The 57061-nt window shown below is 62.9% G+C and carries 54 protein-coding genes (2 of these 54 running past the window's edge); 26 read left to right on the forward strand and 28 right to left on the reverse strand.

The annotated features are described in order from the left end of the window. The 5 genes from ASF04_RS02925 to ASF04_RS02940 all read left to right on the forward strand — a co-directional run. Window positions 1–184, forward strand: partial view of a hypothetical protein gene (locus ASF04_RS02925; protein WP_082488510.1) — the final stretch only. Its footprint begins 347 nt before the window's first position; the window shows 184 of its 531 coding nt (coding positions 348–531); the start codon falls outside the window, past its left edge; its stop codon occupies window positions 182–184. Between the two features lie 137 nt (window positions 185–321). Next, window positions 322–585, forward strand: a complete 264-nt coding sequence (locus ASF04_RS28000) for a hypothetical protein (protein ID WP_082488541.1) — start codon at window positions 322–324, stop codon at window positions 583–585. Further along, a complete protein-coding gene (locus ASF04_RS02930; protein ID WP_056137964.1) occupies window positions 585–1106 on the forward strand; it encodes an AlpA family transcriptional regulator in 522 nt (173 codons plus the stop codon). The genes ASF04_RS28000 and ASF04_RS02930 overlap by 1 nt, the downstream gene beginning before the upstream one ends. Before the next feature lie 84 nt (window positions 1107–1190). After that, the gene (locus ASF04_RS02935; protein WP_056137966.1) at window positions 1191–1517 is read left to right on the forward strand and encodes a helix-turn-helix transcriptional regulator; all 327 of its coding nucleotides are present in this window, start codon (window positions 1191–1193) and stop codon (window positions 1515–1517) included. Then, a complete protein-coding gene (locus ASF04_RS02940; RefSeq protein WP_056137968.1) occupies window positions 1514–2632 on the forward strand; it encodes a cation diffusion facilitator family transporter in 1119 nt (372 codons plus the stop codon). Before ASF04_RS02935 ends, ASF04_RS02940 begins: the two co-directional genes overlap by 4 nt. Window positions 2633–2746: 114 nt before the next feature. Here the strand turns inward: ASF04_RS02940 and ASF04_RS02945 are convergent, their stop codons facing one another. Together ASF04_RS02945 and tcdA are read right to left on the reverse strand one after the other, a co-directional pair. Beyond that, on the reverse strand, window positions 2747–3274 hold the full coding sequence (locus ASF04_RS02945; protein WP_056137970.1) for an FKBP-type peptidyl-prolyl cis-trans isomerase: 528 nt from the start codon (window positions 3272–3274) through the stop codon (window positions 2747–2749). An 86-nt stretch (window positions 3275–3360) separates the two neighbouring features. Continuing rightward, the gene (gene tcdA, locus ASF04_RS02950) at window positions 3361–4233 is read right to left on the reverse strand and encodes a tRNA cyclic N6-threonylcarbamoyladenosine(37) synthase TcdA (protein WP_056137972.1); all 873 of its coding nucleotides are present in this window, start codon (window positions 4231–4233) and stop codon (window positions 3361–3363) included. Between the two features lie 74 nt (window positions 4234–4307). Here tcdA and pdxH point away from each other — a divergent pair, with 74 nt between their 5' ends. Next, window positions 4308–5543: a pyridoxamine 5'-phosphate oxidase gene (pdxH, locus tag ASF04_RS02955; protein WP_056137973.1), complete on the forward strand. Its 1236-nt coding sequence runs from the start codon at window positions 4308–4310 to the stop codon at window positions 5541–5543. A gap of 45 nt (window positions 5544–5588) precedes the next feature. Here the strand turns inward: pdxH and msrA are convergent, their stop codons facing one another. Further along, the gene (gene msrA, locus ASF04_RS02960) at window positions 5589–6110 is read right to left on the reverse strand and encodes a peptide-methionine (S)-S-oxide reductase MsrA (protein WP_056137975.1); all 522 of its coding nucleotides are present in this window, start codon (window positions 6108–6110) and stop codon (window positions 5589–5591) included. A 90-nt stretch (window positions 6111–6200) separates the two neighbouring features. Continuing rightward, entirely contained in the window at window positions 6201–6497 is a 297-nt protein-coding gene (locus ASF04_RS02965; RefSeq protein ID WP_200931057.1) for a hypothetical protein, read from the reverse strand. Between the two features lie 25 nt (window positions 6498–6522). Here ASF04_RS02965 and ASF04_RS02970 point away from each other — a divergent pair, with 25 nt between their 5' ends. Next, complete coding sequence (locus ASF04_RS02970; RefSeq protein ID WP_019923811.1) at window positions 6523–7026, forward strand: flavin reductase family protein; 504 nt, start codon at window positions 6523–6525, stop codon at window positions 7024–7026. Between the two features lie 87 nt (window positions 7027–7113). Then, window positions 7114–8298 (forward strand): acyl-CoA dehydrogenase, encoded by a 1185-nt coding sequence (locus ASF04_RS02975; protein ID WP_056137977.1) that lies wholly within the window; start codon window positions 7114–7116, stop codon window positions 8296–8298. A gap of 51 nt (window positions 8299–8349) precedes the next feature. Here ASF04_RS02975 and ASF04_RS02980 read toward each other — a convergent pair whose 3' ends face one another. The 11 genes from ASF04_RS02980 to ASF04_RS03030 form a co-directional block, all read right to left on the reverse strand. After that, complete coding sequence (locus ASF04_RS02980) at window positions 8350–9039, reverse strand: OmpW family protein (protein ID WP_056137979.1); 690 nt, start codon at window positions 9037–9039, stop codon at window positions 8350–8352. 80 nt (window positions 9040–9119) lie between these two features. Further along, a complete protein-coding gene (locus ASF04_RS02985) occupies window positions 9120–10469 on the reverse strand; it encodes an SGNH/GDSL hydrolase family protein (protein ID WP_056137980.1) in 1350 nt (449 codons plus the stop codon). A 205-nt stretch (window positions 10470–10674) separates the two neighbouring features. After that, complete coding sequence (locus ASF04_RS02990) at window positions 10675–11745, reverse strand: L-threonylcarbamoyladenylate synthase (protein ID WP_056137983.1); 1071 nt, start codon at window positions 11743–11745, stop codon at window positions 10675–10677. Further along, the gene (locus ASF04_RS02995) at window positions 11742–12938 is read right to left on the reverse strand and encodes a 5-(carboxyamino)imidazole ribonucleotide synthase (RefSeq protein WP_056137985.1); all 1197 of its coding nucleotides are present in this window, start codon (window positions 12936–12938) and stop codon (window positions 11742–11744) included. Before ASF04_RS02995 ends, ASF04_RS02990 begins: the two co-directional genes overlap by 4 nt. A gap of 7 nt (window positions 12939–12945) precedes the next feature. Next, window positions 12946–13443: a 5-(carboxyamino)imidazole ribonucleotide mutase gene (purE, locus tag ASF04_RS03000; RefSeq protein WP_056137987.1), complete on the reverse strand. Its 498-nt coding sequence runs from the start codon at window positions 13441–13443 to the stop codon at window positions 12946–12948. 1 nt (window position 13444) lies between these two features. Next, the gene (locus ASF04_RS03005; RefSeq protein WP_056137989.1) at window positions 13445–14341 is read right to left on the reverse strand and encodes a phosphoribosylaminoimidazolesuccinocarboxamide synthase; all 897 of its coding nucleotides are present in this window, start codon (window positions 14339–14341) and stop codon (window positions 13445–13447) included. 98 nt (window positions 14342–14439) lie between these two features. Further along, window positions 14440–15504 (reverse strand): class II fructose-bisphosphate aldolase, encoded by a 1065-nt coding sequence (fba, locus tag ASF04_RS03010; RefSeq protein ID WP_056137991.1) that lies wholly within the window; start codon window positions 15502–15504, stop codon window positions 14440–14442. Between the two features lie 79 nt (window positions 15505–15583). Further along, window positions 15584–17038, reverse strand: a complete 1455-nt coding sequence (gene pyk / locus ASF04_RS03015; RefSeq protein WP_056137993.1) for a pyruvate kinase — start codon at window positions 17036–17038, stop codon at window positions 15584–15586. Between the two features lie 223 nt (window positions 17039–17261). Next, window positions 17262–18479, reverse strand: coding sequence for a phosphoglycerate kinase (locus ASF04_RS03020; protein WP_082488512.1), 1218 nt, complete (start codon window positions 18477–18479; stop codon window positions 17262–17264). Between the two features lie 81 nt (window positions 18480–18560). Next, window positions 18561–18890 carry an AzlD domain-containing protein gene (locus tag ASF04_RS03025; RefSeq protein WP_056137995.1) on the reverse strand — a complete coding sequence of 110 codons (330 nt, stop codon included), beginning with the start codon at window positions 18888–18890 and terminating at the stop codon, window positions 18561–18563. Then, complete coding sequence (locus tag ASF04_RS03030; protein ID WP_056137997.1) at window positions 18883–19617, reverse strand: AzlC family ABC transporter permease; 735 nt, start codon at window positions 19615–19617, stop codon at window positions 18883–18885. The genes ASF04_RS03025 and ASF04_RS03030 overlap by 8 nt, the downstream gene beginning before the upstream one ends. A 134-nt stretch (window positions 19618–19751) precedes the next feature. On the opposite strand from ASF04_RS03030, the gene ASF04_RS03035 reads away from it, so the two are divergent. Genes ASF04_RS03035 through ASF04_RS03050 form a run of 4 tightly spaced genes read left to right on the forward strand, consistent with a single transcriptional unit; the run spans window position 19752 to window position 21954 of the window. Then, window positions 19752–19955: a zinc-finger domain-containing protein gene (locus ASF04_RS03035; RefSeq protein WP_019923798.1), complete on the forward strand. Its 204-nt coding sequence runs from the start codon at window positions 19752–19754 to the stop codon at window positions 19953–19955. Window positions 19956–19972: 17 nt separating this feature from the next. Further along, window positions 19973–20401, forward strand: coding sequence for a nuclear transport factor 2 family protein (locus ASF04_RS03040; RefSeq protein ID WP_019923797.1), 429 nt, complete (start codon window positions 19973–19975; stop codon window positions 20399–20401). Between the two features lies 1 nt (window position 20402). Then, entirely contained in the window at window positions 20403–21368 is a 966-nt protein-coding gene (locus tag ASF04_RS03045; RefSeq protein WP_056137999.1) for a YheT family hydrolase, read from the forward strand. Next, window positions 21361–21954, forward strand: coding sequence for a DUF2946 family protein (locus ASF04_RS03050; RefSeq protein WP_056138002.1), 594 nt, complete (start codon window positions 21361–21363; stop codon window positions 21952–21954). Before ASF04_RS03045 ends, ASF04_RS03050 begins: the two co-directional genes overlap by 8 nt. Window positions 21955–22142: 188 nt before the next feature. Here the strand turns inward: ASF04_RS03050 and ASF04_RS03055 are convergent, their stop codons facing one another. Then, window positions 22143–23882, reverse strand: coding sequence for a M48 family metalloprotease (locus ASF04_RS03055; RefSeq protein ID WP_056138004.1), 1740 nt, complete (start codon window positions 23880–23882; stop codon window positions 22143–22145). A gap of 148 nt (window positions 23883–24030) precedes the next feature. Between ASF04_RS03055 and moaC the strand changes: the two genes are divergently transcribed. Continuing rightward, window positions 24031–24531 carry a cyclic pyranopterin monophosphate synthase MoaC gene (moaC, locus tag ASF04_RS03060; RefSeq protein ID WP_056138006.1) on the forward strand — a complete coding sequence of 167 codons (501 nt, stop codon included), beginning with the start codon at window positions 24031–24033 and terminating at the stop codon, window positions 24529–24531. A gap of 83 nt (window positions 24532–24614) precedes the next feature. Here the strand turns inward: moaC and ASF04_RS03065 are convergent, their stop codons facing one another. Beyond that, window positions 24615–25445, reverse strand: a complete 831-nt coding sequence (locus tag ASF04_RS03065; protein WP_162241417.1) for a XamI family restriction endonuclease — start codon at window positions 25443–25445, stop codon at window positions 24615–24617. A gap of 110 nt (window positions 25446–25555) precedes the next feature. Further along, window positions 25556–27190: a class I SAM-dependent methyltransferase gene (locus tag ASF04_RS27280; protein ID WP_156368515.1), complete on the reverse strand. Its 1635-nt coding sequence runs from the start codon at window positions 27188–27190 to the stop codon at window positions 25556–25558. A 321-nt stretch (window positions 27191–27511) separates the two neighbouring features. Here ASF04_RS27280 and ASF04_RS03080 point away from each other — a divergent pair, with 321 nt between their 5' ends. Beyond that, entirely contained in the window at window positions 27512–30754 is a 3243-nt protein-coding gene (locus ASF04_RS03080) for a glycoside hydrolase family 2 (protein WP_056138014.1), read from the forward strand. A gap of 42 nt (window positions 30755–30796) precedes the next feature. Here the strand turns inward: ASF04_RS03080 and ASF04_RS03085 are convergent, their stop codons facing one another. The 5 genes from ASF04_RS03085 to recA all read right to left on the reverse strand — a co-directional run bounded on the left by ASF04_RS03085 (window position 30797) and on the right by recA (window position 35676). Next, on the reverse strand, window positions 30797–31294 hold the full coding sequence (locus ASF04_RS03085; protein WP_304438330.1) for a pilin: 498 nt from the start codon (window positions 31292–31294) through the stop codon (window positions 30797–30799). 221 nt (window positions 31295–31515) lie between these two features. Further along, window positions 31516–32397 (reverse strand): succinate--CoA ligase subunit alpha, encoded by an 882-nt coding sequence (gene sucD / locus ASF04_RS03090; protein ID WP_019923788.1) that lies wholly within the window; start codon window positions 32395–32397, stop codon window positions 31516–31518. 13 nt (window positions 32398–32410) lie between these two features. Beyond that, complete coding sequence (sucC, locus tag ASF04_RS03095) at window positions 32411–33580, reverse strand: ADP-forming succinate--CoA ligase subunit beta (RefSeq protein ID WP_056138016.1); 1170 nt, start codon at window positions 33578–33580, stop codon at window positions 32411–32413. A gap of 470 nt (window positions 33581–34050) precedes the next feature. Beyond that, entirely contained in the window at window positions 34051–34506 is a 456-nt protein-coding gene (recX, locus tag ASF04_RS03100; RefSeq protein ID WP_056138019.1) for a recombination regulator RecX, read from the reverse strand. A gap of 66 nt (window positions 34507–34572) precedes the next feature. Beyond that, window positions 34573–35676: a recombinase RecA gene (gene recA / locus ASF04_RS03105; RefSeq protein ID WP_019923784.1), complete on the reverse strand. Its 1104-nt coding sequence runs from the start codon at window positions 35674–35676 to the stop codon at window positions 34573–34575. Window positions 35677–35881: 205 nt separating this feature from the next. Here recA and ASF04_RS03110 point away from each other — a divergent pair, with 205 nt between their 5' ends. The 7 genes from ASF04_RS03110 to ASF04_RS03140 all read left to right on the forward strand — a co-directional run bounded on the left by ASF04_RS03110 (window position 35882) and on the right by ASF04_RS03140 (window position 45897). After that, the gene (locus ASF04_RS03110) at window positions 35882–36592 is read left to right on the forward strand and encodes a response regulator transcription factor (protein WP_056138021.1); all 711 of its coding nucleotides are present in this window, start codon (window positions 35882–35884) and stop codon (window positions 36590–36592) included. Beyond that, the gene (locus ASF04_RS03115) at window positions 36589–38130 is read left to right on the forward strand and encodes a sensor histidine kinase (protein WP_056138024.1); all 1542 of its coding nucleotides are present in this window, start codon (window positions 36589–36591) and stop codon (window positions 38128–38130) included. The genes ASF04_RS03110 and ASF04_RS03115 overlap by 4 nt, the downstream gene beginning before the upstream one ends. A 13-nt stretch (window positions 38131–38143) precedes the next feature. Next, entirely contained in the window at window positions 38144–38407 is a 264-nt protein-coding gene (locus ASF04_RS03120; protein ID WP_056138026.1) for a DUF4212 domain-containing protein, read from the forward strand. Further along, window positions 38404–40467, forward strand: coding sequence for a sodium:solute symporter family protein (locus tag ASF04_RS03125; RefSeq protein WP_056138028.1), 2064 nt, complete (start codon window positions 38404–38406; stop codon window positions 40465–40467). The genes ASF04_RS03120 and ASF04_RS03125 overlap by 4 nt, the downstream gene beginning before the upstream one ends. Window positions 40468–40530: 63 nt before the next feature. Beyond that, window positions 40531–42636 (forward strand): alpha/beta fold hydrolase, encoded by a 2106-nt coding sequence (locus tag ASF04_RS03130; protein ID WP_056138029.1) that lies wholly within the window; start codon window positions 40531–40533, stop codon window positions 42634–42636. Further along, window positions 42633–44642, forward strand: coding sequence for a S9 family peptidase (locus tag ASF04_RS03135; RefSeq protein ID WP_056138031.1), 2010 nt, complete (start codon window positions 42633–42635; stop codon window positions 44640–44642). The genes ASF04_RS03130 and ASF04_RS03135 overlap by 4 nt, the downstream gene beginning before the upstream one ends. Before the next feature lie 40 nt (window positions 44643–44682). Further along, window positions 44683–45897 (forward strand): 6-phosphofructokinase, encoded by a 1215-nt coding sequence (locus ASF04_RS03140; RefSeq protein ID WP_056138033.1) that lies wholly within the window; start codon window positions 44683–44685, stop codon window positions 45895–45897. Between the two features lie 51 nt (window positions 45898–45948). On the opposite strand, the gene purM is transcribed toward ASF04_RS03140, so the two are convergent. Next, the gene (gene purM / locus ASF04_RS03145; RefSeq protein ID WP_056138035.1) at window positions 45949–46992 is read right to left on the reverse strand and encodes a phosphoribosylformylglycinamidine cyclo-ligase; all 1044 of its coding nucleotides are present in this window, start codon (window positions 46990–46992) and stop codon (window positions 45949–45951) included. A 244-nt stretch (window positions 46993–47236) separates the two neighbouring features. Here purM and hda point away from each other — a divergent pair, with 244 nt between their 5' ends. From hda to panB, 5 genes are all read left to right on the forward strand, one after another. Further along, a complete protein-coding gene (hda, locus tag ASF04_RS03150; protein ID WP_056138038.1) occupies window positions 47237–47923 on the forward strand; it encodes a DnaA regulatory inactivator Hda in 687 nt (228 codons plus the stop codon). Further along, window positions 47920–48594, forward strand: a complete 675-nt coding sequence (locus ASF04_RS03155) for an HAD family phosphatase (RefSeq protein WP_056138040.1) — start codon at window positions 47920–47922, stop codon at window positions 48592–48594. Before hda ends, ASF04_RS03155 begins: the two co-directional genes overlap by 4 nt. Continuing rightward, on the forward strand, window positions 48587–50179 hold the full coding sequence (gene pcnB / locus ASF04_RS03160; protein WP_056138041.1) for a polynucleotide adenylyltransferase PcnB: 1593 nt from the start codon (window positions 48587–48589) through the stop codon (window positions 50177–50179). The genes ASF04_RS03155 and pcnB overlap by 8 nt, the downstream gene beginning before the upstream one ends. 8 nt (window positions 50180–50187) lie before the next feature. Then, window positions 50188–50700, forward strand: a complete 513-nt coding sequence (gene folK / locus ASF04_RS03165; protein WP_056138043.1) for a 2-amino-4-hydroxy-6-hydroxymethyldihydropteridine diphosphokinase — start codon at window positions 50188–50190, stop codon at window positions 50698–50700. A 68-nt stretch (window positions 50701–50768) separates the two neighbouring features. After that, window positions 50769–51650: a 3-methyl-2-oxobutanoate hydroxymethyltransferase gene (panB, locus tag ASF04_RS03170; RefSeq protein WP_200931058.1), complete on the forward strand. Its 882-nt coding sequence runs from the start codon at window positions 50769–50771 to the stop codon at window positions 51648–51650. On the opposite strand, the gene ASF04_RS03175 is transcribed toward panB, so the two are convergent. The 4 genes in view from ASF04_RS03175 to ASF04_RS03190 are tightly spaced (at most 18 nt apart) and all read right to left on the reverse strand, a layout consistent with a single transcriptional unit that may run on beyond the window. Beyond that, entirely contained in the window at window positions 51647–53005 is a 1359-nt protein-coding gene (locus tag ASF04_RS03175) for an aspartate aminotransferase family protein (RefSeq protein WP_056138045.1), read from the reverse strand. The genes panB and ASF04_RS03175 overlap by 4 nt on opposite strands. A gap of 8 nt (window positions 53006–53013) precedes the next feature. Beyond that, window positions 53014–54351 (reverse strand): glutamine synthetase family protein, encoded by a 1338-nt coding sequence (locus tag ASF04_RS03180; RefSeq protein ID WP_056138047.1) that lies wholly within the window; start codon window positions 54349–54351, stop codon window positions 53014–53016. 18 nt (window positions 54352–54369) lie between these two features. Then, complete coding sequence (locus ASF04_RS03185) at window positions 54370–55857, reverse strand: aldehyde dehydrogenase (protein ID WP_056138049.1); 1488 nt, start codon at window positions 55855–55857, stop codon at window positions 54370–54372. Between the two features lies 1 nt (window position 55858). Continuing rightward, window positions 55859–57061, reverse strand: the 3' portion of a protein-coding gene (locus ASF04_RS03190; RefSeq protein ID WP_056138051.1) for an aspartate aminotransferase family protein. 210 nt of this gene lie beyond the right edge of the window; only the last 1203 of its 1413 coding nucleotides appear in the window; its start codon lies off the right edge, out of view; the stop codon is at window positions 55859–55861.

Genomic DNA, 57061 nt, shown 5'->3' on the forward strand with positions numbered 1-57061 from the left:
CGCCGCCGCCGGCGTAGCCGTACTGTCGGCGCTGCTGGTGCTGGGCGGCCAGGCCGCCTTCACCAAGCCCGGCTTGACCGCAGCCCAAACCCAGTCCCTGCAAGAAGCCGAACGCCTGAAAACCGCCATCAACCAGCTCGAGCCCAAGCTGCGGGCCGAGGTGCAGGCGCAGCTTCCCAAGTAACTCCCGCCGAACTTGCCGGCGGCTCCCGACTCTAACCAGCAGATCGAGATGTTCGGTTCGACTGCGCTTGAAATCAAGCGCAGTCGTCAGGTTGTCACTTGACAACCGCCATCCAGCTATCTAGCATCGGAGCTGTCATGGCACGCAGAAGTCATCCGAAGAAAGAAGTCGAGCAAGCAATTCAATATGCTGAAGACCATGGATGGCGGGTGACAGTGGGCGGCAGCCACGCATGGGGAAAACTCTATTGCCCCCACAACGACAGCGAATGCCGTTGCGGCATCTTTTGCATCACCAGTATCTGGAGCACCCCGCGCAATACCATGAGTCACGCCAGGGATATCCGCAGGGTTGTCGATAACTGTAGTGCGAACCGAAACCAGCACAATGGAGAACAATGATGGAATACGAATTCACGCTCAGGTACCAACTCGATGCAGCCGACTGCAATCCCGACGATCTGGTTGAACGGCTGGGTACTGCCGGCTGCGATGATGCGCTGATCGGTATCGGACAACCGGGTCAACTAGGCTTCAAGTTCAGCCGAGATGCGGAATCTGCCAAACAAGCGTTGACGAGCGCACTGGAGGACATCCGCGGTGTGGTACCAACCGCGAAGCTGGTGGAAGCAGGTCCCGATTTCGTGGGACTAACCGATGTTGCGGAATTGATGGGCATGAGCAGGCAAAATCTGCGCAAGCTGATGGTCGCCAACCCGTCATCCTTCCCGGTGCCGGTACACGAAGGCAGTTCGGGGGTGTGGCACCTGGCGGATCTTCTCGTCTGGCTGCAACAGAAGGACTACGCGGTCGATACCGGCGTCGTGGAAGTATCGCAAACCACGCGCCAACTCAACGTGCTCAGGGAACTACAACACCTGCCAGCTGGTATCGAGAAAGAAATGCGCAAACTGGTGGCATGAGCGGCGGAGCTAACCCCACCTGCAACGGGGTTATTACCGCATTTTTTCGTGCTAACATATGAACACCTATTCACATGAAGAATCATGAGCTGCCAACACGACTACTCCGGCTGCGATCCTGCCATCGCCCAACTTGCCGACCTGTTCCACCTGCTGGGCGACCCGACCCGGCTGCGCATCGTGCTTGCCTGCGTGGCGGCGCCGATTGCGGTCAGCGATATCGCTGCCTCGCTTGACTTGAGCAGCTCGCTCGTCAGTCACCATTTGCGCCTGCTGCGCGCCGCGCGTATCGTCAAGTCCGAGCGCCAGGGCAAGCAGGTGTTCTATTCCGCCGCCGACGCCCATATCAGCGACGTCCTCAACGATATGCTCGAGCATATCGCCGAACCTTCCAACGGGAGCGACGCATGAGCAAGCACCACGACCACGCCGGCCACAGTAGTCACGATAACCACAACGACCACGAGCATGATCACAGTCACGAGCATGGTCACGATCAGGCCGGCCAGGGCAAACCAGCCACAGGCCACGGTGGTGGGCACGATCACGATCACGGCCACGGGAAACCAGCCGCAGGCCACAGCCATGGACACGATCACGGCCACAATCACGGCGGCGGTCATCACCACCATCACGGCGATCCCAACACCATGGGCCGCGCGTTTGCGATTGCCATCGTGCTCAACCTCGGCTTCGTGGTGGTGGAATTTTTCTATGGCTACCTGGCCAATTCCACCGCGCTGATGGCCGATGCCGGCCATAACCTGTCGGACGTGATGGGCCTGATGCTGGCGTGGGGCGCGGTGATTCTGGCCAGGCGCCAGCCCAGCGCGCGCTATACCTACGGCCTGCGCGGCACGTCGATGCTGGCGGCGCTGTTCAACGGCATGCTGCTGATGGCCGCTTGCGGCGTGATCGCTTTCGAGGCAGTGCAAAAGCTGGTGACGCCCGATCCGGTGGCCGGCCTGACGGTCTCGATCGTGGCCGGCATCGGCATCCTGATCAATGGTTTCTCGGCGTGGTTGTTCATGTCGGGCAGCAAGGACGACATCAATATCCGTGGCGCCTACCTGCACCTGGCGGCCGATGCGGCGATTTCACTGGGGGTATTGCTGGCCGGACTCGCGGTGCGTTACAGCGGCTGGAACTGGATCGACCCGGTGATCAGCATGGTGATCGTGGCCATCATCGTCTGGAGCACCTGGGGCCTGCTCACACAGTCGCTGCGCATGGTGCTGGCGGCGGTGCCCGATAACGTGGACCGCGCCGGCATCGAGCAATTCCTGCGCGACCAGGCCGGGGTGAGCGCCGTGCACGATCTGCACATCTGGGCCATGAGCACGACCGAGAACGCGCTGACCGCGCAGCTGGTGACACCAGCCGGCTATCCGGGCGATGTGACGGTGGACACCATAAGCCAGACGCTCAAGGACAAGTATGCGATTCATCACAGCACCTTGCAGGTGCGGCTCGGCGCCATGCCGCAAGAATGCTGCCTGCAAGTGCCGAGCGCAGGGAGCGCCTGACAAGCCCTCCATGGCGGCGTTGCAGCGTCTGGCAATATTCGCGTACTGGCGTACTGTCTTCGTCGCTGCGCCTTGCTCTGGAGGGTTGTCAGGCGTCCCTGGGGGAATGCCTGGTTACTTTACGTCGACCAGTTCAACGTCGAAGATCAGCGCCGAGTTCGGTGGGATGCCGCCGCCCGGTGCGGCGCGCGAGCCATAGGCCAGTTCCGACGGAATGATCAGGGTGCGCTTGCCGCCCACTTTCATGCCCACGATGCCCTGGTCCCAGCCCTTGATCACGCGGCCGGTGCCAAGCACGAAGTCCAGCGGCTCGCCGCGCGGAATCGACGAGTCGAACTGGCGGCCACGCATATTCTTTGCCAGCGGACGATACAACCAGCCCGTGTAGTGCATGTAGACGGTCGCACCGCTGGTCGCTTCGCGGCCGGTACCCACCTTGGTGTCGTTGACGATCAGCGATTCGGCAGCCGGGCCCGGCGTGGCGGAACCGACCACCACTGGCGCAGCAGGCGTGGCCGCAGCAGCCGGGGTTGCAGGTGCAGCAGGTGCAGCCGCAGCAGCTGCTTCGGCAGGAGTTTGCGCCTGGGCCGAGAAGGCCGCCAGCGCCAGCAGCGTTGCTGCAAAAACGGAACTACGCTTCATAGATTGATTCTCTCTCTGGGTGACTGGGGACGGCACGCGCACGTACCGGCGCCCGCCATGATAGCAAACCTATCCCGCGTGTCGGCTTAATTCCCGATGGTACCGTCTGCCGCTACCACCGCTGACGGCGCAGCAACTGGCTCAACGGCCGCTGGCGCGGCAGGCGCCGCCAACTGGCGCAACACGTGGCCGGCCGCCACCATGCCAAAGGTGGCGGTGACCACCATGGCCGAGCCGAAACCGGCGCAATTGAGGCCGGTGATGCCGCCGCCGGCATCCACTGCGCACGCGTCGGCCGGTTCCGGGTACTTGAGCGGCTCCATCGAAAACACCGCATCGACATGAAACTTGGTTTTCTCGCCACGCGGAAAACCGTACTCGCTGCGCAGCAGGCGCCGCACCTTCTTGAGCAGCGGCTCCTGCTCGGTGCGGGCCAGGTCGCGCACGGCGATCTGGGTGGGATCGGTCTGGCCGCCGGCGCTGCCGATGATCACCAGCGGAATCGCGTGGCGGCGGCAATGGGCGATCATGGCCGCCTTGGCCTTCACGCTGTCGATGGCGTCCACCACGTAGTCGAACTTGTCGGTACCCAGCATGGTGTCGAGATTGTCGGGCGTGACGAAATCCTCGACCTGGTGCACCACGCAAAACGGGTTGATCTGGGCAATGCGCTCGGCCAGCGCGTGGATCTTGGCCTGGCCGACGGTGCCGCTCAGCGCCTGGATCTGGCGGTTGATATTCGATTCGGCCACGTTGTCGAGGTCGATCAAGGTCAACTGGCCGATGGCGCTGCGCGCCAGCGCCTCGACGATCCACGAGCCGACGCCGCCCACGCCGACCACGCACACGTGGGCGCCGCGAAAGCGCTCGAGCGCGGGGGCGCCATACAGGCGCGCTATGCCGCCGAATCGTCGCTCGAAGTCGACTTCGTCCAGATTAAAGGTTGAATTGGTATCCATCCCGCCATTTTAGCGGACACTGCCAGAAAAATTATTCTAGAATGATTTTCTCACCCAGCCAGAGTCCTGATTCCATGAGCAACACACTGTTCGACACCGCCCCCGATTTCAACCAGCCGATCGCCGTGCTCAAGCATTGCCACGACCGCATCCGCAAGCAACTGGCCACGCTCGCCAAGCTGCCGGCCCACCTGGCCGCGCACGGCGCCGACCTTGACGCGCAAAAGGCGGCCCAGGCCGTCCTCAAGTATTTCAACAACGCCGCCCACCTGCACCACGACGACGAAGAACAGAACTTGATGCCAATGCTGCAAGCCACCGCGCGCGACGCCGACCTCGCCCTGCTCGAACAACTGGTGCCCGGCATCCTGGCCGACCACGCCGCCATGGACCAGGACTGGGCGCTGCTGCAAACCGAGCTCGAAGCGGTCGCGGCTGGTACCGGCACCGCGCTGTCGCCAGAGAACGTAAGCCGCTTCTGCGACGCCTACACCGCCCACATGGCCAAGGAAGAAGCCAATATCGCACCGATGGCCAAGCGCCTGTTCAGCGCCGAGCAGATGGCGCAACTGGGCAGCGCGATGCAGGTGCGGCGCGGCATCACCCCTGCCCTGCCCGCCAGCCAGGTGCCCGAGCAGCAACAAGTACCGGTCCACAACACGGTGGCCGACGGCGTGGTGCTGGCCGACCTGCGCCTCGATTACGGCCGCGCCAGCCTGACGGAAACCGATGTGCTGGACGACCCGATCGCCCAATTCGGCAAATGGTTCGACGAAGCCATGCATGCGAAAGTGAACGAGCCGAACGCAATGAGCGTGGCCACCGTGGACACAGAGGGCCGGCCCAGCTCGCGCATCGTGCTGATCAAGCAGTTCGACGCGCGCGGCTTTACCTGGTACACCAACTACGACAGCCAGAAGGGCCAGCAACTGGGCGCCAATCCGCACGCGGCGTTGCTGTTCTTCTGGAGCGAACTGGAGCGCCAGGTGCGCATCGAAGGCACGGTGGTGAAAACCTCGGCCGAGGAAAGCGACAGGTATTTCTACAGCCGCCCGCTGAAAAGCCAGATCAGCGCGATCGCCTCGCAACAAAGCGCACCGATTGCCAACCGCGAACAGATGGAAGTCAATTACGACGCGGTGGCAGCGGCCAGCGGCGAGCACGCAGTGCGCCCCGCGCACTGGGGCGGCTACCGCCTCGACCCGGTGCGCATTGAATTCTGGCAAGGCCGCCGCTCGCGCTTCCACGACCGCATCGTCTATGTGAAACAGGCCGACGGTAGCTGGGCAAAAGAACGCCTGCAGCCCTAGCGCCTGTTCGTGCAGGAGCGCCCCGCCAATTTGGCCGGCTTTTGCTTACTTCACCCGGTGCGCGTAAATCGCACGCAGCTTCGCCACCTTGGGCGCCACCACGAAAGCGCAATAGCTTTGCAGCGGGTGGTGGCTGAAGTAATCCTGGTGGTAAGCCTCGGCCGGGTAAAACACTGGCGCCGGCGCCAGCTCGGTGACGATCGGCGCATCCCACACATTGGCCATCTCGGCCACCACCTTGCGCGCCACCGCTTCCTGCTGCGGCGACAAGTGATACACGACCGACCGGTACTGCGTGCCGACGTCATTGCCCTGGCGGTTCGGCGTGGTGGGATCGTGGATCGTAAAAAAGATTTCGAGCAGGTCGTGGTAATCGATCACGGCCGGATCGAAGTCGATTTTGACCACTTCGGCATGGCCGGTCGCACCGGCGCACACCTGTTCGTAAGTCGGATCGGGCACCGTGCCGCCGGCATAGCCGGACACGACTTTCTCGACACCTTTGACGTCCAGAAAAACCGCTTCGGTGCACCAGAAGCATCCGCCGCCCAGTATGGCTGTTTCCATGAAAGCCTCCTGCCGTATTTGAATTCAGCAATAATGCCCAAGAATGCAGAAACACGCCGCGCGATGCAACGGGGACGCCTGTGACCGGAGTTAGCGGTTGATGTAGAGGCTTTTCATCTTCATGCCACCGCGCATTTTCTTCACGCCGGGCGCCATGTCCGCCGGGCAGGCGCCCTGAAAAGTACCGTTGAGGACGTTGTGCTGCACCTCGGTCTTGCCATTCAGCTCGAAAGAAGTGTCGGCCGTGAGCGTGTACGACTTGGCCAGATCGCCCTTGAACGAACCGGCCAGCCTGGCGTCGGGGCAGCTGGACTTGAAGCTGTAGCCGTCACCGTTCAGCTCTCTTGCCGTAGGGCTATTGCGCAGTTGCCATGCAATCTTTGGCATAATGGCTAAAAGACTCAGGCTGACCATGCACACCATTTCCCCCCGCGCCGCAGAACGACCATTCGATACCGCCCATTTCCGCCAGGCCTTGGGCCAGTTCGCCACCGGCGTCACCGTGATCACCACGCGCCTGGCTGACGGCACGTTTCGCGGCCTGACCGCCAGTTCCTTCAACTCGGTCTCGCTCGATCCGCCGCTGGTGCTGTGGAGTTTGTCCAACAACGCCAACAGCATGCCCATCTTTACCGGCAACTCGCACTACGTGATCAACGTGCTCAGCGCCAGCCAGGCCCACCTGGCCAAGCTGTTTGCCACGCGCGGCGCCGACCCGTGGGCCACTGCCGAATACGAGCTGTCGCGCACCGGCCACCCGATTTTAAAAGGTGCGTCGGCTTGGTTCGAGTGCCACAACCGCAGCCGCTATCCCGAGGGCGACCACGTAATTTTCGTCGGCGAAGTGGAGCTGTGCGAGTTCTCCCCGAGCCCACCGCTGATTTTCCACGGCGGCCAGTTCGGCAGCCTGGGGTAAAAACGGAAATTGGTGTCGCCATTAGAAAAGCCGTGCCATGGGCGGCGGCTTAGAATGCAGCAGCATTCACCATAATGAGAGACCACCATGAGCCAAGCCCGCGCCCAGTTTCACTGGGATGATCCCCTGCTGCTGGACCAGCAGTTGACCGACGAAGAGCGCATGGTGCGCGACGCCGCTGCCGCCTACTGCGGCGACAAGCTGGCCCCGCGCATCCTCGACGCCTTCCGCCACGAGAAGATGGACACGTCCATCTTCCGCGAGATGGGCGAACTGGGCCTGCTCGGCCCCACCATTCCCGAACAATACGGCGGCCCCGAACTCAATTACGTGGCCTACGGCCTGATCGCGCGCGAAGTCGAACGCATCGACTCCGGCTACCGCTCGATGATGAGCGTGCAATCGTCGCTGGTGATGGTGCCGATCCATGAATTCGGTACCGAGGCGCAGCGCCAAAAATACCTGCCCAAGCTGGCCACCGGCGAATGGATCGGCTGCTTCGGCCTCACCGAACCCAACCACGGCTCCGACCCCGGTTCGATGATCACCCGCGCCAAGAAAGTGCCGGGCGGATATGCGCTGTCGGGCGCCAAGATGTGGATCACCAACTCGCCGGTGGCCGACGTGTTCGTGGTGTGGGCCAAGGATGACGAAGGCGCAATTCGCGGCTTCATCCTCGACAAGGGTATGGCGGGCTTGAGTGCACCGGCCATCCACGGCAAGTTCGGCCTGCGCGCCTCGGTCACCGGCGAGATCGTGATGGACAATGTGTTCTGCCCGGAAGAAAACGCCTTCCCGGACGTACGCGGCCTGAAAGGCCCGTTCACCTGCCTCAATTCGGCCCGCTACGGCATCGCCTGGGGCGCGCTGGGCGCGGCCGAAGCCTGCTGGCACACGGCGCGCCAGTACGTGCTCGACCGCCAGCAATTCGGTCGTCCGCTGGCCGCCAACCAGCTGGTGCAAAAGAAGCTGGCCGACATGCAGACCGAAATCACGCTGGGCCTGCAAGGCTGCCTGCAACTGGGCCGCATGAAAGACGCCGGCACGGCGGCGGTGGAAATCACCTCGATGATGAAGCGCAACTCGTGCGGCAAGTCGCTCGACATCGCCCGCGTAGCGCGCGATATGCTCGGCGGTAACGGCATCTCGGACGAGTTCGGCATCATCCGCCACATGGTCAACCTCGAGGTGGTCAACACCTACGAAGGCACGCATGATATCCATGCGCTGATCCTGGGCCGGGCGCAGACGGGGATACAGGCCTTCCAGTAAGTATTCGGGCAGGCAAAAAAAAGCCGCGCAGTCTGCGCGGCTTTTTTCGTTTTAGAAACTCAACCCCTTGAAGTTGTAGCCAATGCTGATACTGGCCGCGACCGGGTCCAGGCGCACGTCCTGAGTCTGGCCGGTGGAGAAGTGGACCTTGGTTTTGAGCTTGGTCTTGATCACGGTGGCGTCGAGGAACCAGTTGTCGTCGATGCGCCAGGTGGCGCCGATCTGGGCGCTCACGCCGGCCTTGTCGTCGAGCTTATACGTCGCGCCAGGGCCGCCGGTGTTCAGGATCGCGGTCAGTTGTCCCGAACCCCGTTCCTTGATGAACATCGCGTAAGTCAGGCCCAGGCCCACGTAGGGGCGGAAGGTGGCGTTGGCCGGCATGAAGCGGTACTGGATGAAGGCGGTCGGCGGCAGCACCATCGAGTCGCCGAGCTTGCCGGTGCCTTCGATCGAACCGGCGCCGATCAGATCGTGCTTGTACGGCACGCCCAGGTCCAGCTCGGCCGACCAGTTATCGGTGAGCATGTAGGCAATCGCAAAGCGCGGCTTGGTGTCGGGCTCGACATCGGCCTTGGTGCCCGGCAGTGCCGGCGCCGACACGTCGCCCGAATCGACCTTCGGGGTGATCTTGTTCAGGCCCAGGGTGCCCAGCCAGGTGCCGGCCGTTTGTTGCGCCGAGGCGGCCGTGGCCACCGACATGGCGGCTGCCAGCACCAGCAGTTTGAGCGAGGTTTTATTCATTTCGTCTCCAGATTCTTGTTCGTGTTGTTCGTTGCCGGCAGACGGCCGCTTGTGCGCGGCCACCGCCGGCTACCGCCGCCTTACATCCAGCCCTTGGTCACCAGGCTGCGCGACACGTAACGCGCCAGCAGCAGGTTGTTGAACGGTGTCGGATGCACCTCGTCGGCGAACGAGTAGTGGCTGACATCGCCGGCCACCAGGTTGCTGCCGTTGCAGACGATCGCGGAGCCGATCGGGTTCTTCGCCGCGCTCAGGTCGCATGCCGGTTCGGCGACATTGGTCAGGCCATACGGTCCCGGGTTGGTGGCCTGGTCGTGGCTCACTGCGTACACGTCGACGATCACCACTTTCTGCTCGGTGGACAGGCCGGCGGTCAGCGCACCGTTGAAGGCGCCGACCATGGAGTCGATCAGGGCACGGATCTCGGCAGTACGGGAGCGACCGCTAGGCGTTGTAGCCACGTCCGGCAAGTTGTTGACGGTGACGTAGTTGGCGCCGTTGGCGATGATCTGGCTTTTTACCAGGGTGGCCAATTGGGTGCCGGCATCGCGCATTTGCGTCACCAGCGTCGGCGCGGTGGTGGTCACGAAGGCGGCGCCGGCGGCGGCGCCGTCGGCAGCGGCCTTGGTCACCATCGGGCCATATACTGCCGGGGAAACCACAGCACCGTTGCCGGGCTGCACTGCTGCAGCGCCGACCGCGCTGGTGGTAATACTGGCCTGAGTGCTGCCGGGAACCGCTGCCTGGGTGGTAGCGGCAAACAGGATGGCTGCACGCGCTGTAGTAGGGTTGGTGGCGCCTGCAGCCAGTTGCGTGGCCAGGCTGACGATATAGCCCTGGCCGCCAGCAGCGGTCGCATCGGCACTCAGCTTGGACAGCAGGAACAGTACATCGTTACCGCCAGCCATCACCAGCACCAGTTCGTCACCCTTGAACTTGCCACCGACAGCGGCCAGGTGGTTGGCGACCTGGGTCACGACTGGTACCGTCATGAAGCCGGTGGCAGCGCCGGTGGCGATATTGCCGGGACCGACAGGATTGGTCACGCGCGCGCCGCCCTGGGCGTAGCCGTAGCAGCCTGCGTTGGCTTTGCGGGGAACGTTGAAACCTGGGGTGGTGCCGTCGAGGCCGGTCAATGCGGCGCATGGCGCCGGCAAACCCAGTTGTGCGGCCACCAGTTCGGTCCAGTTACGGCCGGTCAGCGTGGCATTGATGGCGGTGTTGTCGCCATTGATGGTGAACTTGCCGCCCTTGAGGGCAGCAATGGTGCCAACGTTATACGAGCCCACATCCGACAGGCTGTCACCGAACGACACTTGCGAATTGAATTTGACACGAAGGGTTTGATCGCCCGCTTCCGGGCTGGAGCCACCGCAACCGGAAAGGATGGCGAGAGCCATTGCGGCGATGGCAAGTTTGGTGTGACGCATATTGTCTCCTGAGGATATTGTGGCCCAATAAGAACGGGCGTGCTATTCATGCACAACTAGTCTGCCAGCGTTGGGCTGGAATGTATAGCAGCGCGCACTCAATTTCTCAGGGGTTGTGTTCAAAAAAGAACAGTTGCTCGGATAGGAATTCCAGCGTTGCTTTTAATCAAAAAAGTTGGTCGCTGGAATACATAAAAACAGCAGATTATTGACTCAGGAAGCGTGCCAGGATGCCGGTCGAACCAAACACAGAACGGCGCAGGCGGTCGTTCACGCCCAGCCAGGCATCGTCTTGCGGCGGGGTTTCCACCAGGATCACATCGGCTTGCACCAGGTCCATCTCGCGCAGCGCGGCATAGATGCCGTAAGCGTAGCCCACCGGCTCGGCCGGCAGCAGGCGCATGTTGTTGCCGAGTTCGCCGCAGCCATGGCCGATCACGGCCACGCGGGCGCCCTTGGCCTGCAGTTGCGCGACCGTGTCGGCCAGCGCAGCGTGGGCCACCATGGTGACCGGCGTGCGCGGCGCGTAGTGCGATTCCAGGGTGCCGGAAGCGCGCGGTGCGGCCTGGTCGGGTGCGGCCGGCAACTGGCCGATCACGTCGGCGATCTGCTGCGCCGTGATATGGCCGGGGCGCAGCAGCACCGGGCCATGCGTGGCCAGGCGCGACAAATCGACGATGGTCGATTCGATGCCGACCTGGCTGGCGCCGCCTTCGAGAACAGTGACATGCAAGCCGGCCGAACATGCCGGCTCGCCGGTGATCGAGCCCTCTTCCACATCATCGAGGTGAAATTCATCGCACACATGTTGCGCGGTGGTGGGACTGACGTTGCCGAACTTGTTGGCCGACGGCGCGGCGACGCCACCCTTGCCGCCCTTGAAGGCGGTCAGCAGCGCAATCGCTACCGGGTGCGACGGGCAGCGGATGCCCACCGTATCCTGGCCGCCGGAAACGGCGTCCGGGATGTGGCTGGCGCGCTTGAGTATCAGTGTCAATGGACCGGGCCAGAAGGCAGCGACCAGCTGGCGCGCGGCATCGGGAATCTCGGTGACCCAGTAATCGAGGTCGGCGCCGGGCGCCACGTGGACGATCACCGGGTGGTCGTTGGGACGGCCCTTGGCTTCATAGATGCGGGCCACCGCTGCCGGGTTTTCGGCATCGGCGCCCAGGCCATAGACGGTCTCGGTGGGAAATGCCACCAGGCCGCCTGCTTCCAGCACGCGTGCGCCGGCCGCGATGGCGGCTGCGTCGGCAACGGTATTGACCACACTCACGGCGCGATACCGAGGATGTCGCAGGCCGCCAGCAACTGCTGTTGCGCCTGCTCCAGGGTAGCGGCCACGAAGGTCAAATGGCCCATCTTGCGCGCACGGCGCGGGTCGTCCTTGCCATACAGGTGCAGGCAGGCGCCGGGCAGCGCCAGCACCTGGTCCCAGGCCGGCTCGCGCACATCATCGCTCTCGCCTTCAAACCAGACATCGCCGAGGATGTTGAGCATGACGGCCGGCGAATGCTGGCGCACGTCGCCGAGCGGCAAACGGGCCATGGCGCGTACCTGCTGCGCGAACTGGCTGGTGATGCAGGCGTCCATCGTGTAGTGGCCGCTGTTGTGCGGACGCGGCGCCATTTCGTTGACCACCAGCGAACCATCGGTGAGCACGAAAAACTCGATGCACAGCACACCGACGTAACCGAGTTCAGCCACGATCGCTTGCGCCGCCTGCTGCGCCTTGACGGCACTCTCGGCCGAGACGTTCGGCCCCGGCACCGTGGTGGTAAACAGGATGCCGTCGCGGTGAACGTTTTCAGCGATCGGATACACGACCGATTCACCGTCGTGGCCGCGCGCGGTCAGCACCGAGACTTCGTACGCCAGCGGCAGCATTTTTTCCAGCAAGCAGGTCACCTGCCCCATCTCGGCAAACGCGGCGCGCACGTCGTCGCGCGATGTCACGCGCACCTGCCCCTTGCCGTCGTAACCCATGCGCACGGTTTTCAGGATGCCGGGCAGCAGGTCGTCGGCAATCGCTGCGATGTCTTGCTCGCTGGCGATCACCTTGTGCGGCGCCGGCAATACGCCCGATTTTTCCGCGCAATCGACAAAGAAACGTTTTTCGGCGATGCGGTCCTGCGCCACCGAGACGCCGTGGGCGTTGGGTGCCACAAACACCGACTGTGCCAGGCGCGACAGGCTGTCGGCCGGCACGTTCTCGAATTCGGTGGTGACGGCCAGGCATTGTGCAGCCAGCGCGTCGAGACCGGCGGTGTCGCTATAGCCGGCATTGACCAGGCGCTGGGACACCTGCCCTGCCGGGCAGGTGTCGGACGGTTCCAGCACGGCCACCTGGTAGCCCATGCTCTGGGCGGCGTGGGCGAACATGCGGCCGAGCTGGCCGCCGCCCATCACCCCCAGCCAGGCTGGCGGGTTGGCGGCGGGCAGCAGAGGGTTAAACTTGGTATCGCTCATAAGTCTCTTACAACGGCAGGGTCATGGCCTTGGCGGCTTCGGTTTGCGTGACGCGGAACGCTTCGAGCTGGTCGGCCAGCGCGTCGTCGGTGGCGGCAATCATGGCCACTGCCGTCAGCGCTGCGTTGGCAGCGCCCGCTTCGCCAATGGCAAAGGTCGATACCGGCACGCCTTTTGGCATTTGCACGATCGACAGCAGCGAATCTTCGCCGCGCAAATATTTCGACGGCACCGGCACGCCCAGCACCGGCACGATGGTCATGGCAGCGACCATGCCCGGCAAGTGGGCGGCACCGCCGGCGCCGGCGATGATGGCGCGCAGGCCACGCGCGCGCGCACTTTTCGCGTACGCATACATCTCGTCGGGCATGCGGTGGGCGGAAATGACTTGCGCCTCGAACGGCACGCCAAACTGTTTGAGAACGGCAACCGCGTTTTGCATCACGTCCCAGTCCGAGGACGAGCCCATGATGACGCCAACCAATGGCTTAGCTTGGTCGGTCATCTTATGCCTTCAGCTTGTCGCCGGTCAGGCGCTCGATGGCTTCGAAATACTTGGCCTGGGTTTTCTCGATGACGTCGGCCGGCAGTGCCGGTGCCGGCGCGGTCTTGCCCCAGTCGGTCAGCGTTTCCAGGTAGTCGCGCACGAACTGCTTGTCGAACGACGGTGGCGAGATGCCCACGGCGTACGAATCTGCCGGCCAGAAGCGCGACGAATCGGCGGTCAGCACTTCGTCCATCAGGTGCATCACACCGTCGTCATCGAGGCCGAATTCGAACTTGGTGTCGGCAATGATGATGCCGCGCGTGGCGGCGTACTCGGCTGCTGCCGTGTACAGCTTGATGCTGACATCGCGCATTTTGGCAGCCAGTTCGGCGCCGATGCGGCTTTCCATGTCGGCAAAGCTGATGTTTTCGTCGTGCTCGCCCAGGTCGGCCTTGGCGGCCGGGGTGAACAGCGGCTCGGGCAGCTTCTCGGCCTGTTGCAGGCCTTCCGGCAACGTAATGCCGCAGATCGCGCCAGTCGCCTGGTAATCTTTCCAGCCCGAACCGATGATGTAGCCGCGTACGACGGCTTCGACCATGATCGGTTTCAGGCGTTTCGCCACGACCGCGCGGCCCTTCACCTGCACCACTTCGTCGGCGGACACCACGGACTCCGGCGCAACGCCGGTCAGGTGGTTCGGCACGATGTGGCCCAGCTTCTCGAACCAGAAATCGCTCATCTGGTTCAGTACCATGCCCTTGCCGGGAATCGGTTCATTCATGACCACGTCGAAAGCCGACAGGCGGTCGGTGGTGACGATCAGGATCTTGTCGTCGCCGACAGCGTAGTTGTCGCGGACTTTGCCGTGACCGAGCAGTGGCAGGGAGGAGATGGAGGACTGGTAGAGGGCGTTCATAGCTAGCACTTAGTGTTATTAAAAGCGAAACCGGCGGAAAGCAACGCTCTCCGCCGGTCGAGAACTCACGGGTCAGTGGCCCCGTTGCAGACAGGATTTTACTTCACAATTTGCGACAGCTCGCCGGCCTTGTAACGCTCGGCCATTTTTTCCAGCGACACTTGCTTGATTTTCGATGCCTGGCCGGCGCAGCCGAACGCTTCGAAACGGGCGCGCACGACTTGCTCGGCAGCCAGGCGGGCCGGCTTCAGGTAGTCGCGTGGATCGAACTTCGACGGGTTCTGGAACATGAACTGGCGGATCGCGGCAGTCATGGCCAGGCGGATGTCGGTGTCGATGTTGATCTTGCGCACGCCGTGACGGATGCCTTCCTGGATCTCTTCGACCGGCACGCCGTAGGTCTCTTTCATGTCGCCGCCGAATTCGCGGATGATGGCCAGCAGCTCTTGCGGCACCGACGACGAACCGTGCATCACCAGGTGGGTGTTGGGGATGCGCGCGTGGATTTCCTTGATGCGGTCGATCGCCAGGATGTCGCCGGTAGGCTTGCGGGTGAACTTGTAGGCGCCGTGCGAGGTACCGATAGCGATGGCCAGCGCGTCGCACTGGGTTTGCTTGACGAAGTCGGCAGCCTGGTCGACGTCGGTCAGCAGCTGTTCGCGGGTCATGGTGCCGTCGGCGCCGTGGCCGTCTTCCTTGTCGCCCTTCATGGTTTCCAGCGAACCCAGAACACCGAGTTCCGCTTCGACGGTCACACCGATCGAGTGCGAGAATTTCACCACTTCGCGCGAGACAGCGACGTTGTATTCATACGACGCTACCGATTTGCCGTCGGCTTCGAGCGAACCGTCCATCATCACCGACGAGAAGCCGGAGCGGATGGCGGCCATGCAGATTGCCGGCGACTGGCCGTGATCCTGGTGCATCACGACCGGGATGTGCGGGTAGGCTTCGATGGCGGCGTCGATCAGGTGACGCAGGAACGCTTCGCCGGCATATTTGCGGGCGCCGGCGGACGCTTGCATGATCACCGGGCTGTCGAGCGCATCGGCAGCAGCCATGATGGCTTGCACTTGTTCCAGATTGTTGACGTTAAAAGCAGGAATGCCGTAACCATTTTCAGCAGCATGGTCCAGCAGTTGACGCATCGATACGAGGGACATGGTATGTACTCCAAACAATTAAAAAAAAAACCTTGCCGGAGCAGCACCACGCCCGCTCGCGCGGGCATGGTCTCCGGGCTTACTTATTAACGACCTGACCGACCTTGACGATCCGAAGCGCATTGGTGCCACCGGCGTAACCCATGCGGGAACCCCAGGTGACCACGATGATGTCGTCTTTCTTGACGATGCCGCGCGCCACCAGCAACTCTTCGGCCTGGCGCATCACGGTGGCGCTGTCGCCGGCTTGCGCCAGGTTGAACGCCTTCACGTTGCGGTACAGCGAAGCCTTGCGCTCGGTCACCACGCTCGGCGTCAGCGCGTAGATCGGCGTGTCGATGTTATGACGGCTCATCCACAGCGCGGTGGAGCCGGACTCGGTCAGCGCCACGATTGCTTTGACTTCCAGGTGATGCGAGGTAAACAGCGCCGCGTACGCGATCGACTGGTCGATACGGGTAAACGTGGCGTTGAGGAAGTCGGCGTCGAGCTTGTTGTACTCGGACAGCTCGGCTTCCACGCAAATGGCCGCCATCATTTCCACGGTTTCGATCGGGTAGCGGCCCGAGGCCGTTTCCGCCGAGGTCATCACCGCATCGGTGCCGTCCAGCACCGCGTTGGCCACGTCCGATACTTCGGCGCGGGTAGGCACGGCGTTGAAAATCATCGATTCCATCATTTGCGTGGCGGTAATGGCCAGCTTGTTCGATTCGCGCGCCATGCGGATCATGCGCTTTTGCAGCGCCGGCACTGCGGCATTGCCCACTTCCACTGCCAGGTCGCCGCGGGCGACCATGATGCCGTCGGACGCGTCGAGAATTTCTTGCAGCACGGGAATGGCTTCCGCGCGCTCGATCTTGGCGATCATCATCGGCTTGTGGCCGTACGGCTCGCCGGCGATGTTGGCCAGCTGGCGCGCCATTTCCATGTCGGTCGCGCTTTTCGGGAACGAGATGGCCAGGTAGTCGCACTGGAAGCTCATCGCGGTCTTGATGTCTTCCATGTCCTTGGCGGTCAGCGCCGGCGCGGTCAGGCCGCCACCCTGGCGGTTGATGCCCTTGTTGTTGGACAGCTCGCCACCGATCTTGACGGTGGTGTAGATCTCGCTGCCGATCACTTTATCGACCACCAGCACGATCAGGCCGTCGTTGAGCAGCAGCTTGTCGTCGGGACGCACGTCCTGCGGCAGCGCCTTGTAATCGAGGCCCACGCGTTCCTGGTTGCCCAGTTCGCCGTTCTCGCCCCACCTGGCGTCCAGGATGAACTTGTCGCCGTTGACCAGTTCGATCTTGCTGTTCTCAAATTTGCCGACACGAATCTTCGGTCCCTGCATGTCCGCCATGATCGCCACTTCGCGGCCGCACTCGGCAGCGGCTTCGCGCACCAGGCGCGCGCGGTCGATGTGATCCTGCGCCTTGCCGTGCGAGAAGTTCAGGCGCACGACATCGACGCCGGCACGGATCATTTTGACCAGGACGTTGAAATCAGTAGAAGCTGGGCCGATCGTGGCGACAATTTTGGTGCTACGGGACATAGTATTCCTTGAGCGTAAGGTCATGCGGACAGCTTCCGCGCCAGGCGGAAACCAGGGAAAGTGCTGCCGTACCGGATGTCAAAGTCACCATCAATGTAGCCAAACTACAAAAGTTTGTAGCAATCTTACAAAAACAGTTGACTTGGACGGGCATTACAGCAATTTTACTGGCAATTCACTACACCGCACGACCGTGCTATTTACTAATCTTGGACCAAAAACATTATTGCGCTGCAGCGCGCTGCGTCAGGATTTCCACCGCAGGCAGGGTCTTCCCTTCCAGGAATTCCAGGAACGCGCCACCACCGGTGGAGATGTAACCGATCTTGTCGGTGATGTCGTACTTGGCGATTGCCGCCAAGGTGTCACCACCACCGGCGATCGAAAACGCTTTCGAGGCAGCGATGGCCAGCGCCAGCGTCTTGGTGCCTTCGCCAAACTGGTCGAACTCGAACACGCCCACCGGGCCGTTCCAGACGATGGTGCCGGCAGCGGCGATTTGCTCGGCCAGCAGGGCCGAGGTTTTCGGGCCGATGTCGAGGATCATGTCGTCGTCGGCAACGTCGGCCACGTCCTTGACGGTGGCCGCTGCCGTCGGCGAGAATTCCTTGGCGCAGACCACGTCCACCGGAATCGGCACGGTGGCGCCGCGCTTGGCCATGATCTCGATGATGGCCTTGGCTTCTTCCACCAGCTCGTTTTCCACCAGCGACTTGCCGATGTTCAGGCCAGTAGCCTTCATGAAGGTGTTGGCGATACCGCCGCCCACGATCAGGTTGTCCACCTTGTCGGCCAGGGCTTTCAGGATCGACAGCTTGGACGATACTTTCGAACCGGCGACAATCGCCAGCAGCGGACGGGCCGGGGCGCCCAGCGCCTTGCCCAGTGCGTCGAGTTCGGCGGCCAGCAGCGGACCGGCGGCAGCCACCGGCGCGAACTTGGCGATGCCATGGGTGGAAGCCTCGGCTCGGTGCGCAGTGCCGAACGCGTCGTTCACGTAGATGTCGCACAGGCTGGCCATTTTCTGGGCCAGTTCATCGGCGTTTTTCTTTTCGCCCTTGTTCACACGGACATTTTCCAGCAGCACCACCTGGCCCGCTTGCAGGCCTTCCAGGCCGGCGCCGTCCACCCAGTTCTGCTTCAGTTCGACCGGCTGGCCCAGCAATTCGGACAGGCGCGCGGCAACCGGCGCCAGGCTGTCTTCAGGCTTGAACTCGCCTTCGGTCGGACGGCCGAGGTGGGACGTGACCATGACTTTGGCGCCAGCGGCAGTGGCGGCACGAATGGCCGGTACGGAAGCGCGGATACGCGTATCTTCGGTGATATTGCCCGCATCATCCTGCGGCACGTTCAAGTCGGCGCGGATGAACACACGCTTGCCCTGCAGGGCATTTTGGTCGATAAGATCTTGCAGACGGATGAAGTTCAAGACAGCGGACATGGCGACCCATTGGTTGAGTGATAAGAAGGCGCTATTCTACCGCAAGGCCAGCGTGATTTAATTGTTATTGAAATACACGAATCAGCCCAGCCAAACACGTAATGCCGTGAAGCAAGCCATACCGAATATAATGGTTTCCAGCATATTGCGGCGCAGCAAATAATAGGCTGTTGCCGCGATTCCTGACAATAATTTGATATTGCTCAAGTCCAACACGACCGCTCCGGCGGGCGACAACATCAGGTCGGGACCGATAATTGCCGCCAGCGCGCAGGCAGGTGCGTAGCGCAAGATGTCCTGCACCCGCTTCGGGATGTTGATATGGTGGCCGATCAGCCACAAGGAACTGCGCGCGGTGGCGGTAGCCAGCACCAGCGCGCCGATCACGATCCAGATCTCCAGGTCAGACATGGCGGCCCCGCAGATTCGTCAGGCAACTTTCCACCAGCATGGCGGCCAGCATGCCCACCACCACCGCCACCAGCAAACCGAGTTTATATGGCAAGCCGAACGCGGCCACCGCCACCGCGCCGGCCACCAGCACGCCGCACAGCGCCGGCACGCCCGCCACCAGCGGGATCATCACGCACACGATGGCCAGGGTGCCGGCAAAACCGAGGCCCCACTCGGGTGGCACGGTACTGCCGACGAAGATGCCGATGATGGAACCGACCTGCCATGCCGACCAGTTCGGATAGATCAGGCCTTTTAAATAGGACAGCTTGCCCGCCTGGGGCGCGGCGTCCGGGTATTTTTGCAGGAACAAGGCGACGGCCAGGTCACCCGACACATAGCCGAGCATCAGACGCTGGCGCCATGGCAGGTGGGCAAAGTGTGGCGCCAGCAAGGCGGCAAAGATCACGAACCGCAGGTTGACCACCACGGCGGTCAGAAAAATCACCGAGATCGGCGCGCCGGTGGCAATCAGCGGCAGCGCCGCCAGTTGCGCCGAGCCGGCAAACACCAGCAAGGTCATCGCCAGCGCCTGCGGCACCGACAAGCCAGATTTGACCATGGCCACGCCCACCACCAGGCCCCAGGCAGCGATGCCGAACAAGGTGGGCATGCCGGTGCGCACGGCTTCGCGCCAGGCTTGCGGGTGGTGCCGGTCCAGGGTGTTCAAGGTAGGGTTGGTCATGAGGGAGGTGTGGCATTCCTGCCACATGGCACGGCGCACCGGGAATGAAGAGGCGCTATTTTACCGATGATTTTTGCTCAATGCGCGAATCCGTTAAAATCGTGGTTTTCCCTAGCCTTCGGAGCCCGAATAACATGACCGCCAACACCACCAACGCAGCCGCCGCAGTTGAACTCGACGGCAAGGACTTGCCGGCGCACTGCCCCAATCCGGCTATGCCGCTGTGGTCGTCGCACCCGCGCGTGTTCCTTGAATTCGACCACCACGGCACCGCCAAGTGCCCGTACTGCGGCACTGCCTACCGCCTCAAGCCCGGCACCGTCGTCGGCCACCACTAATCCCCGGACGCAGCCGCATGCCAACCAAACGTGTCAAACAGCTCAACGGCAGCGCTGCCGAAACCGAGACCGCGTTCTACGACGCCCTCAACCGGGCCGACGTCGATGCGCTGATGGCCCTGTGGGCCGATGACGACGAGATCGTCTGTATCCACCCTGGCGGCCAGCGCCTGATCGGCCACGCCGCCATCCGCACCTCGTGGGAAGCGATCCTGGCCCAGGGCGGTCTGCACATTTTGCCGTCGCAGCTGCACGAAACCCATACCTTGATGAGCTCGGTGCACACGGTGGTCGAAGGCACCACCGCCGCCAGCGGCGAGCCGGCCCACCTGCTGGCCACCAACGTGTACAGCAAAACCCCGCGCGGCTGGCGCATCGTGCTGCACCACGTGTCGATCGCGCCCGGCGCAGCGCCGGTCGATCCGCAGGCGCAAATCCTGCACTGATGTGAAATACCCTGCGCCGTTCTGGCTGCCCAGCGGCCACCTGCAAACCATCTACCCCGCCAAGTGCATCGCCAAGCCGGCGGTGCGCTACCGGCGCGAACGCTGGGATGCGCCGGACGGCGATTTCGTCGATGTCGATTTCGTTGACGGCCAGCCGGGCCAGCCCTTGGTAGTGCTGTTTCACGGGCTGGAAGGCTCGTCCGACAGCCATTATGCCCGCTCACTGATGGCTGCCGTGGCCGCGCGCGGCTGGTCGGGCGCCGTGCCGCATTTTCGCGGCTGCTCGGGCGAAGCCAACCGCGCGCCGCGTTTTTATCACTCGGGCGACGCCGCCGAGGTGGACTGGATCGTGCGCCGGCTGCACGCCCGCCACGCCGGCAAGTTTTACGCGGTCGGGGTCTCGCTGGGCGGCAACGCACTGTTGCGCTGGCTCGGCGAATCGCAGCACCAGGCCGATTTCGTCGATGCCGCCTGTTCGGTATCGGCGCCGCTGGACCTGGCGCAGGGCGGCGCTTCGCTCTCGCGCGGTTTCAACATGGTGTACACGCGCATGTTCCTGCAAACGCTCAAGCCCAAGTGCATCGCCAAGCTCGAGCACTTCCCCGGCCTGTTCGACCTCGACGCGCTGCACGCCGCCCGCGACCTGTATGCGTTCGACAACGTCGTCACCGCCCCGCTGCACGGCTACCGCGACACCAACGACTACTGGGACCGCGCCAGCGCCAAGCACGTCCTGAGCGACATTACGGTACCCACCCTGGTGCTCAACGCCAAAAACGATCCGTTCCTGCCCGGGCGCCACCTGCCACAACGTGCGGCGTCGAACGTGGTGCTCGAGTATCCTGACCACGGCGGCCACGTGGGCTTTGCCGTGGGCGGCCTGCCCGGCAAGCTGGACTGGCTGCCCCGGCGTCTGCTGCACTTCCTCGATGGCGCCAACGACACTGGAAACTTACAATATGGATGACATCGTCAAGCAGGCCCTGGCCAAGTGGCCCGACGTACCCAACTGCTACGGCTGGCTGGCGCTCGACGCGCGCGGCCACTGGCGCATGCGCGACGAACGCGCCCAGCACCTGGACCTGCCCGGCGACAAGCTCACCAATGCCGCCCTGGTCGGCTTCATCAACCGCAACTATGCCGCCGACGAGCGCGGCTGCTGGTATTTCCAGAACGGCCCGCAGCGCGTGTACGTGCAACTGGCAGCAACGCCGTTCATCGTGCGCACCGATCCCCAAGCCGGCTGGCTGCTGCACACGGGTGTGGCCATGCCTGCCATCGAGACGGTGGCGCTGACCGATGCCGGCGCCCTGATACTGGTGGGGAATAAGGTGGTGGCGCAGCTGGACGACCGCGATTTTGCCCAGGTACTGCCGCGCTTGCATTTACATGGCGCGACAGTGGGCGACGAAGCCTTGCTGGCGTGGCTGGACAATCCTTCCGCACCCTTGACCCTGGCCGATGGCGAGCGCCACATGGCGATCGAACGCGTCCCTGCCGACCAGTTAGCCCCGTGTTTCGGCTTTGTCAGCATACCGGGCGCTCAAGGTTAGCTGCGGATACGGCGAGCAGATGGCAGATACGAGGGCTCGGTCCGGTTGGGCCGGTCTGGTGCCTTCCGCGCAGACCCCGCTGTCAGCTGCTCGCGCCTGGTGGGGCGGGTAGCCTGCAACGATGCGCTGGCCAGGCGTACTGGCAACGCCGCCAGCGCAGCCGGGGCGCGCTGCCAGCAGCCCGGCGGCTATCGCGTCAGGCTATCGAAATCGGATTTTTGCCGCAGCCGCTCGAACGGATCGGTACTCTGGCGCAAGCGGCCGGACGGGTCGGCCCACTCCCTGTCGGCGCTAATGCCCAAGCCGCTGGCGCTACTGGTGCTACCAGTGCCATTGCTGCCGCTGGCACTGCTGCCGCTGCGCAGCTCGGCCTTGAAGGCTGGCTGTAACGCCAGGTCTTTCTTGGCCTTGTCTCCCATCGCCTCGCGCTGGCGCGCCTGCCAGTCGCGCTCGCGCGCATCGATCAGCGCCTGGTCGTAGAACGACGCATCGGACGCCTTGCGCGCAAAACCGAGCTGTTCCAGCGCTGACAGGGTGCCGCCTTGCAGCATGTACGATTCGGCCAGCGCAATGTGCTGCAGGGCAATCTTGCCCTGCTTGGAGTACACCTGCGCCAGGTAATCGAACACTTCCGGCTCTTCGCGATAGAGCTGGGCCTGGTCCCGCAGGTAGGCGGCCGCCTCGTCGTACTTGCCGGCGGCAATCATGGCCTCGGCATACAGGTGCGACACGGTGCGTGACAGCGGGAATTTCAGCTGCGCCGCTTTCGCTTCCTCCAGGCCCTTGGCGATGGATTCATGATCATCGGATTTGCCCAGCTTGATCTCGATCGAGGTGGTGACGAAAATCGCGTCCGACGCCGGCTTGGGCGCGGCGCTGAACGTGCCGGGCGGCGGCGCCTTGTTGAACGTGCCGCGCGCCTTGTCCAGCCATGCCTGGGCGTTGGCCGGCTCGCCATTCTTGAGCGACCAGAACGCCATGCCATACTGGCCGGCCGTCAGTTGCAGGCGGTTTTCCTGCTTCATCTGTTCTTCGAAGAACTGTTTGGCCTCGGCCATCGCCTGCGAGCCCTGCGCCTGTAACACGCGCGCGCGCGAACGCACCAGGTAAAAGTCCAGGCTGTCGGCCCGCTGTTTATAGGGCTGGTCGCGGATGCGCGCCTGGATGTCGGCGATGCGCTCGGTGGTGAGCGGGTGGGTTTGCAGGTAGGCCGGCACCAGGTCGCTGTAATTGCGGGTGGCCGACTGCATGCGCTGGAAGAAGGCCACCATGCCGGTGGTATCGTAACCGGCCTCGCCCATGATCTGGAAGCCGATGCGGTCGGCCTCGCGCTCGGCCTCGCGACCGAAATTGAGCTGGCGCTGGATGGCCAGCCCCTGCCCGCCCATGAACACGCCGATGGCCGCGTCGCCACCGGCGCGGGACGCCAGCGCCGCCAGGATCATCGCCGCCAGCGGAATCAGCGCATCCTGCTTTTGCTGGCCGATCGACCGGGCGATGTGGCGCTGCGCCACGTGGCCGATCTCGTGGCCGAGCACGGACGCCAGTTCCGACTCGGTCTGCGCCGCCAGCAGCAAACCCGAGTGCACGGCAATGAAACCGCCGGGCAGCGCGAACGCGTTCAGCTGGGGATCGCGCACCGCGAAAAAGTAGTAATCGTAATTGGCCTCGCCGCGCGCGCCGGGACGCGCCGCCACCAGCGCATTGCCGAAGTTGTTCAGGTATTCGAGGATGGGGCCATCGTCGAGGAAATCGCGGTCGCGGCGGATGTCGCGCATGATTTCCTCGCCGATCTTGCGCTCCGTAATGGGCGACAAGTCCTGGCGCTCGGCGTCGCCAAGCGCCGGCAGATTGGGAATTTTCGCAGGCGCAAGCGCGTTTTGCGCCATGGCCATCGGCATCGCGATCAACAAAGCCGCGGCCACCATGCGCAGACGCAGGGGACGGCGGGACTCACTGGTAGGGGGGCGGTGTTTTGAATTCACGGTGCTATGATACCCGCATCCGCGACGACAGCGCACGGCGCCCGTCCCTCGCTCAATTTATTGACCCTTTGCCACCATCCGCACCACGCCCATGACCGACACCCTCCCCCCCGCCGACCACCTGACCCACTTCGACGCCACCGGCCAGGCCCACATGGTCGACGTCGGCGCCAAGGCGCAAACCCACCGCATCGCCATCGCGTCCGGCACGATCCGCATGAAGCCGGAAACGCTGGCCATCATCATGGGTGGCACGGCAAAAAAAGGAGATGTGCTGAGCATCGCCCGCATCGCCGCCATCATGGCCGCCAAGCGCACCAGCGACCTGATCCCCCTGTGCCACCCGCTGGCCCTGACCCGCGTGGCCGTCGATTTCGAGACCGATGAAGCCAACGCCAGCGTGCACTGCAAGGCGCAGGTGGAAACCTTCGGCAAGACCGGCGTGGAAATGGAAGCGCTGACAGCGGTGCAGGTCGGCCTGCTGACGGTGTACGACATGTGCAAGGCCGTGGACCGCGGCATGGTGATGGGCGAGATCCGCGTGATGGAAAAGCATGGCGGCAAGTCGGGCGACTGGAGTGTGACAAGTTGATACGCATTCCATGACGCATCCCATGCAGACGCCCAAGTCCCGCACAGACATGGTTCTTCGGGCTGCGGGGGCAGGAACAGTATCTACGGCTTGGTCGAAGAGATAAACTCTTCGAGATCTTCCAAACGATGTTCCCAGATGATCATGATGGGCGTGGCTTGCGCATCGCGGATATATTCCGGTTTGAACACGCCGCGCAAGGCGGCCGCAGTCAAGACTTGCGCGCCAAATTGCGCATTCCAGTTTTCAGCGTCCTTGATGACTTCCTTGTTGAGACGTTTGCGACTGTTGATCTCGGAATTCGAACTTTTGCATTCCAGCGCCAAGCGCCGTCGATCGTAGAGTCCGATGATGCAATCGCCATTGTCGTTGCCCAGCGTGGCGCCGACCATATACTCGCCGGCATTGGGCAGGTCTTCGACGTGCATGATCGAATGGCGGGGCGTTGGAACGCGGACAAATCCCAGCGCGTCCAGCAACCGTACAACAGCGCCCTCCAGTTCGGCCCGTTCGTCGCCGCGCCGCTTGGTTTGCACACGCTGGCAGGTGGCGACAACAGCGGAGGCTATCTTGGCTACGTGCAGTTGTTCGTCGGTGGGCGTGGCGCCCGTGGCCAGCCATGGGAAGCGTTTCGGGTCGATGGTTTGACGAATCAACTCAACGAGCTCATCAGCAAATTCCTGGTCCTGCAATATCGCTGCGCCGGTGACGCTTCGGCACATGACCGTGCGCAAGTCATCAGCGGAAATCGGCGGCGCCGTCAGGTAGCGTAGCGCTGTGTTGAATGCCGGATTGCGAACTATCTTTGCCAGCTCCTGGCGATTTGTTGGTTTCGCCAACAGGACAGGCAGTTTCTCGATAACATACTCGGCAGCTGTCTGCGCTGCGGCGAATTCAGCCAGATAATCGGCCAATGGTTCCTTCATCCGTCGCAGTCGGAACAGCCTGGTGGACTCGGTGCAGTCTTTCTTTATTTCCTCGTTTGTCCATACTTTGCCGAAATTTATATTTCCTCGAGATGCCATTAAAACACGCCCTCAGCAAGTAGTTCGGCGTTCGGAATACGCAAACGCGCCACCTCGGAAGGTTCAAATTTAGTGAGTCCTCCAGCATAGACCCGGCCGGAATTTTGGCTGACGTTGGTATTGAGCCATGCCACCAATTGCTCGACTGAATTTTCAGGCAAGGGAACCTTCGGATAAAGGCCATGTGCGACATTGATGATGCTGGCACCAGCGGTGTTGACGGCGAACACTGGTGGGCGTCGTCCCATATATGTCACGACAATTTGAGGAGCCGGCTTGCTCATATCGACGCGCCACCACGGCTTTCGATGTTCCGCGATCCACCCTTTGTTCGCATGCTCGGACTTTGCCCATTCGAGGAATTCCTGTACGGCCAAAAACTGGTCATGCTCGAGCTGTTCCAAATTAGCTGGCAGCGCGACCACTCGACGAAGGCCCTCTACATTATCAATTCTTCCGCCTGCGTGGATGATGTCAGCCGCATCGGTAATCGTCGGGACCAGAAATTCTTCCGGTAGCCCGAATCGATTATCCTTTGCCACCCAAACAGAATTTTTCCCTGTCACCTGACCTCGACTGACCTTGAATAACTCGCCGAGGTCTATGAACGCTTCGTTCCTCACAATCTCTTGATTTCTCACCAAGACAGACCATTTTCGCTCCGCTTTTGCAGTAATTTTGTTGGCGCGGTGTCCACCTTGAAGTTCGAGAAGTTGCTCGACTCGATCGATATTTTTGAATTCGATATCCGTATCTGCCGAACCTGGCTCAAAGCATGTAATGCACGCGGAAACCATTGCATCGCCGAACACTGGAACTTCTGGCGAAACGACAAAGACTGCCCGGCCGCCGAGTCCATTCGTCATCATGTCACGCAACGATTGACCATAGTTGACATCGAGCCATTCCGCAGCAGTGATAAAACACCCCAGGTCTCCAGGGCGGGATAGCGCAAGAGTTTTGAGAAAAAAATGCAGGTGTAATCCTGCCAATTTGCTTGAGGCGTGTCCCAGATTTTTTAAACCGGTGCTGTACCAGTCCTTCCACGCCGGAGAAATATCATGATGACGCACATACGGCGGGTTGCCGATGAACAGCGTGCGCCCCTCTACAGGCTCCAGTTGCAAGGTACGATAATCCCCAATATGAATCTCGAGGCGATCGGCTACTCCCAATGCGGTTGCGTTTGCGCGGAGCAGCAACGCCACCAGGGGGTCCGTCTCCGCAGCAACACCGAAGGCGCGAGAATGCTGACGCAGACCGTGTAAAACGTAGCGCCCCGTCCCAGCTCCGGGATCGACAATTCGTACAAACTCCCCCATCGCCTCTGCCCAGGAAAACATGCCTAGTACGGCTTCGACCGGAGTGAACGTCTGCCCAACACTACGACGTTGTTCTGATGAGCGGATGAGGCAATAAGCCGCGCCGAGAGGATCCGTCGCGTCGACGATGGCGGCGCGGACAAATTCGACTAACTCATCACTCACGACCGTTGCGTACTCATCGGAAACTTCCCGCTCATGCCAAGACAAGACAGCGCCATTCACGAGTTTTTTCGCTACCGAAACAAGCGTCGGCATATGAAGAAGGGCGTCAAGGACAGCAACGCCAGCTGCGGGTGATTGGGTAGTCATGGGGTAGTTCAGCAGAGTAAATGTCAGGGTGGATCGCGCCAGCAATAAATTTTTGGCTAAATATAGACCCGCGCGAATGATAACCTAGGGCTACAATTCGTTGCGAAGGCTTGATCATTGCAGTATACAGGACACTGTTTTTATATACAGCCAAATCATCCTGTAGTGTGGAGTGCGAACACCCAACTTACTCAGCGCCCGTGACAACGGCGTGGCCTCTCGCATTCAAGCGCGCAATCACGGTGCTGAGAATTGGCCCCACGGCCGTCCGCGCCATGCCTGGAGGTGATATTTTCCCCCTCTCTCCAAGGAAACTATCGCATGCACCAAATGACAAGCACGAAGTGGCTGACGCTGTGGCTAACATGTTGGCTGTTCATACTGGGCCTGTTCGGCCAGGCCAACGCCACTGATGTTGTTCCGACCAAAGATCCGGCCTGGTCGCAGTCGCTCAACGGCAACTGGTCGTTCAAATACCTGCCCGGCCTGGACGCTGGCGCCGATGCGCAGTTCACTGCGCCCGGTTTCGACGTCTCGCGCTGGCAGACCATCGCGGTGCCGGCCAACTGGGAACTGCACGGCCATGCCGAACCGTCGTATGGCGACAACCTCAAGGATGGCCTGGGCCTGTATCGCCGCACGTTTACGATGCCGAAAAACTGGGCCGGTCGCCGCACTTTTCTGCGCTTCGATGGCGTGGCCTTCGGCTATCAGGTGTGGGTCAACGGCAAGCTGGCTGGTGCGTCGTCGGCCAGCGCGTTCAACCGCCATACCTTCGATGTTACCGATCTGCTGCAAGACCGGAATACGGTGGCTGTACGCGTCACCACCAAGCCGCTCGGCTATGAATTCGACCTCAACGACGACTGGTCGCTGTCGGGGATTTATCGCGATGTGACCTTGATTTCGCTGCCGGCCGTACACGTGCAGGACCTGGCCGTCAGCACCGTCTTGCAGGGCAGCGACGCTCGGTTCACGCTTGATGTGCAGCTGAGCGCGCCCGGCGCGACCGTACATGCGGAGCTGTTCGATGCCAAGGGCAAGCGCGTTGCGGGGCAAGTGCTGAAGAATGTCGCTACGCGTGTTACCGCTGACCGGCCTTCGAGCTTGCCTGCGAATTTGCCCAAGACTGTGTCCGCAGAGCCGCGCGACGACCGTCTCATCAGTTTGGGCGCAACACTGCGCATCACCCAGCCACAACTGTGGACCGCAGAAACACCAACGCTCTACCGCCTGGTGCTCAGCGTCAAGCAGCGAGGCAAAACCATCCAGACCGTCGAGCAGCGCGTCGGCCTGCGCGAAGTCAGGGTCGTCGGCAAGCAGCTGCTGGTCAACGGCAAGCCGGTCAAGCTGCGCGGCGTCAATCACCACGATCTTGATCCCGTCACCGGCCGCGCCGTGACCGAGGCGCAGATGCGCCAGGACCTGGCGCTGATGAAGCAGGCAAACGTCAACTACGTGCGCACGTCGCACTACCCGCCCCACCCGCGCCTGCTCGAACTCTGCGACGAACTCGGCTTTTATGTGATGGACGAGGTAGCCATCGGACACGGCGAAAAAAACCTCGACAATCCCGCCTACCGCGACAACATCCTGGCCCGCGCCCGCGCGACCGTCATGCGCGACAAGAATCATGCGTCGGTAATTATCTGGAGCATCGGCAACGAGAATCCGAACAACGACTTCGAGCTCGACGCCGGCCGGCTGGTCAAACAGCTCGATCCCACCCGGCCGATCACGCTGCCCAAGATCGGCAGCTATTTCGCCAAAAACTACGAGCAGATCCCGCCGTTCGTGGACCTGTACTCGCCACACTACCCGAGCAACGCCACCCTCACCGGCTACGCGTCCAAGCTCACGCGCCCGACCATCCTGACCGAGTATGCGCACGGGCTGGGCCTGGCCAGCGACCGCATCCAGGACCAGTGGGCGATACTGCAGGCGAACCCCGTATTCGCGGGCGGCTCGATCTGGCACTTCCACGACCAGGGCTTGCTGCGCCGGAGCAGCACGCCGGCCGATCCCGGCCAATCGACCCAGTACGCCTGGCGCGACGCCCACCAGTTCTACGACACCCACGGTCTCGACGGCGCCGACGGCCTGGTCTATGCCGACCGCACGCCGCAGGTGGATTTCTGGCAGATGCGCAAGGTCTATGCGCCGGTCCAGTTCGTCGAACGCACGGCGCGGGTGGCGCCTGGCCCGCAACGCATCGCTGTCACGCTGGAAAACCGCCACGACTTCCGCAGCTTGCAAGGCATCACCCTGCACTGGGCTTTGCAACAGAACGGTGTGACGCGCCAGCAAGGCAAGCAAGCACTGTCGGCGCCGGCGCGCTCCAGTCAGGCCACTACCATCGCGGTGGAGATTCCGGCGCCGGTAGCAATACTCACCGATGTGCTGGTTTTGCAATTGCGCGCGGTGGACGAGCATGGCCTGCAAATCAACGAACGCAGCTTGCGCCTGGTGCGCGCGGAACCGTCGCAGTTCGACTGGACCGCCGCCACTGCTGCGACAGCAGCCCCGGTGCTGGCAGACGAGGCCGGCACGGTTTCCATCACCACGACGCAATGGGTGTTGAGCGTGCAACGCGCGACCGGTGCGCTGACGATCCGCGACCGCGCGGGCCGAACGCTGGTCGATGGCATCCACCCCCATGGCGGCCGCAAGTTCACCATGGCCGAGGCGCTGGGTGCAGCCAAATCCGGCACCTGGCCGGCGTCGATACTGGAACAGGCCGAGCAGCCGGTGATCCGGGCCGAGCAGCTTGGCGACCGCGTACGGCTGTCGGTGCAGGCGACGTATCGCCTGCCTGAGGCGACTGCCGCAGTGATGGCCGATGCGTCCCGTCTCCTGCCGGTTGCTGCAAAAGCGGAGACGGCGGACGCAGCGCCACGTCTGCCGGTGACGGCAGCAACGCAAGCAATGCCAAAAAATGCCGCGCTGCCCGACGACCTGTTGCCTACCGGCGATGCCCATGCGGTGCTCAGCAAGGAGCAAGGTTTAAGCGGCGGTTACACGCTCGAGATCGATGGCAAGGGTGCGATTGCCGTCAGCTATGCGTATCGCCCGCTGGCGCCGGGCGCCGTTGTATCGGAAGCGGGCTTGTCGCTGGTGGCGCCGGCGGGCATCGGCGAGTTTCGCTGGCTCGGCCAGGGGCCGTATGCCGGCTATCCGGGCAAGGATCAATTGAACGAATTCGGCGTGTACCACCTCAATCGCGCCGATCTGCGCTTCCAGGGCAACCGGCGCCAGACCGAATTGGCGGTCCTGTCGGACGCTGCCGGCGCCGGCTTTGCGCTGGCGCTGCCGGCCGCCGATGTGGCGGTCGAGCGTCACGGCGCGCGCACGCTGCTCAGTCACAACGCGGTCATCGGGGGCTTGGGGAATAAGGGAACCCAGCCGGAAACCATCGTCGCGCTGGACAAGGTGGGAGAAATCTCCGGCCGGTTCATGCTGTTGCCGCTAGGTGGCGCCTGGCCCGCTGCCTTGCAAGGCTGGGTGGGTACGCCGGGTGCGGCGGGGGAAGTGTTACAACCGTTTTTCCACAGTTATGATCAATAGCCTATGAGAGGAATCGGCGCATGGCCGATTCCTCTTGCCGTGTTAGCTACCTGCTGGGGTGGTGACGGCTGTTTTATTGTTTTTCTTCAACGCTTCGACTGCAGCTGCGTTGGCCAAGGTGGTATCGACGGTCCAGCTCACGCTGGTAGCGCCAGCATCGATGACCGGCGTAAAAGTGACAGTCTTGTCCTTGGAGTCAGTAGCGACGCCCTCGGCCAGCACCAGGGTGATGGTGCCTCCGGTAACGGAGCCGGAGGCCACTTCCTTGGTGGCCGTCACAGTCGGAACACCATTGGAGCCGGACGTACAATTGGTGACTGCGCCGCCAGCTTCCTGGGCGCACAGCGCCACGGCGGTTTTGGTCGCGTCCGCTGCCGCCAGGATGTTGGCGACTTTGGCCTTGACCGTATAGTTGCTGTAAGCAGGAATGGCAACAGCAGCCAGGATGCCGATAATGGCCACCACGATCATCAGTTCGATCAGGGTGAAGCCGGCCTGGGCCTGGGATTTCATGGACTTCATGTGTTTGAGGGATTTCATGGGTGCGTCTCCGGGGTTGAGATGGGTCAGTGTCACACCTGAGATATCGCAATCGCCGTGCCAGCTCTGCGCCGGGGCAAACCATGCTGCGGCAGTGTCAAAACTGCCGTTTTTTGTCAGTCGCGCTGGCGCGATTTGTCAGCGCTGACAATTTTCGTCAATCAAAAATGACAAAAGGGAGCACACGGCTCCCTTTTGTTATGTTGCAGTAAAGCCTGTGATTACAGCATGGCTTTCAGCAGACGCGCCATTTCCGACGGGTTCTTGGTAACGGTAATGCCGCAAGCTTCCATGATTTCCAGTTTGGCTTGTGCGGTGTCAGCGCCGCCGGAGATCAGCGCGCCGGCGTGGCCCATGCGCTTGCCCGGAGGAGCGGTCACACCGGCGATGAAGCCGACCACTGGTTTTTTCATGTTGTCTTTGATCCAATAAGCGGCGTTGGCTTCGTCCGGACCACCGATTTCGCCGATCATGATGACCGCGTCGGTATCAGGATCGTCGTTGAACATCTTCATGACGTCGATGTGCTTCAGACCGTTGATCGGGTCGCCGCCGATACCAACTGCCGACGATTGGCCCAGGCCCAGTGCGGTCAGCTGACCCACTGCTTCATAGGTCAGGGTACCCGAACGCGACACCACGCCGATACGACCCTTTTTATGGATGTGACCTGGCATGATGCCGATCTTGATTTCGTCAGGGGTGATCAGGCCTGGGCAGTTAGGGCCCAGCAGCAGGGTTTTCGAACCGGCTTTGGCCATGCGGTCTTTCAGTGCCATCATGTCGCGCACTGGAATGCCTTCGGTAATGCAAATTGCCAGGTCCAGCTCGGCTTCTACGGCTTCCCAAATTGCGGCGGCTGCGCCTGCTGGTGGGACGTAGATGACCGACACGTTGGCGCCGGTTTCTTTTTTCGCTTCTGCAACGTTAGCGAAAATTGGAATGCCTTCGAAGTCTTCGCCGGCTTTCTTTGGGTTCACGCCTGCCACGAAGGCATTTTTGCCGTTCGCGTAGTCGCGGCAACCGCGGGTGTGGAATTGGCCGGTTTTACCGGTAATACCTTGGGTTACGACTTTGGTATCTTTATTGATCAGAATGGACATAGTGATTCCTTAATTAAGCTTGACCGGCAGCAGCTGCAACAACGCTCTTCGCTGCTTCTTCCATGGTGTCGGCTGCGATGATCGGCAGACCGGAATCGGCCAGCATCTTCTTGCCCAGATCTTCGTTGGTGCCCTTCATGCGCACGACCAGCGGCACGTTCAGCGACACGGCTTTCACTGCGGTGATCACGCCTTCGGCGATCACGTCGCAACGCATGATGCCGCCGAAGATGTTCACCAGGATGGCTTTCAGGCCCGGGTTTTTCAGCATGATCTTGAAGGCTTCGGTGACTTTCTCAGCCGTGGCACCACCGCCGACGTCGAGGAAGTTGGCCGGCTCGCCGCCGAACAGCTTGATGGTGTCCATGGTGGCCATGGCCAGGCCGGCGCCGTTCACCAGGCAGCCGATGTTGCCGTCGAGCGAGATGTAAGCGAGGTCGAATTTCGACGCTTCGACTTCAGCTGGATCTTCTTCGTCCAGATCGCGGTAAGCGACGATTTCTGGTTGACGGAACAGGGCGTTGGCGTCGAAGTTGAACTTGGCGTCCAGCGCGATAACCTTGCCCGAACCGGTCAGGATCAGCGGGTTGATTTCGGCCAGCGACGAGTCGGTTTCCCAGTAGGCTTTGTACAGGCCTTGCAGGTTGGTGACGGCGTCAGGGATCGAGGCTTCTGGTACGCCGATCTTGGCAGCGATGCCGGCAGCTTCAGCGTCGGTCAGGCCGACTTTTGGATCGATGGCGATCGAGTGCAGCAGTTCAGGGTGCGATTCAGCGACTTCTTCGATGTCCATGCCGCCTTCCGACGAGGCCATCAGAACAACGCGCTGCGATACGCGGTCGGTGACCAGCGATACGTACAGTTCCTTGTTGATGTCTGCGCCTTCTTCGATCAGCAGGCGACGTACTTTTTGGCCTTCTGGACCGGTCTGGTGCGTGACCAGTTGCATGCCCAGGATTTGCTCGGAGAATTCTTTAACTTGTTCCAGCGATTTTGCGACTTTCACGCCGCCGCCTTTACCACGGCCACCGGCGTGGATTTGTGCTTTTACAACCCAGACCGGGCCGCCCAAGGTTTCAGCAGCTTTTACTGCCTCTTCGACGGACAGGCACGGAATACCGCGTGGTACCGTCACTCCGTATTTCCGGAGGATTTCTTTGCCTTGATACTCATGGATCTTCATGCTGGCTTCCCTTCTGATGCTGATGTGTAAAAATCGATTAAGACTGCGGAATAGTGTGATGCTCGGGTAAAACTATGGCCCGGTCGCTGATCGTACTGGCGGCAAGGCAAATCGGGGGGTGCATGAGGAGGGTGTAACCGGCATCGATACCATGCGGTCCGCCATGGCGTGTACACGCTGAGGCGGCGATCGCGCGCGTGCGGGACGCACGACGAGGAACAGGAATCGACAATGACATAAGATGAATACCGCTCGCGCGGCATGATTAGTTAGCAGCCCTGTACATTTCTCTTATAAAAAATATACGTTGCCGTAGCTTCTACGGACAACCACCGCACCCACGGTGCTGCAAAAACCGTAAAAGTGTAGCACACCCCAGACCGAGTTGATACGTGTCATATGACATCTGGCGATAAACCGTTGGCGCTGGCAGGGGTATTTGCAGGCATTCACAATGGAAATATCGGCAATCACTGGTCGAAATCGGCCGTGCCTTTCATGGCGGTGCGAATGGCGCGCTGGGAGAAGCCGCGTTGCAGCAGGAAGCGCATTTGCTTGTTGCGCCCTTCGGGGTCGGTGGCAACTTCGCCGAACTTGCGTTCCCAGATCTCGCAGCAGCGCGCGGTCTCGGTGTCGGCCAGGCTTTCCTTGAGGCCTTGCAGCGCTTCGCCCTGCACGCCGTGGCTTTGCAGCTCGGCCATGATGCGGGCATTGCCGAAACGGGCAGAACGGCGGTGGATCAGCGATTCGGAAAAACGTTCTTGCGACAGCCAGTTGTTTTTTTCGAGCAGGTCGAGCAAGGCGTCGACGTCGTCGGTATCTTCGGCATAGCGTGCGAGCTTGCGCGACAGTTCGAGACGGCTGTGCTCGCGTTGGGACAGGTAGCGCAGGGCGCGGCCTTTGAGGCTGAGGGGGGGACGGGGCATGATGGAACCTCTAAGAATGCCGGGCGATGATGGCCCGGCACTCCTTAAAACATACGCAACGTCAACTTAAGCCGCGTCGGCTTCGCCTTTGGAAGGCTTGAGCTTGACGACGGTATCAGGCTTTTCAGCGGCCACTGGCGCCAGTGGCGGCAGCGAACGTACGCCCAGCGATTCGCGCACGCGGTTTTCGATTTCCCACGCCAGTTGCGGACGCTCTTGCAGGAAGATACGGGCGTTGTCCTTGCCCTGGCCGACGCGTTCGCCGTTGTAGCTGTACCACGAACCCGATTTCTCGACGATCTTCGCTTCCACGCCCAGGTCCAGGATTTCGCCTTCGCGCGAGGTGCCGGCGCCGTACAGGATGTCGAAGTGCGCTTCCTTGAACGGTGGCGCAATCTTGTTCTTGACGACCTTGACCTTGGTTTCGTTACCGATGACTTCGTCGCCGGACTTGATCGAACCGGTACGGCGAATATCCAGGCGCACGGAGGCGTAGAACTTCAGCGCGTTACCGCCGGTGGTGGTTTCCGGGCTGCCGAACATGACGCCGATTTTCATGCGGATCTGGTTGATGAAGATGACCAGGGTGTTGGTGCGGTTGATCGAGCCGGTGAGCTTGCGCAGTGCTTGCGACATCAAACGTGCTTGCAAACCTGGCAGCGAATCGCCCATGTCGCCTTCGATCTCGGCGCGTGGGGTCAGCGCGGCGACGGAGTCGATCACGACCATGTCCACGGAACCGGAACGCACCAGGGCGTCGCAAATTTCCAGCGCTTGTTCGCCGGTGTCCGGTTGCGAGATCAGCAGGTCGCTCAGGTTGACGCCCAGCTTTTGGGCGTAGGTGACGTCCAGTGCGTGCTCGGCATCAATGAACGCGCAGGTGCCGCCCAGTTTTTGCATTTCCGCGATGGTTTGCAGGGTGAGCGTGGTTTTGCCCGAGGATTCAGGACCGTAGATTTCCACCACGCGGCCGCGCGGCAGGCCGCCGACGCCCAGCGCCACGTCCAGGCCCAGCGAACCGGTGGAGACCACTTGTACTTCTTCGATCGGCGCACTGGCATCCATGCGCATGACGGAACCTTTGCCGAACTGCTTCTCAATCTGAGCCAGCGCGGCGGCGAGCGCCTTGGCTTTCTCGGATGCGGGTACTACAGCTTTTTTATCGTCCATAATGTGCTTTCAACCAGTTGGTGGTGACAATTTGTCGGTACAGGTAGTACTGTATAAAAAAACAGTGATAAGCGCAAGCGCGATTTGATTGAAATGTCGATTAATTTTGGTGGCGCCCGGGCGCCGTGCAAAAATTCGCCAGCAAGCAAAAAATCCAACACAATACCGGCTTGAGTCTTTGCCCCAGTGCACCCGGAGTATCCACATGCGTATATTACTTGCCGAAGATGACGGCGTTCTCGCCGACGGGCTCACCCGCTCGCTGCGCCAGTCCGGCTACGCCATCGATTGCGTGCGCAACGGCCAGGAGGCCGATACCGCCCTCTCCACCCAGGAGTTCGACCTGCTGATTCTCGACCTGGGTCTGCCCAAGCTGTCGGGCCTGGAAGTGCTGCGCCGCTTGCGCTCGCGCGGCTCGCTGCTGCCGGTGCTGATACTCACCGCAGCCGACTCGATCGAGCAGCGCGTCAACGGTCTCGACCTGGGCGCCGACGACTACATGGCCAAGCCATTTGCGCTATCGGAACTCGAAGCGCGGGTGCGCGCCCTCACCCGCCGTGGCGCGGGCGGTGGCGCCACCGTGATCAAGCACGGTCCGCTGTCGTACGACCAGGTGGGCCGCAGCGCCTATATCAACGAGCAGATGCTGGACCTGTCGGCGCGCGAACTGGGCTTGCTGGAAATCCTGCTGGCCCGCACCGGCCGCCTGGTCTCCAAGGAGCAACTGGTCGATCACCTGTGCGAATGGGGAGAAGAGGTGAGCAACAACGCCATCGAGGTGTATGTGCACCGGCTGCGCAAGAAGATCGAGGTGGGCGGCGTGCGCATCGTCACCGTGCGCGGTCTCGGCTATTGCCTGGAAAAATATTCTGACGCGAAGGCTGCTGCCGTCGAAGCCGGAGACGCGGTCAAGTGAGCCAGCAGGCGGCCGACGCGGGAGACGACGCCCCCGAGTACCAGCCGCCTGTCGTCGAGCCCGACGAGAGCATGCAACGCTCGCTGTTCGGCGAGATCCTCGACTGGATGCTGGCGCCGCTGCTGCTGCTGTGGCCGATGAGCATCGCGATTACGTACCTGGTGGCCAAGTCGATCGCCAATCAGCCGTTCGACCATGCGCTGGAAGACAGCGTGACCGTGCTGGCGCAGCAGGTACGCTCGGTCGATGGCAAGCTGATCCGGGGCTTGTCCGGCGCCGCGCGCGACATCCTGCGCGCCGACGATGTCGATAACATCTATTTCCAGATCCTCGGGCCGCGCGGCGACGCCATCGACGGCGACCGCGACCTGCCCCACCCCGGCAGCGATCCCGACGAAGACCAGGCCCGCGCCGGCAGCGTGCGCTTTCGCAACGACACCATGCATGGCACCCCGGTGCGCGTCGCCTACATCCATATCCGCGTCGAACCCAGCGACAGCGCCCCCTCGTCCCATCCGCCGCTGGCGCTGGTACAAGTGGCCGAAACACTGGAAAAACGCGCCCAGCTCGCCAACGAGATCATCAAGGGCGTGATCCTGCCGCAGTTCATCATCCTGCCCATCGTGCTGGCCCTGGTGTGGTTTGCGCTGTCGCGCGGGCTCTCTCCGTTGGCGCAGCTGCAGGAACGCATACGCGCACGCGGGTCGGATGACCTCAGCCCCATTGCCTCGAACCTGGTGCCGGAGGAAATTTCGCCGCTGGTCGGTTCGCTCAACGAAATGCTCGAACGGCTGGGCCACACCATCGAGATGCAAAAACGCTTTATTGCCGACGCCGCGCACCAGATGCGCACGCCGCTGGCGGGCATGCGCATGCAGTCCGAGCTGGCGCTGCGCCAGACCGACAGCGGCGAAATTCACCGCTCGCTCGAGCAACTGGCCAAGAGCTCGGAATCGGCCACGCGGCTGGTCAACCAGTTGCTGGCCCTGGCCCGCGCGGAAAACCAGCCGCAGGCCGGCTCCAGCATGGTGCAACTGGAGCTGTCGGCGCTGGCGCGCAGCACCGTGCACGACTGGGTGCAGGCCTCGTTCGTGCAGCAGATCGACCTCGGCTACGAAGAACCACCGGCGCCGGTGCACATCGCCGGCGACCCCACCATGCTGCGCGAGCTGCTGTCCAACCTGATCGACAACGCGCTGCGCTACACGCCGGCCGGCGGCAGCGTTACCGTCCGGGTGCGCGTCGATATCGAAGACCATGCGCTGCTGGAAGTGGAAGACACGGGCCCCGGCATTCCACCGGCCGAGCGCACCCGCGTGTTCGAGCGGTTTTACCGCATCCTCGGCAACACTGCCGAAGGCAGCGGCCTGGGCCTGGCCATCGTGCGCGAAATCGCCCAGCAGCACGGCGCCGAGGTGGATGTGTTCAACAATCCGCGCGTGCAGCAGGCCAAGCTGCCGGGCAGCCTGTTCCGCCTGACCTTCCCGCTGCCAGCCGATCCGCCAGATACGCCCGATGAGCCGCCCCACTTTGGATAGCCAAGGATAAAGCATGGATAAATCCATTCGCCGCCACCACTGGCAGCAAACCCGCCGCATGACCGGCTGGTTATTGCTGCTGTGGCTGATCACGACGTTTTGCGCGGCGTTTTTCGCGCGCGAACTGAACAACCTGTCGATCTTCGGCTGGCCGCTGTCGTTTTACCTGGCCGCGCAAGGCGCGTCGCTGGTATATCTGGCCATCATCGGCTTCTATGCCTGGCGCATGCGCCGGCTCGACCGCCAGGCCCGTGCCGCTGCCAGGATCAAACCATGACAGAACGCAGCTTCGTCAGCAAACTGCGGCGCTACTACCTGCTGTTTACCGCCGGCTTCGGCGGTTTTTTGCTTTCCCTCACGCTGCTGGAACAGGAAGGCATGCCGCGCATCTGGATCGGCTACCTGTTCATGTTTGCCACCATCGTGCTGTACGCGATTCTGGGGGTGCTGAGCCGCACGTCCAACGTGCTTGAATACTACGTGGCGGGGCGCAAGGTGCCGGCCATGTTCAACGGCATGGCCACTGCTGCCGACTGGATTTCGGCAGCGAGCTTCATCAGCCTGGCCGGCGGCCTGTACCTGCACGGCTTCGATGGCCTCGCTTACATCATGGGCTGGACCGGGGGCTACGTGCTGGTCGCCTTGCTGATCGCGCCATACCTGCGCAAGTTTTGCCAGTACACGATTCCCGATTTTCTTGCCATGCGCTTCGGCGGCGTCGGTGGAGCGAATGGCGAAGACAACCCGGCCGGGCGCGTGGTGCGCATCATGGCGGTCATGGCCACCATCATCGTCTCGTTTACATACGTGGTGGCGCAGATTTACGCGGTGGGGCTGATCACGTCGCGCTTTACCGGCGTCGATTTTTCCGTGGGGATTTTCCTGGGGCTGGCGTCGATCCTGGTCTGTTCGTTCCTGGGCGGCATGCGGGCGATTACCTGGACCCAGGTGGCGCAATACATCATCATTCTGGTCGCGTTCCTGTTGCCGGCGATCTGGATGTCGATCAAGCTCAGCGACAATCCGATCCCGCAAGTAGCCTATGGCAAGTTGCTGCCCAAGCTCAGCGCGCGCGAAGCGGTGTTGCAGGCCGATCCGAAAGAAGCGGAGGTGCGCGCCATCTTCCAGCAGCGCGCCGACGATTACCAGCAGCGGCTCGACAACTTGCCCGCCTCGTGGGAAGCGGGACGGCGCGACGCCCAGCGCCGGCTCGACCAAGTAAAAACCCGCAACGCCTCGCTGCTCGACATACGCAGCGCCGAACGGGCGCTGATCGCCTACCCGAAGAACCCGGAAATCGCCGCCAGCGAATGGACCGAAGCCCATGCCTACAACCTGGCCCGGGCCCGTCCGATCAACCCGCACGCGGAGCCGTACGCGGGCGACGCGGAAACCTCCGCCATCAAGCGCAACAACTTCGTCGCGCTGGTGTTCTGCCTGATGCTGGGCACGGTGGCGCTGCCCCACATCCTGATGCGCGCGTACACCACGCCGTCGGTGCACGAGACGCGGCAGTCGATGGTGTATGCGCTGTTTTTCATCCTGCTCATTTACCTGACCATTCCGGCGATGGCGGTCCTGGTGAAATACGATATTTATACGGCGCTGGTCGGCAGCGACTTCAACCACCTGCCCGGCTGGGTGTCGTACTGGGCCAACGTGGACAAGCTGACGCCACTGTTCAGCATTACCGACGTCAACCGCGACGGCGTGGTGCAACTGGCCGAAATCACCATCGACGCCGACGTGCTGGTGCTCGCCGCGCCCGAAATCGCCGGGTTGCCGTACGTGGTTTCGGGCCTGGTGGCCGCTGGCGGCCTGGCTGCCGCGCTGTCCACTGCCGACGGCCTGCTGCTGGCGATTTCCAATGCGCTGTCGCACGACATCTATTACAAGATCGTCGACCGCCACGCGTCCACCCAGAAGCGCGTGACGATTTCCAAGCTGCTGCTGCTCGGCGTGGCCTTTATTGCCGCCTACGCCGCCTCGCAGCGGCCCGGCGACATCATCTCGCTGGTGGGCGCGGCATTCTCGCTGGCCGGCTCGACCCTGTTCCCGGCGCTGGTGCTCGGCGTGTTCTGGAAGCGCGCCAACCACCAGGGCGCCGTGGCCGGCATGATCGCCGGCTTTGCCGTATGCCTGTACTACATGTTGCACGCCAACCCGGTGCTGGGCGGCAGTGTCACTGGCCAATGGTTCCATATCGCCCCCACGTCGGCCGGGATTTTCGGCGTGCCGGCGGGCCTCCTGGTGATGGTGGTGGTGAGCCTGCTGACGCCGCCACAAGACTCACAGACGAGTGCGCTAGTGGACTATATTCGTGCGCCTGAGAAATAATTTAATGGCTTTTATGATAACTGGATGGTATTGTTGAGAGCTTAACATTTTCTCTCGATCACCATGTGCTCCACCCGAGTTTTCGCACGCTGCGCCCGCTACACAGTACTGGCCGCTGTTGTGGCCAGCGCCCCACTTGCCACGCTGGCGCACGCCGCCGAGCCGGCGCCAGCCACGGTCGCCCAGCGACCGCCGATCACCGACTTCTTTGAAAACCCCGAGTTCAGCGGCGCCCTGCTCTCGCCCACCGGCAAATACCTGGCGGTGCGCATCGGCAGCAAGGACCAGCGCGACCGCCTGGCGGTGGTCACGCTGGCCGACACCAGCGTCAAGGTGGTGGCCACCTTTGGCGATGCCGACATCGGCAGTTTCCAGTGGGTCAATGACGAGCGGCTGGTGTTTACCGCCACCGACCGCACCGTGGGCCAGGGCGATGCGCGCTACGGTCCGGGCCTGTACGCGATCAACCGCGACGCCAGCAAGTTCATCCAGCTGGCCAGCCGCAGCGGCAAGTCGCTGTTTACCGGCGGCAGCATGATACGCAACCGCGACATGTTGCCGGCCAATACCTATCTGCTGGGCCAGAAGGCCGCGCAGGACAGCGAGTTCGTGTACGTGGTGCGGCCCGAGATGTCGGGGGCCAGCCAGGTGCACGAGACGGGCCTGTTGCGCCTCAATACCCTGACCGGGCGGGCGACGCCGGTGACCGGCGCCCCCGATGACAGCAAGCGGTGGCTGCTCGACGACAAGGGTGAGCCGCGCATCGTCACCACGTCCAAAAAAGGCATCAGCACGATCCAGTACCGCGATCCGGCCACCAGCACCTGGCGCGAACTGGCCTCGTACAACACCTATACCGGCGGCAAGGACGGATTCTCGCCACGCGCCTTCGGCCCGGACGGCACGCTGTACGTGGTCACCCACGCCGGCAAGGACACCACGTCGCTGCATAAATACGACCTGGCCACCAACCAGGTGGCGCCGCAGCCGCTGGTACAGATCGACGGCTACGACTTTAGCGGCAGCCTGGTCACCGCCAACGGCAAGCTGCTCGGCGTGCGCTACCTGGCCGATGCCAGCGGCACCACCTGGTTCGATGCCGGCATGCAGGCGATGCAGGAAAAGATCGACGCCATGCTGCCCAACACCGTCAACCTGCTGAGCGTGCCCACCCGGTCCGAAACGCCGTGGGTGCTGGTGATTGCCTATGCCGACCAGTTCCCGTCGCGCACCCTGCTCTACAACAGCGAGACCGGCAGTTTGACCACGGTAGGCGGCAGCCATCCGAAGATCAAGCCCGAACAAATGGCGCGCCAGACCCTGGTGCACTACAAGGCGCGCGATGGCCTGACCATTCCGGCCTGGCTCACCGTGCCCAAGGGCGACGGCAAGAACCTGCCGCTGGTGGTGCTGGTGCACGGCGGCCCGCATGTGCGCGGCAATAGCTGGGGCTGGAACGCGGACAGCCAGTTCCTGGCCTCGCGCGGCTACGCGGTGCTGGAACCCGAGTATCGCGGCAGCACCGGCTTCGGCAACAAGCATTTCCGCGCCGGCTGGAAACAATGGGGCCTGAAAATGCAGGACGATATCGCCGACGGCGCGCGCTGGGCGATTGCCCAGGGCACGGCCGATCCCAGGCGCATCTGCATTGCCGGCGCCAGCTACGGCGGCTATGCCACGCTGATGGGCCTGATCAACGACAAGGACTTGTACCAGTGCGGCATCAACTGGGTGGGCGTGACTGACATCAACATGATGTACGACGGCCACTGGAACTTCACGTCCGACCTCTCCGAGACCTGGAAGCAGTACGGCATGCCGCAACTGGTCGGCGACCAGGTCAAGGATGCCGACCAGTTCAAGGCAACGTCGCCGCTGCTGCGCGCAGCCGAGATCAAGCAACCGCTGCTGCTGGCCTACGGCGGCGCCGACCGCCGCGTGCCGCTGCCCCATGGCACCAAGTTCTACAAGGCCGTCAGGCAGACCAATCCCGAGGTGGAATGGGTGGAGTACGAGGAAGAAGGCCACGGCTGGGCGCTGCCGAAGAACCGCATCGACTTCTGGGGCCGGGTAGAAAAATTCCTCGACAAGCATATCGGCCCAGCCGGCTCTGCGGCTGCAGCCGGAACCGGGACCGGGGCCGGGACTCCAGCTGGAGCAGCGCAATGAAGGCGCTTAATACTGCGTTGACGGCGTTGACGGCGCTGCTGTTGCTGGCAGCCCCGCTGGCAGAGGCTGCCTCCAGCCCGGCGTCAGCAGCACCTTCACCGATTGCCAGCTTCTTCAGCAACCCCGCCTTCAACGGCGCCATGCTCTCGCCCAACGGCCGCTACCTGGCCGCCTTCACCGGCGCCCGGGACCGGCGCGACGGCCTGGCGGTGGTGGACCTGACCACGATGGAAGCGGCCATGGTGGCGCAGTTCCGCGATACCGACATCGGCCAGGCGCGCTGGGTCAACAACGAGCGGCTGCTGTTTTCCACGGTGGACCGCACCCAGGGCCGGCGCGACGTGCGCTTTGCGCCCGGCGTGTTTGCAGTCAACCGCGACGGCAAGCAGTTCCGCCAGTTGGCCAAGCGCAACGAACAGTTCATCCGCGCCGGTGGCGACCGCGACGACATGCTGCCGTGGCACACGTTCATGCTGGACCAGGACGGTCCGCAAACCGGCGACGACGTGTATGTGACCGACGCCGGCATCATCGCGCCCGGCATCCTGGTCTCGCAAGACCTGGTGCGCGTCAACACCCGCAACGGCCTGTCGCGCCCGGTAGATCACCCCGGCACGGCGCAGGACTGGCTGCTCGACCACAAGGGCGAACCGCGCCTGGTGGAAACGCTGGATCAGAACATCCAGAAAATCCAGTACCTCGACCCGGCTACCGGCGCCTGGCGCGTGCTGGCCAGTTTCAACGCCTATGCCGCCAACAAGAACAGCTTTTCGCCGCTGGCGTTCGGGCCGGACGGCAGCCTGTACGTGGTGGCCAACGGCGGCCAGGACCTCAGTGCGCTGTATATCTATGACCTCAAGAACAACAAGCTGGGCCAGCGCCTGGTCACGCTGGACGGCTTCGATTTTCAGGGCCACCTGGTGATCAGCAACGACAAGCTGCTGGGCGTGCGTGTCGATGGCGACGCCGAGGGCTCGGTGTGGTTCGATCCCGGCATGCAGGCGCTGCAACAGAAAATCGACGCCAGGCTGCCGGGCCTGGTCAACCTGGTGACCCCGCCCAAGCGCCCGGAAACGCCGTGGGTGCTGGTGGAATCGTATTCGGACCGGCAGCCGCGCCGCTTCCTGGTGTTCAACACCGAGACCGGCAAGATGAGCGAAGTGGGCAATGTGGCGCCCGCGATCAAGGCGTCCACCATGGGCACGCGCGACCTGGTGCAGTACACCGCGCGCGACGGATTGACCATTCCCGCCTGGCTGACCTTGCCGCCGGGTGGCAAGGACAAGAATTTGCCGATGGTGGTGCTGGTCCACGGCGGCCCGTTCATGCGCGGCGAGAACTGGAACTGGAACGCCGACGCCCAGTTCCTGGCCTCGCGCGGCTACGCCGTGCTGGAACCGGAGTTTCGTGGCACCACCGGCCACGGCAACGCCCACTTCATGGCCGGCTGGAAGCAATGGGGCCTGAAAATGCAGGACGACATTGCCGACGGCACGCGCTGGGCGATTGCCCAGGGCACGGCCGACGCCAGACGCATCTGCATCGCCGGCGCCAGCTATGGCGGCTATTCCACCTTGATGGGCCTGATCAACGATCCCGACCTGTACAAGTGCGGCATCAACTGGATCGGCGTCACCGATATCGACCTGATGTACGACAGTGGCGGGCGCTACAGCTCGGACATGTCGGCCGGCTGGAAGCAATACGGCATGCCCGAGCTGGTGGCCGACCAGGTCAAGGATGCGGCGCAGATCCAGGCCACGTCGCCGTTGCGGCGCGCAGCCGAGATCAAGCAACCGCTGCTGCTGGCCTACGGCGGCGCCGACGTGCGCGTGCCACTCAGCCACGGCATCAAGTTTTACGACGCCGTCAAGAAGACCAATCCAAACGTCGAATGGGTCGAGTACGAAGAGGAAGGCCACGGCTGGGCGCTGCCAAAGAACCGCATCGACTTCTGGGGCCGGGTGGAAAAATTCCTCGACAAGCAGATCGGCGCGGGGCGCTAGGACGGGTATAGTCAGGTTTCTTGATAATGGAGGAGACACCATGACGTCAGGCAAAATCCTGGTAGCGCAAGGGGGCGGGCCCACCGCCGTGATCAACCAGTCGCTGGCCGGCGTGGTGCTCGAAGCACGGCGCTTTCGCGACTGCACCCGCGTCTATGGCGCCATGCACGGCGTGCGCGGCATCATCGACGAGAACCTGGTGGATTTAACGCGCGAAACCAGCCAGAACCTGGAAATGGTGGCAGCCACGCCGTCGTCGGCGCTCGGCTCCACCCGCGACAAGCCCGATATGGCCTACTGTGCCGAAATCTTCAAGGTATTGCGCGCCCACGAGATCGAGCAGTTTTACTATATCGGCGGCAACGATTCGTCCGACACCGTGCGCATCGTCAGCGAGCAGGCGCAACAGGCCAACTACGCGCTGCGCTGCATCCACATCCCCAAGACCATCGACAACGACCTGGTCGGCAACGATCACACGCCGGGCTTTCCGTCCGCTGCGCGCTTCGTCGCGCAAGCGTTTGCAGGCGCCAACCTCGACAATGCCGCGCTGCCCGGCGTCTATGTCGGCGTGGTGATGGGCCGCCATGCCGGTTTCCTCACTGCTGCTGCCGCCCTTGGCAAAAAATTCCCGGACGACGGCCCGCACCTGATCTACCTGCCCGAACGGGTGTTTTCTCTCGACCAGTTTTTGCGCGACGTCAAAGACGTGTATGCGCGCTACGGGCGCTGCGTGGTGGCAGTATCGGAGGGCATCCACGACGCCTCGGGCGCGGCAATCGCCACCCTGCTGTCGCAAGAAGTCGAGCGCGACGCCCATGGCAATGTGCAGCTGTCAGGCACCGGCGCGCTGGCCGATTTGCTGTGCGACGAGATCAAGGCCAAGCTTGGCATCAAGCGCGTGCGCGGCGATACCTTCGGCTACTTGCAGCGCTCGTTCATCGGCTGCGTCTCGGACGTCGACCAGCGCGAGGCGCGCGAAGTGGGAGAAAAAGCGGTGCAGTTCGCCATGTGGGGCGACCGCGACGGCTCGGTCGCCATCAAGCGCACCGGCTTCTACTCGGTCGATTACGAATTGCAGGCCTTGCAGGACGTGGCCGGGAAAACGCGGGTGATGGAGGACGAATTCATCAGCGCCAGCGGCACCGATGTGACCGACGCGTTCCGGATGTACCTGCGCCCGCTCTTGGGGTCGGGGATGCCCGATGCGTTCCGGTTGCGGCCGGCGCCGGTGGAGAAGATACTCAAGCGTTGAAGCAATAAAAAAGCACGCCGCAGCGTGCTTTGATTTTCCGACAGATAAAACTTACACCACGATAGTCTGGTGCTCGTCACCCACGCGCGCGCGGATCTTGCCGATGGTGTACACGGTTTCGCCCGCTGCTTGCAGCTGGGCAATCGCTGCTGCTGCGTTCTCTTGCGAGACGATCACGGTCATGCCGATACCGCAGTTGAACACGCGGTGCATTTCAGCGTCGGCCACGCCGCCGTGCTGTTGCAGCCAGGTGAACAGTGGTGGCATGGTCCACGATTTGCCGTCCAGCTCGGCGACCAGGCCAGGCTGCAGCACGCGCGGGATGTTTTCGACCAGGCCGCCACCGGTGATGTGGACCATGCCTTTGACTTCCAGCGACGCCATCAGCGCCAGCAGCGGCTTGACGTAGATGCGGGTAGGCTGCATCAGCACGTCGGCCAGCTTGCGGCCGTGGAAGTCGCCTTCCAGGTCCGGTTTCGCGACTTCGATGATCTTGCGCACCAGCGAGTAACCGTTAGAGTGCACGCCCGACGACGCCAGGCCCAGGATCACGTCGCCCGGGGCGATCTTGGTGCCGTCGATGATCTGCGATTTTTCCACCGCGCCGACCGCGAAACCGGCCAGGTCGTATTCGCCGGCCGGGTACATGCTTGGCATTTCAGCGGTTTCGCCGCCGATCAGCGCGCAGCCGGCTTGCTCGCAACCCTGGGCGATGCCCTTGATGACATCGGTGGCGATGGCCACGTCGAGCTTGCCGCAGGCGAAATAGTCGAGGAAGAACAGCGGCTCGGCGCCCTGCACCAGGATGTCGTTGACGCTCATGGCCACAAGGTCGATGCCGACCGTGTCGTGACGGTTCAGCTCGAACGCCAGCTTGAGCTTGGTGCCCACGCCGTCGGTGCCCGACACCAGGACCGGCTCCTTGAACTTCTTGCTGATCTCGAACATGGCGCCGAAACCACCGAGGCCGCCCAACACGCCTTCGCGCAGGGTGCGCTTGGCAAATGGCTTGATCGCTTCGACTAAGGCGTCACCTGCATCGATATCGACGCCGGCGTCACGGTAGGACAGGGAAACATTTGAAGGTTGGCTCATGGTGTATTTCGCAGCGGAGGCGGTAAAATAGAAGGCGGAGACCGTTTTTATGGCCCGGTCAATCCGCTATTTTATCAAACTGCCCCGTCAAAATCCCTTTTTATGCCATTTGCCGCCATTTTTCTGCTCGTGGAAGCGAAAACAAACAGCGTTTGGGCCAGTTGTGGGGGCGGCACCTTCTATAATGCATGACGTTAACAAGAAAAAATGACAAGTACGACGTTATGCAGATGATGGGACCACCATGAAGCAGCTGGTGCTCGATTTGGGCGCGGACCAGCCGCACAGCCTCGAAGCGTTCGAGGTTGGCCAAAATGCCGAGGCAATGGCGCTGCTGGCCCAGTTCGCCTCGCGCACGGCGCGCGAGCACTTCGCCTATCTCTGGGGCAATGCCGGCGTGGGCAAGACCCACCTGTTGAAAGCGCTGGCCTCGGCCGGCGGTGAAGCCGAGCAACTGCGCGCGCGCTACATCTCGCCGTTCTCGATCGAAACCGAATTCGTCTATTCCCCCGACGTTGACCTGTACCTGCTCGACGACTGCGAAAAGCTGTCGCCGGTCGCGCAGATCGACGCCTTTGCGCTGTTTAACGAAATCCGCGCCAACAACGCTTTCATGGTGTGCAGCGGCGCGGTGGCCCCGGCGGTGTTGCCCGTGCGCGAAGATTTGCGCACCCGCATGGGCTGGGGCCTGATCTACCAAGTGCATGGTCTGACCGACGATGAAAAGGTCGCCGCCCTGGGTGCGGCCGCCACCGCGCGCGGCTTGACGCTGTCGCCGGGCGTGATACCCTACCTCTTATCTCATTTCCAGCGAGACATGAGTTCCCTGTCGACCATGCTCGATTCGCTGGATCAATATTCACTGGAAACCCAACGCCCGATCACGCTGCCGCTGTTGCGCGAGTGGTTGCAGGCGGAAGCAAAAGAATGAAAAAACTCGCCTTATTTGACCTCGACCACACCCTGCTGCCCATCGACTCCGACCACGAGTGGGGCGAGTTCCTGGTCCGCCTCGGCGCCGTCGATGCCGTCGAGTTCGCCCGCCGCAACGATGCCTTCTACGCCCAGTACCAGGCCGGCACCATCGACCCGGTGGAATATCTCGAATTCGCGCTCGGTACGCTGGCTCGGTTCCCGCGCGCCAAACTGGACGAGATGCGTGCGCAATTCATGACCGAGGTGATCGTGCCCAACATCCGCCCCGCCGCGCTGGCGCTGCTCAAGCAGCACCAGGATGCCGGAGATTTGGTCGCCATCGTCACGGCCACCAACCATTTCGTCACCGAGCCGATCGCCCGCGCGCTGGGCGTGGAGCACCTGATCGCCGCCATGCCCGAGTTGGACGCGGACGGCAATGTCACCGGCCGGCTGCTGGGCACGCCCACCCAGGGCAAGGGCAAGATCACCCATACCGAAGCGTGGCTGGACAAGATGGGCAAGACTTTCGCGGATTTCGACACGGTCCACTTCTACAGCGACTCGCACAACGACCTGCCCCTGATGTCGCTGGTGAGCCACCCGGTGGCCACCAATGCCAACGCCACCCTGAAAACGCACGCCACCGCCCAAGGCTGGCAACTGATTGAACTGTTCAATGATTAAGAAACTGATCCGCAAAATCCTGGGCACCAAGACCAAGGTGCGCGACACCAATACCCCCGTGGTGCTGGGTCCGGACGCGCATGGCATCGATCCGAAACTGCTGTCGAACAACGCAGTACGCGTCACCAGCACCTTGCAGGAAGCCGGCTTCGAAGCGTTCGTGGTGGGCGGCGCGGTGCGCGACCTGCTGCTGGGCGTGAAACCGAAAGACTTCGACATCGCCACCAACGCCACGCCGGAGCAGGTCCGAAAACTGTTCCGCCGCGCGTTCATCATCGGCAAGCGGTTCCAGATCGTGCACGTGATGTTCGGCCAGGATTTGCTGGAGGTGACCACCTTCCGTGGCACCACGTCGGACAACGCGCCCAAGGATGAACATGGCCGCGTCCTGCGGGACAACACTTTCGGCTCGCAGGCGGAGGACGCGGTGCGGCGCGACTTCACCATCAACGCCATGTACTACAACCCGGCCAATCAGCAGGTGCTCGACTACCACGGCGGCATCGAAGACATCCGCGCGAAAACCCTGCGCATCATCGGCCAGCCCGAAGCGCGCTACCGCGAAGACCCGGTGCGCATGCTGCGCGTGGTGCGCTTTGCCGCAAAACTGAAATTCACGATCGAGCCGACGACTGCCGCGCCAATCGCGCTGATGGCGCCGCTGATCGACAACGTGCCGGCCGCGCGCGTGTTCGACGAAATGCTCAAGCTGCTGATGAGCGGCCACGCGCTGGCGTGCCTGCAGCAGCTGCGCAAGGAGGGCCTGCACCACGGTCTGCTGCCGCTGCTCGACGTGGTGCTGGAACAGCCGATGGGCTTCAAGTTCGTCACGCTGGCGCTGGACTCGACCGACGCCCGCATCGCCGCCGGCAAGACGGTCTCGCCGGGCTTCCTGTTTGCGTCGCTGCTGTGGCACCAGGTGCTGGAAAAATGGACCGCGTACCGCGCCGCCGGCGAGCAGACCATTCCCGCGCTGCACCTGGCCGCCGACGACGTGCTCGATTCGCAAACCGAAAAGCTGGCGCTGCAACGCAAGATCGGCACCGACATGCGCGACATCTGGTCGATGCAGCCGCGGTTCGAGCGCCGTACCGGCAAGGCCCCGCACAAGCTGCTCGAACACCTGCGCTTCCGCGCCGGCTACGACTTCCTGCTGCTGCGCTGCGCATCGGGCGAGATCGATGCCGAACTCGGTGAATGGTGGACCGCGTTTTACGAATCCGATGAAGCCGGCCGCGAGGCGCTGATTGCCAGCGCCAGCCGGGCGCCGCGTCCTCCGCGTGCTGCTGGCGCTGGTGCTGGTGGCGCCGGTGCTGCCGGTGGTTCGCGTGCAGGGGCTTCGCGTGCCGGTGGCGCTGGCGGTTTCAGTGCTGCCGGTGCCCCGGATGCCACCGGTGCAGCCGGAGAAGATGATTACACCGATGCACCGGCCCGCACCGGCGAAGCGCCCAAGCGCAAGCGTGCACCACGTCGCAGTCGCGCCCGTGGTCATGCAGCGGCTGCCGAAAGCGGCACGCCCGGTGCCGGCAATGGTGGCAACGGCGGCAATGGCGGCGCCGGCGGCGCGGGTTCCGATCACGACTGAGTGCAGTCATGAGCATCATCGCCAAACCGGATGAAGGCGGCTTCGCCTTCACCATCGCCTACATCGGCATCGGCGCCAACCTCGGCGACGCCCGCGCCAACGTGGCCGACGCCTTCGAGCGCCTGCAAAAGCTCGCGGGCTGCACGCTGATGGCCACCTCCAGCCTGTACCGCACGGCCCCCATCGACTCCAGCGGCGACGACTACATCAACGCCGTGGCGCGCATCGCCACCACGCTAGCCGCCGAGGCGCTGCTGCACGGCCTGCACGCTATCGAGCAGGCGCACGGGCGCGAACGTCCCTACCGCAACGCCCCGCGCACGCTGGACCTGGACCTGCTGCTGTATGGCGACACCGTGATCGACACCCCGGCCTTGAGCGTGCCGCATCCACGCATCACCGAGCGCGCCTTCGTGCTGGTGCCGCTGCTCGAACTGGCCCCGGCCATCCATATTCCCGGCCGCGGCGCGGCGCACGATTATCTTGCCGCCGTGGCCGACCAGGCTATTTCCCCTCTTTAGCTTCCCGGGCAGCGGCCAGCGCTTACCGCTACACTAGCGCCGTCTGCCCCCATTTTTAAAGGATTACCATGTCTGGTTATTTGCAAGGAAACGAACTGGCCGCGAGCCAAAAGCCCGCCGCCAACGTGCCCGCACCTGCACCGGCCAAGTCGGCCGCCACCAAGGCAGTGACCATCCACACGCTGGCCGAGCTGCGCGCACGCGGTGAAAAAATCGCCATGCTCACCTGCTACGACGCCAGCTTCGCCTCGCTGATGGACCGCTGCGGCGTCGAGATCCTGCTCATTGGCGACTCGCTGGGCATGGTCTGCAATGGCCACCCGTCGACGCTGCCGGTCACGGTGGCCGAACTGGCCTATCACACGGCCGCCGTTGCGCGCGGCAGCAAGTCGGCAATGGTCATGGCCGACCTGTCGTTCGGTTCGTACGGCACGCCCGAAACCGCGTACCACAACGCCGTGCTGCTGATGCAGGCCGGCGCCCACATGATCAAGATCGAAGGCGGCGCCTGGCTGGCCGACACCGTGCGTTTCCTGACCGAGCGCGGCGTGCCGATCTGCGCCCACCTGGGCCTGACGCCGCAGTCGGTGCACCAGCTGGGCGGCTACAAGGTACAAGGCAAAACCGCCGACAGCGCCGAACTGCTCAAGCGCGACGCCATGGCCCTGCAAGCGGCCGGCGCCGCCGTGGTGCTGCTCGAAGCCATCCCCGCCGCGCTGGGCAAGGAAGTGACCGATTTGCTGACCGTGCCCACCATCGGCATCGGCGCGGGCCCCGACTGCTCGGGCCAGGTGCTGGTGATGCATGACCTGCTCGGCGTCTTCCCCGGCCGCAAGGCGCGCTTCGTGAAAAACTTCATGGACGGCCAGACCAGCATCGACGGCGCCATCACCGCGTACGTCAGCGCGGTGAAGGACGGCAGCTTCCCGGCGCTCGAACACTGCTTCTAAAGCAGGGCTGCCAGGCAATCGTCGAATGCCTGTAGCAAGCGCTGCAAATCCTCTTCGCTGGTGGCCGGGCACACCAGCAGCATGTTGTGGAATGGCGTGATCAATACGCCGCGATTGAGAAGATACAGGTGGATGGCCTGTTCCAGCTCTTCGTCCATCAGCGCCAGTGCCGTGCTGCCGTCAGGCGGTGGCAAGAGGCCGAACTGGAATTCGGTGCGAGCGCCCACTTGCGTCACGCACCATGGCAAACCGTGCTTCGCGATGATGGCACGCAGACCGTCGGCCAGTTGCTGCGCCATGGCGAACATCTGTGTATAGGCCGCCGCCGTCATCACCTGCTCCAGGTTGGCGCGCATGGCGGCCATGGCGAACATATTGGCACTCAAGGTGGTGCCGATGCCAGAGTGGCCGGCCGGGGCGCTGCGCTTGGCGTGTTCCACCCGGCAGGCCAGTTCCTCAGTCATGCCGTACGCCGCGCAAGGCAGGCCGCCGGCCAGCGGCTTGCCGATCACCACGGCGTCGGGCCGCATGCCGTGCGCTCGCGCATAGCCACCGGGGCCGCTGCTGATGGTGTGGGTTTCGTCGATCACGAGAAGCGTGCCATGGCGCGCGATGATGTCCTGCGCGGCATCCCAGTAGCCGGGCTGCGGCAGCACCATGCCGGCGTTGGTCATCACCGGTTCGGCCAGCACGCAGGCGACGTCGCCGGCGCTCAGTGCGGTGTCCAGCGCGGCCAGGTCGTTGAACTCCACCACCACCGTGTGTGCGGTCAGGTCGTGCACCTGGCCCAGCAGGCTGGCGCGCTGCACCGGTACGCCATTCTTCAGGTCCACGAACACATCGTCCACGGTGCCGTGGTAACAGCCGTTGAAGACCAGGATCTTGCTGCGGCCAGTGGCTGCGCGCAGCCAGCGCAGCATGAAGCGGTTGGCGTCCGAAGCGGATAATGCGAACTGCCAGTACGGCAGGCCGAAGCGGCGCGCCAGTTCGCTTGCTACCGGTGCGGCATCGTTTGAAGGCAGCATCGCCGTGTAACCACGCGCAGCCTGGCGCGCGATGGCGGCGGCCACTGGAGCCGGTGCGTGGCCAAACATGGCGCCGGTGTCACCGAGGCAGAAGTCGGCATACTGCATGCCGTCGGCGTCCGTAAAATGTGCGCCCGAGGCTTCGGTCACCGTCAACGGGAACGGCGTGGACCAGTCGTTCATCCAGTGCATCGGCACGCCGAACAGCAGGTGCTGCGATGCCTGCGCGGCCAGGGCTTGCGACGCCGGATGGCGGGCGATATAGTCGGCGCGTTCGCGCGCGGCCAGCGCTTGCACGCGGGGCCAGTTCAATCCGTCGCGGGTGCCCATGCGCCCTCCTACACCAGCAGCATCAGGTGCTCACGCTCCCAGGAGCTGATCACGCGGCTATAAGTGGCAAATTCAAGTTCCTTCACTTCGCAGAATGCTGCCACGAACAGGTCGCCGAGGATATCGCGCAGCGGCGCGCATTCGCGCAGGCGGTTTATCGCGTCCTCCAGGTTGCGCGGCAAGTGGTCGTGCACCTGCTCGGCGCTGCCGGCCATCGGTGGCGAGGCGGTCAGTCGCTGCGTCATGCCCAGGTAGCCGCAGGCCAGCGTGGCGGCCGTGGCCAGGTACGGGTTGACGTCCACGCCCGGCACGCGGTTTTCCACGCGGCGGTTGGCCGGCGTGGAGTTGGGGATGCGCAGCCCGCAGGTGCGGTTGTCGTAACCCCAGTGCACATTGGTCGGCGCCGACATGAAGCGCGACAGGCGACGGTACGAATTGACGTGCGGCGCGAACAGCAAGGTGGCCGCCGGCGCAAACTGTTCGAGACCGGCGATATAGCTGAAAAACAGGCCGCTGGCGCTCCCGTCTTCCTGGCTGAAGATATTGGCGCCGGTGGCCGCATCGAGCACGCTCTGGTGAATGTGCATGGCGCTGCCCGGCTCCGCTTCCATCGGCTTGGCCATGAAGGTGGCGAAGATGCCGTGGCGTAGCGCCGTCTCGCGCACGGCGCGCTTGAACAGGAACACGCGGTCGGCCAGCTCCAGCGCCTCGCCGTGGGTAAAATTGATTTCCATCTGGCCGGCGCCCGCTTCGTGGATCAGGGTTTCCACGCCCAGCTGGTGCTGCTTGCAGAAGGTGGACAATTCGAGGAAGAACGGATCGAAATCGTTGACGGCGTCGATCGAATACGACTGCCGGCCAGATTCCACTTTGCCGCTGCGGCCCAGCGGCGGCGTGAGCGGCTCGTGCGGATTGCTGCTGCGCGCCACCAGGTAGAACTCCAGCTCCGGCGCCACCACCGGCTGCCAACCCTGCTCGGCATACAGCTTGAGCACCTGGCGCAGCACTGCGCGCGGCGACAGGCCCACCGGCGTGCCGTCGAAGTTCTGGCAGTCGTGGATGACCAGCGCGACATTTTCCGCCGCCCACGGCACTTGCCGCAGGGTGGCCGGATCGGGCACGCAGATCATGTCCGGGTCGGTCACGCCCACGTACGGCCGGTTGTTGGGCTGCTCGCCGTTGACGGTGTTCAGTAACACGCTCTTGGGCAGGCGCATTTCGCCCTCGCCCAGGAACAGGTCCTTGGGCAGGATTTTGCCGCGCGCGATGCCGGTCATGTCGGCGATCACGCATTCGACTTCGTGGATGTTACGCTCGCGCAGAAAATCCCTCATTGCCTGCGTCATGACCGCTCTCCCGATGGTTTATCCGATCTGGATCCAGGTGGTTTTCAGCTCGGTGTACTTGTCGAACGCGTGCAGCGACTTGTCGCGGCCATTGCCCGACTGCTTGTAGCCGCCGAACGGCACGGTGATGTCGTCGTTGTCGTACTGGTTGACGTGCACGGTGCCAGCCCGCAGCGCGCGCGAGGTCTGCACCGCTTTCGTCAAATCCGACGTCCACACCGCCGCGTGCAGGCCGTACACGGTGCCGTTGGCCTGCCTGATCGCGTCGTTCAAGTCGGTAAAGCTCAGTACCGACAGCACCGGGCCGAAAATCTCTTCGCGGGCAATCGTCATGCCGCTCTCCACCTGGTCGAACAGGGTGGGTTCGACAAAGTAACCGCCGGTACCGTCTCGCACGCGAGCGCCACCAGCGAGCAGGCGCGCACCACCGGCCTTGCCGGCTTCGATATAACCCATCACGGTATTGAGCTGGGTGGCATCGACGATGGCGCCCATTACCGTGTTTTCGTCGAGCGGATCGCCCGGTGCGAACGACGGCATCATGGCCAGCGCTTTTTCCAGGAAGCGCTCCTTGATAGCCTCTTCCACGAACAGGCGCGATGGCGCGTTGCAGCTCTGGCCCTGGTTGAAGTAGATCGAGCCGATGGCAGCAGCTACCGCCGCATCGAGGTCCGGGCAATCGGCGCATACGATGTTGGCCGACTTGCCGCCCAATTCCATCCACGCGCGCTTGAGGTTCGATTGCCCTGCCATCTGCATGATCTGCTTGCCCACGCGGGTGGAGCCCGTAAACGCAATGCAATCGACATCCATGTGCAGCGCCAGTGCAGCACCGGCTTCGTTGCCGTAGCCGGGCACCACGTTGAACACGCCGGCAGGAATGCCCGCCTGCAGCGCCAGGTCGCCCAAGCGCAGCGCGGTCAATGGCGATTTTTCTGAAGGTTTCAATATCACGCTGTTGCCGGCGGCAAGCGCCGGCGCGATCTTCCAGGCAGCCATCAGCATCGGGTAATTCCACGGCACGATGGCGCCGACCACGCCCACCGGCTCGCGCGTGATCAGGGCCAGGCTGCTGTCGGCCGTGGGCGCGATTTCGTCGTAGATCTTGTCGATCGCCTCGCCGTACCAGCGGATGCAATTGGCGGCGCCACCGACATCGACAGTCTGGCTGTACTTGATCGGTTTGCCCATGTCGAGCGTCTCGAGCAGCGCCAGTTCCGCGCCGTGCTGCTGGATCAAATCGGCAAATTTGATCAGCACGCGCTTGCGCTGCGCCGGCGCCTTGCCGGCCCACGCGCGCGCTTCGAACGCGGCGCGAGCGCTGGCCACCGCCGCATCGATATCCTGCCCATCGCAGCGCGCCACCATGCCGAGCGAGCGGCCGTCTATGGGCGAGCGGTTGTCGAACTGCTGGCCGCCCTGCGCCCACACCCGCTGGCCGCCGATCAGTGCGCGGCCGTCTGGGGTGATGGCGGCGGCGCGGTCATGCCACGAGGCTGCGGTCATGTCATTCTCCCTGTAGCCAGCCGCGCTGTTGCACGTCGGCGTAGGTGAGGTCAAGGCAATGCCGGATCAGGGCGATCATCTCGTCGATCTGTTCGCGCGTCATCACCAGCGGCGGCGCGATGATCATGCGGTCGCCGACGGCGCGCATGATCATGCCGTTGCCGAACATATGGCCGCGACACACCATGCCCACGCCAAGCTCGCTGTCGAACGCCACATTGTCATGCGGGTTGCCGGCCTTGGTGCGCACCAGGTTGAGGCCCGCGACAAAACCGCAACTGTCGGCGTAGCCGACCAGCGGATGATCGGCCAGTTCGGCAAAGCGCTGCTTCAGGTACGGGCCGGTATCGTCGGCCACGCGCTCGATGAGCTTTTCTTCTTCCAGGATGCGGATGTTTTCCAGCGCAGCCGCGCACGCGACGGGGTGGCCGGAATAGGTGAAGCCGTGATTGAACTCGCCACCCTGCCCGATCAATACTTCGGCCACGCGGTCGCCCACCAGCACGCCGCCGAGCGGGATATAGCCGGACGTGACGCCCTTGGCGAACGTGATCAGGTCGGGCCTGATGCCGAACAGTTCGGACGAGAACCAGCGCCCCAGCCGGCCGAAGCCGCAGATCACTTCATCGGCGATGAGCAGGATGCCGTACTTGTCGCAGATGCGCTGGATCTCGGGCCAGTACGTGGCCGGCGGGATGATCACGCCACCGGCGCCCTGCACCGGCTCGCCGATAAAGGCAGCAACTTTGTCAGGCCCCACTTCGAGGATTTTCTGCTCCAGCCACGATGCCGCCTCGATGCCGAATGCGTCCTCGGTCATGCCGCGCCCCGACTCCAGGTAATTGGGCTGGCCGATGTGGACGATGCCCGGAATCGGCAGGCCGCCCTGGGCGTGCATGTCGGTCATGCCGCCGAGCGAGGCGCCGGCCACCGTGCTGCCGTGGTACGAATTGTGGCGGCTGATGATGGTGTGGCGTTCCTTGTAGCCCAATACGTCCCAGTAGCGGCGCACCATGCGCAGGTTGGTGTCGTTGGCCTCGGACCCGGAGCCGGTGAAGTACACGTGGTTGAACTGCGCCGGCGAAATCGCCGACAGTTTATTGGCCAGCAGGACGGCCGGCACATTGGTGGTGTTGAAGAAGCTGTTATAGAACGGCAGCGTCTCCATCTGGCGGTACACGGCGTCCGAAATGCTCTTGCGGCC

It is taken from the genome of Duganella sp. Leaf61 (genome assembly GCF_001421905.1).
Classification (GTDB): domain Bacteria; phylum Pseudomonadota; class Gammaproteobacteria; order Burkholderiales; family Burkholderiaceae_D; genus Rugamonas; species Rugamonas zoogloeoides.

Excerpts from the sequence above, each read along its gene's own strand:
- ASF04_RS27280 (WP_156368515.1), bottom strand. The coding sequence starts at position 27,190 with ATGACTACCCAATCACCCGCAGCTGGCGTTGCTGTCCTTGACGCCCTT.
- msrA (WP_056137975.1), bottom strand. The coding sequence starts at position 6,110 with ATGGAAACAGCCATACTGGGCGGCGGATGCTTCTGGTGCACCGAAGCG.
- ASF04_RS03155 (WP_056138040.1), top strand. The coding sequence starts at position 47,920 with ATGAAAAAACTCGCCTTATTTGACCTCGACCACACCCTGCTGCCCATC.
- ASF04_RS03120 (WP_056138026.1), top strand. The coding sequence starts at position 38,144 with ATGGATAAATCCATTCGCCGCCACCACTGGCAGCAAACCCGCCGCATG.
- purE (WP_056137987.1), bottom strand. The coding sequence starts at position 13,443 with ATGACCGACCAAGCTAAGCCATTGGTTGGCGTCATCATGGGCTCGTCC.
- sucC (WP_056138016.1), bottom strand. The coding sequence starts at position 33,580 with ATGAAGATCCATGAGTATCAAGGCAAAGAAATCCTCCGGAAATACGGA.
- ASF04_RS02935 (WP_056137966.1), top strand. The coding sequence starts at position 1,191 with ATGAGCTGCCAACACGACTACTCCGGCTGCGATCCTGCCATCGCCCAA.
- ASF04_RS03050 (WP_056138002.1), top strand. The coding sequence starts at position 21,361 with ATGGATGACATCGTCAAGCAGGCCCTGGCCAAGTGGCCCGACGTACCC.
- recA (WP_019923784.1), bottom strand. The coding sequence starts at position 35,676 with ATGGACGATAAAAAAGCTGTAGTACCCGCATCCGAGAAAGCCAAGGCG.
- ASF04_RS02930 (WP_056137964.1), top strand. The coding sequence starts at position 585 with ATGGAATACGAATTCACGCTCAGGTACCAACTCGATGCAGCCGACTGC.
- ASF04_RS03020 (WP_082488512.1), bottom strand. The coding sequence starts at position 18,479 with ATGTCCGCTGTCTTGAACTTCATCCGTCTGCAAGATCTTATCGACCAA.
- ASF04_RS03030 (WP_056137997.1), bottom strand. The coding sequence starts at position 19,617 with ATGACCAACCCTACCTTGAACACCCTGGACCGGCACCACCCGCAAGCC.
- panB (WP_200931058.1), top strand. The coding sequence starts at position 50,769 with ATGTCTGGTTATTTGCAAGGAAACGAACTGGCCGCGAGCCAAAAGCCC.
- ASF04_RS02970 (WP_019923811.1), top strand. The coding sequence starts at position 6,523 with ATGCACACCATTTCCCCCCGCGCCGCAGAACGACCATTCGATACCGCC.
- ASF04_RS02975 (WP_056137977.1), top strand. The coding sequence starts at position 7,114 with ATGAGCCAAGCCCGCGCCCAGTTTCACTGGGATGATCCCCTGCTGCTG.
- ASF04_RS03130 (WP_056138029.1), top strand. The coding sequence starts at position 40,531 with ATGTGCTCCACCCGAGTTTTCGCACGCTGCGCCCGCTACACAGTACTG.
- ASF04_RS03005 (WP_056137989.1), bottom strand. The coding sequence starts at position 14,341 with ATGAACGCCCTCTACCAGTCCTCCATCTCCTCCCTGCCACTGCTCGGT.
- ASF04_RS03185 (WP_056138049.1), bottom strand. The coding sequence starts at position 55,857 with ATGACCGCAGCCTCGTGGCATGACCGCGCCGCCGCCATCACCCCAGAC.
- fba (WP_056137991.1), bottom strand. The coding sequence starts at position 15,504 with ATGTCCCTCGTATCGATGCGTCAACTGCTGGACCATGCTGCTGAAAAT.
- ASF04_RS28000 (WP_082488541.1), top strand. The coding sequence starts at position 322 with ATGGCACGCAGAAGTCATCCGAAGAAAGAAGTCGAGCAAGCAATTCAA.
- pdxH (WP_056137973.1), top strand. The coding sequence starts at position 4,308 with ATGAGCAACACACTGTTCGACACCGCCCCCGATTTCAACCAGCCGATC.
- folK (WP_056138043.1), top strand. The coding sequence starts at position 50,188 with ATGAGCATCATCGCCAAACCGGATGAAGGCGGCTTCGCCTTCACCATC.
- moaC (WP_056138006.1), top strand. The coding sequence starts at position 24,031 with ATGACCGACACCCTCCCCCCCGCCGACCACCTGACCCACTTCGACGCC.
- ASF04_RS03080 (WP_056138014.1), top strand. The coding sequence starts at position 27,512 with ATGCACCAAATGACAAGCACGAAGTGGCTGACGCTGTGGCTAACATGT.
- ASF04_RS03135 (WP_056138031.1), top strand. The coding sequence starts at position 42,633 with ATGAAGGCGCTTAATACTGCGTTGACGGCGTTGACGGCGCTGCTGTTG.
- ASF04_RS02985 (WP_056137980.1), bottom strand. The coding sequence starts at position 10,469 with ATGCGTCACACCAAACTTGCCATCGCCGCAATGGCTCTCGCCATCCTT.
- ASF04_RS02980 (WP_056137979.1), bottom strand. The coding sequence starts at position 9,039 with ATGAATAAAACCTCGCTCAAACTGCTGGTGCTGGCAGCCGCCATGTCG.
- ASF04_RS03085 (WP_304438330.1), bottom strand. The coding sequence starts at position 31,294 with ATGAAATCCCTCAAACACATGAAGTCCATGAAATCCCAGGCCCAGGCC.
- purM (WP_056138035.1), bottom strand. The coding sequence starts at position 46,992 with ATGAGCCAACCTTCAAATGTTTCCCTGTCCTACCGTGACGCCGGCGTC.
- ASF04_RS03025 (WP_056137995.1), bottom strand. The coding sequence starts at position 18,890 with ATGTCTGACCTGGAGATCTGGATCGTGATCGGCGCGCTGGTGCTGGCT.
- ASF04_RS02995 (WP_056137985.1), bottom strand. The coding sequence starts at position 12,938 with ATGAGCGATACCAAGTTTAACCCTCTGCTGCCCGCCGCCAACCCGCCA.
- pcnB (WP_056138041.1), top strand. The coding sequence starts at position 48,587 with ATGATTAAGAAACTGATCCGCAAAATCCTGGGCACCAAGACCAAGGTG.
- pyk (WP_056137993.1), bottom strand. The coding sequence starts at position 17,038 with ATGTCCCGTAGCACCAAAATTGTCGCCACGATCGGCCCAGCTTCTACT.
- ASF04_RS03040 (WP_019923797.1), top strand. The coding sequence starts at position 19,973 with ATGCCAACCAAACGTGTCAAACAGCTCAACGGCAGCGCTGCCGAAACC.
- ASF04_RS03125 (WP_056138028.1), top strand. The coding sequence starts at position 38,404 with ATGACAGAACGCAGCTTCGTCAGCAAACTGCGGCGCTACTACCTGCTG.
- ASF04_RS03035 (WP_019923798.1), top strand. The coding sequence starts at position 19,752 with ATGACCGCCAACACCACCAACGCAGCCGCCGCAGTTGAACTCGACGGC.
- ASF04_RS02965 (WP_200931057.1), bottom strand. The coding sequence starts at position 6,497 with ATGCCAAAGATTGCATGGCAACTGCGCAATAGCCCTACGGCAAGAGAG.
- recX (WP_056138019.1), bottom strand. The coding sequence starts at position 34,506 with ATGCCCCGTCCCCCCCTCAGCCTCAAAGGCCGCGCCCTGCGCTACCTG.
- ASF04_RS03180 (WP_056138047.1), bottom strand. The coding sequence starts at position 54,351 with ATGACGCAGGCAATGAGGGATTTTCTGCGCGAGCGTAACATCCACGAA.
- sucD (WP_019923788.1), bottom strand. The coding sequence starts at position 32,397 with ATGTCCATTCTGATCAATAAAGATACCAAAGTCGTAACCCAAGGTATT.
- tcdA (WP_056137972.1), bottom strand. The coding sequence starts at position 4,233 with ATGGATACCAATTCAACCTTTAATCTGGACGAAGTCGACTTCGAGCGA.
- ASF04_RS02945 (WP_056137970.1), bottom strand. The coding sequence starts at position 3,274 with ATGAAGCGTAGTTCCGTTTTTGCAGCAACGCTGCTGGCGCTGGCGGCC.
- ASF04_RS03140 (WP_056138033.1), top strand. The coding sequence starts at position 44,683 with ATGACGTCAGGCAAAATCCTGGTAGCGCAAGGGGGCGGGCCCACCGCC.
- ASF04_RS03110 (WP_056138021.1), top strand. The coding sequence starts at position 35,882 with ATGCGTATATTACTTGCCGAAGATGACGGCGTTCTCGCCGACGGGCTC.
- ASF04_RS03055 (WP_056138004.1), bottom strand. The coding sequence starts at position 23,882 with ATGGTGGCCGCGGCTTTGTTGATCGCGATGCCGATGGCCATGGCGCAA.
- ASF04_RS02940 (WP_056137968.1), top strand. The coding sequence starts at position 1,514 with ATGAGCAAGCACCACGACCACGCCGGCCACAGTAGTCACGATAACCAC.
- hda (WP_056138038.1), top strand. The coding sequence starts at position 47,237 with ATGAAGCAGCTGGTGCTCGATTTGGGCGCGGACCAGCCGCACAGCCTC.
- ASF04_RS03175 (WP_056138045.1), bottom strand. The coding sequence starts at position 53,005 with ATGGGCACCCGCGACGGATTGAACTGGCCCCGCGTGCAAGCGCTGGCC.